Consider the following 57,671-nt stretch of genomic DNA (forward strand, 5'->3'; position numbering starts at 1 on the left):
AAATTATGTTTACTATTTGAAACTTTCCAAGATTTAAATGACAAATAACAAGCAGCCGAAAAAAATATTATTCCACCTATCCAATAATACAAAGATTGCGGTAAGGATAAATTAAAATATGCCGTAATTGCACCGCACACAAAACTTATAATGAATATTGCTATACATATAAATAAACTTTCTAGCAAAAAAGGAAGAGGTTTTAGTTTTTTCTGCTGTCTTTGAATTAAAGCCCATGTCCCAATTGCAGCAATGTATAGTGCCCAGTCCATACTCTCACTCCTCGTTAATCTTTTGTTTATATTACACCATGTTCAAGGATTCTCCCCGTTTATTCAATAATCTTCATTATGTAAACTAGTAAAAAGCGGAGCAATTGGCTCTGCTTTTCTTTTATCCACTTTGTTACTTTTCGCATCGTAATCATTGACAAAGGTATTGGAATAGCAAAGATTGCTGACCTTGTAATATCATTTAATGGAGGGTCAAAATACCAAATTAAGAGGTAAATCGGGGTTGCTACCGCAGTGTACACAATAAAGACTACTATAAAATACTGCCCTAGATTCATCACACTACCTCCTGACCATGTTTGTTTAATGATATCTATTGCAATTAAACCCTATACCTCACGCGAAATGAACCATTCAAAATTATCTACGAAGTTCACTTGCAATAAGTTACACTCTTTTCAACACACCTCCCCATTAGCAACATAACGAAAGCGAAGGTTTGTGCAACGATCGCATCCGTAAGTTTAGGTAAAGGACTTCACAAGCTTAAGTTACGGTAAAGTTTTTTACTGTTTACTATAAAAGATGGACATTCATCTTCATACCGATTAAGACCATTAAACCTGAACCTAATCCTAATAAAATAGAGTACAAAGTGTGATTTTCAACAAATAAACCAATAAAGATAAAAACCAGAAAATAAATAGGCACCGCAAAAAGGAGATAACGTCCCAGGCTCATTTAACAACACTCCGTTCATGTGTCCACTAACGCTTACCCGTTAGCTTAATAACCATTTATTTGAAAAGATGATGATTAAATGTACAACTTTCTACGGTAGTTCATCTTGTTTAACATTTACACTTTCATATGATAAGGACTTCCAAAAGGTATCCTCATCATCCAGTTCTCTCGGAACCTTATTTGTTTTGAAGAACCCATCTTTTGTACTAATTGTTTCTGAGCTTAAATGAACAATCGCATTTTCACCGTTTTCAAGATGAAATTCAAAATACATTCCAATTCCACCTACTTGCGAATAATTTTCACTTGCTTTTCGCTTAATTGTAACCTCATTAAGTAAATTTATTATCTCTTCAATATCAGTGCTCTTTGTTACAGATTTCTTTTCTGCTGATGCTGGAACACTTCCAGTAAATATATCAATATGCCGTACATCCTCCGCATTAACAGATAAATCAATAGGTCTGTTTGAAGAAAAAATAAATATAAAGACAGAAATTGATAAAACTAAAATTAAGAATCCCCAATAACGTTTTTTCATATAACCACTCCCTATTGTTTTATTAGATAAACCACAAAACATACGGTATTTTATCTATGCGAACCTCCCCCTTTAGTTTAACATCATTTTCCAGTTCGAAGATACAAAAAAAGAGCTGCAACTTTGCAACTCGCAATTTTACTAGCGCTCTCCGCTAGGCTTAAGTACATTGATTCACAAATTTTATTAATAATTACGTTAGCGCCATAACCAGACACTACGGCTTCTTCCACTAAACGCCTCCTGTTTGTTGAAGAACGTATTTATTATATATTAAGTCTGTTTTGTAATTGTTTTAAGGAAAGTAAAGCAAACTCATTAACATCCTTATTTTTACTTTTAGAAAGTTCTTGCAAGACAACAAATAAATAACCATCTTCTATGATTCCTTTATTTTCACCTTCTGCACAGCAAAGTAAAAAAAGAAGTAAGTTAAAATGAACTTTCGGTTTTTCATGATGTCTCATTTTCTCGACCATGTACCGTATCAAATCGTTATTAGTTGAAAGAATCTTTCTAAATAGATGATCAATTTCCTTCGGTGTGCCCTTTTGTATCAAATCATCTATCTTATTGTAATATTCATTTATTTCTTGTTTAGTCAGTACAGTATTTGGAATATCAATTTCTTTTTCATTGTAATCAACAAGCCCATTGATAAATCCTTCAAAATTCTTTGCTAATCTTATTTCTTGATTTTGTTCAATATCTATAAGAATTACAGGAGGCTCAGTCTTACTATTCCGATAATCAAGTGCAATCCAAGTATGTCCATCTCCTGAAACTGGTACAATATTTTTAGGTAAACCCCATTCTTGAATTAAATACTCACTTTCTAATATTCCTTTTTCCTTACCCATGCCTATCCCAAATATGTGGTCAACATTAACATGGTCATCTGCCCAAGATGTTGGTGCATTTGTAGGATGTGCATTAAATATGATATAACCACCATTTTGTTGATTTAAGATATTTATGTACGAATCTGGTAACTTAATTCCCAATTTATCTTCTGCTATTTTTACAATCTCATCTGTTAATGGTTCTAATTTGCCATAATCATTACCTTCTTGCCAAATGTTCTTCACTTTAAAGTCCCCCAAGAAAGTTTAGTTGGTTATCCTATCTAGCACAACAAGAAGTGGGCTCTTGTTGTGCTATTCTGCCTTGTTAGTGCAATAGAAATTAAATTTGCTTATTGTAGGATTCCCCTTTTAGTTTAGGTGCATTGTTTCACAAAGTTAATACATTACTTCCTTCTATTTTAACATAAATATCCAAACCCTCCTCTTTTCACATAAGAATTCGCATAGTACAGCACATCAAAATCACAAGTAGGAAATATTTATTTCCACCTACGTGAATAGGGCTGTGAATTTTTTTGTAATTTCACAGTTATTTAACGATAAAAGACTGATATAACAACAAAAAAAACACGTGCGATTGCTACAGTGAAATCGCATGTGTTTTTGCTGTGAATTACTTGTTTGCACCTCTGAAGTAGACCCGTTAGATTGTCCTTATGAGTCTTTCATAAGGACAAAACAGGGGAAGAAACTCATGAAATTGTCCTTATGAGTCCTTCAAAAGGAAACCTCCATGGATGTCTTTTTGACTTGAAATAAAAAACAATTTCACCATGATCTTCAGCAAATTCCTCTTCTTTTTCATACAAAAAGACTGTTACATTTCTTTACCGATTTGTAGTTAAAAAGGAAACCACTCGCTATACTTGTGTAAACAACAAAACTTACACTCGTATAACCTCAAAAATAAGGTTTGAGGGTTTCTACTAGGTACCGTAAATTCCTGGCTACGAGAGATATGCATCCCCCTGCATATTTCTCGTAGCTTTTTTCATTACATGAATCAAAATTTTGCTCTTCATTCATTTTGCAAGGAGGAATACTATGGCAAAAATATTAATTAAGAACGCGGAAATAATTACGATGAACCCTCAAGACGAGCAATTCAAAGGAGATATTTTAATTGAAAATGACAAGATAATCGCTATTGGTAGTGATCTGTATGAACCAAAATTGGATAAGATCATCGATGCAACCAATCGCGTCGTAATTCCAGGTTTTATTCAAACACATATTCATCTATGTCAGACCTTGTTTCGCGGGAAAGGAGACGATCTAGAATTAATGGATTGGCTCAAAAGACGAATATGGCCACTAGAAGCCGCACATGATGAGGAATCTATTTATTACTCCGCTCTATTAGGTATCGGTGAGCTGATTCAAAGTGGCACCACCTCCATCGTTGATATGGAGACTGTACATCATACAGATTATGCTTTTCAAGCAATAGCTTCGAGTGGCATTCGAGCCTTATCCGGGAAAGTGATGATGGATAAAGGAAACGAAGTACCAAAGCCCTTGCAAGAAACTACGTATGGTTCGATCATGAAGAGTGTGAATTTAATGGAAAAATGGGATATGTTTGATGGAGGAAGAATTAAATACGCTTTTTCACCAAGATTTGTTGTTTCGTGCACAGAAGAGTTATTAAGAGAAGTAAGCTCCCTTTCGGAAAAATACAATGTATTTGTTCATACACATGCCTCAGAAAACAAAGGAGAAATATCGATCGTTGAACAGGAAACAGGCATGAGAAATGTTGTGTATTTAGATCATTTAGGACTAGCGAACGAACGATTGATATTAGCTCATTGCGTTTGGTTGGACGAGGAAGAGAAGCGAATTATCAAAGAAAAAAAGGTTCATGTTAGTCATTGCCCAGGCTCCAATCTAAAACTTGCATCAGGTATTGCAGAGATTCCTAGTTTACTTGATGATCAGATTTGCGTCAGTTTAGGTGCAGACGGAGCTCCTTGTAACAATAACTTAGATATGTTTAATGAAATGAGACTTGCTGCTCTTATCCAAAAGCCAGAACACGGACCAACTGCCATGGATGCAAAAACAGTGTTTAAGATGGCTACCATCGGAGGTGCAAAAGCGATTGGGATGGCAAATGAAGTGGGCAGTATTGAAGTAGGGAAAAAAGCAGACTTAGCTATCCTTAATTTAAATGACCTGCATATGTACCCATCCTATGATGTTGATACCATTTCAAGAATCGTTTATTCAGCTACAAGAGCAGATGTGGAAACTACCATCGTAAACGGAAAAGTACTAATGGAGAACAGAATTTTAAAAACAATTGATAAAAACACCATTATGTACGAAGCAAATATAGCAATAAAGAGATTGTTAACACGAATACCAAAACTAACTTCTATTTCTTAGATGGTAAAACTGGGTTATGTCCGTTTCAATGTTTTGCACGGCCGATTGAGTGTTATAGAAAAGAAAGGGTAGATAATTGGAGGACTTATCAATGACTTTCGGAGCATTCATCACGGGCATATTCTTTATCATTATTCAATTGTTTGCAAACCGTTTTATCCCCTCGTCCAGAATCCAAAGAAGTCGTTGGCTTTCGTTTTCAGGTGGGATTGCAGTTTCTTACGTTTTTGTTTATGTATTACCAGCACTACATGAGCAACAGGCAGCATACGGGCAAGAAGTGGAGCAATTAACAATGGAATCAGAATTGTATTTTGTTGGACTAATTGGAGTTTTAGTATTATTTGGAATTAAAAAATTAGCTGATAACCAGGAGGAACAAGAAAAAAAAAGTAAAAAACAATTTTGGGTGGAGCTTAGTTTTTTTAGTCTATATAACATGTTAATCTCGTATGTCGTTATCACATCACAGGTTGCAGGCTGGCAGGCTGTTTTTTATTCTACAGCAGTCGGTACCCATTTCCTTGCGGTAGCTTATGACTTGTGGTCAGAAGATAAGCATAGCTATGAACGAATAGGTAGATATATATTAGCACTAGCTATATTGATAGGATGGACGTTAGCAACCTGGATTACATTGACACCGTTACTTGTCGCAATCATCTTTGCGTTTATATCAGGAGCGATGATATTGAATGTTTTAAAAGAAGAACTACCTACAAAAAGACAGGCACATTTTCCGTCCTTTGTCATTGGATCCGTATCCTATACATTTATTGTTATCGCACTAAAATATTTTTTCGAATGGTAATTGTCATCAGAAAATATGTAAGGAAATATTACGGGTTTTATGAAATTTTTGGGTTCATTTGCCAAAATAGTAGTAAGGAGTTTCACTCACCTAATTATTTTTCCACAAACTACAACCAGCAATGAGAAAAAATCTTACTAGAAGTTGGAAGTTAAATCACAGAAAATGAGGTGAATAGAATGGTTTTTTCTATGATTGAGATAAATAAAATGACCAAAGCAGAGTTTATTACTATTGTTGGAGCGGTATTTGAACATTCTCCATGGGTTGCGGAGAAAGCTTGGGATTCACATCCTTTTTCTAGTTTTGAAAAAATGTATGAAGTATTGGTAAAAGAAATGAATAATGGAGATCACGCTTTAAAGTTATCGTTGCTAAGAGCTCATCCTGATTTAGGATCGAAACTAGAAATGTCAGAAACATCCAAATTAGAACAGAAGAATGCAGGTTTAAGTGAATTATCTGAGCAAGAATTTCGAGAGTTCTCCTCATTAAACAAAAGCTATGTAGAAAAGTTTGGTTTTCCTTATATTATGGCGGTGAAAGGAAAAACGAAAGAAACAATAAAAACTAACTTAAAAGAAAGAATTAATAATTCCTATATGGAAGAGTTTGAAGCAGCTTTAGATCAAGTAAGCAAAATAGCAAGATTTCGTTTGGAAGACTTGGTGGATATACAAAGAGAGAGTTACCAATAAAACAAAAATGGCGGGGTGATCTATGTGGAAGCAAAAACAGTAGAGGGAAAAATAGGGGTAAAACGAACCATGTATTATGGAAAAGGAGATGTTTTTGTATATCGTACATTTGGAAAGCCTTTAGAAGGAATAAAAGAAATTCCAGAATCACCTTTTAAAGGAAGATCTAATACAATTTTTGGAATGGATATTAAAATAGCCTTAAAAGGTGATGCGTTTTTCTCATCGTTTTCAGAAGGAGATAATTCACTTGTTATTGCTACGGATTCTATGAAAAATTTTATCTTGTATCATGCGGGTGAATTCAATGGAACAACGATGGAAGGTTTCTTAGCTTATGTAAGTGAAGCTTTTCTTAAAAAATATAAACATATTACTGGGATTACGATTTCAGGTACACAGTTTCCTTTTCAAGAGGTAGACGTTCCGTCAGAAAGGGGTTTTGCATTAAGTGATACTGTATTCAGACAAGGCTTAATCGAACAGCCATCTGCAGCTTTAGAAATGGAGCGAACAGAAGGGAACGATTATGAAATTACGAAACAAACAAGTGGAGTGAAAGGACTTCGTTTAATAAAAGTGAAGGGAAGCTCCTTCTATGGTTTTATTCAAGATGAATTTACTACTCTTCCAGAATCCCATGATAGACCACTATTTATTTACTTAAATATTGATTGGAAATATAAAAATGGAAATGATGCAAATGGAATTTTTTCACAAAACTACGTCCCTGCAGAACAAGTGGCCCACATAGCACAAACAGTGTTCCATGAAAAGGACTCCCCATCTATACAAAAATTAATTTATGACATCGGATTACGAATATTAACGAGATTCCCACAGCTTGAGGAAGTATCTTTTGAGTCCAATAATCGAACGTGGGATACAGTATTAGAAGAAGTTTCTTATTCTCCGGAAGGGCAGATTTTTACTGACCCTCGTCCTCCATTTGGATTTCAAGGGTTTTCCATGACTCAAGATGATTTACTAGCTGATGGTGAATATTGATGTTAGGTACATTGACTACGCACGTGCTAGACACTAGTATTGGAAAACCAGCCGAACATGTTTTCATAACTTTATATAAGCTACCTGAAAAAAGAAAGCTTCGTGAGTGCTATACGAATAATGATGGTCGAATAGATCAACCTTTATTGGAAGGAGAATCTCTAGTAAAAGGAACATATGAACTTCATTTTCATGTAGGCGAATATTTTCAAAAAAAATTGGAAAGTGAATGTACCTTTTTAGATGTTGTGCCTGTACGTTTTGTCATTTCTAAAGATGAAAATTACCATGTTCCATTATTAATATCACCAGGGGGATATAGCACATATCGGGGAAGTTAAGACATCCTTTTTTCGAAGAAATGGGAAGGGAATATATGCTTCGAGAAAAGGATTCATACTATAGTTTTCCAAAAAACAAGGAAACTAACCGATGCACCAAGGGTGACTCAAGAGGAAGGAGAGTGCCCTCTAAAGAGTCACCCTCATTACTACTAAAAAAGAGGGGAGAGCTGGTAGTTTGGAAGAATACAAGATAAATGAAGAAAGACTTTGGAATTCATTAATGGATCTGGCTCAAATAGGGGCTCTTCCTGAAAAACAAGGAGTAACAAGACTTTCCTTGAGTGAAGCAGATCTAGAAGGAAGAAAATTTCTAATTCAACTCATGAAGGACTGTGGTTTACATGTTCGAATCGATAAAGTTGGAAACATCATCGGAAAATTAGAAGGATGCGATAACCAAGCTCCCATCGTAATGACAGGATCTCATATAGATACTGTTTACGAGGGAGGCAAATTCGATGGCACCTTAGGTGTGTTAGGAGCTTTAGAAGCGGTTCGAACAATAAAGGAAAAGGAAATCCGGTTAACTCATTCTATTGAGGTAGTGTCTTTTACAGACGAGGAAGGAACAAGATTTGGAACTGGTTATATAGGAAGTAAAGGAATGGTGGGGAAGCTTGATGAAAGTTACTTTCGTCTACAAGATGACTTGGGAACATCGTACGAAGAAGCATTTTTACAAGCAAATCTAAACCCATCAGAATTTGAAAAAGCTAGAAAACAGAGAGGACAGATAAAAGCATTTATTGAAATGCACATTGAACAAGGGAAAGTATTGGAAGATCATGACGTTCCAATAGGAATTGTTACAAACATTCAAGGTCCAATCTGGTTAGAGGTAGCAATTCAAGGTAGCGCTGATCATGCAGGCGCCACTCCTATGAATATAAGAAACGATGCTTCATTAGCGATGGCAGAAATAATGTTACAGGTAGAATCGATTGCAAAAGAGTTTGATGGAGTTGGTACAGTTGGAAAACTAAAGGTGGAACCTGGAGGTGTAAACATCATACCAGGGAAGGCTGTATTCACAATAGATCTTCGCCATGGAGATATCGTAATTCGTTCTAAGATGGTGGAGAAAATGTATGAAGCGGTGGAAGTGGCTTGTAGAAAACGAGGTGCAAAAGCAACCATTGAAGTAAAGAAAGATGTTGCTCCTGCTAAGTGTTCAGATGAATTAATAAAGGTTCTGGTAAAAAGTTGTTCAGAAGCGAAGGTAGTTCCTTATAAATTACCTTGTGGTGCGGGGCACGATTCACTACTTCTCTCAGAGATCACTGATATAGCCATGATTTTTGTGCGGTCGAAGCATGGAATTAGTCATAATCCAAAGGAGTGGTCTAGTAAAGAGGACTGTGCGAAAGGTACACAGGTGTTATTACAGACATTACTTCATTTGGCAAAATAAAGAGAATGGGAGGTGTTTCTATTGATGGAAAGGAGACAGCTACATGTACCTCCTAGGACAATAATGACCCCAGGTCCGGTGGAAGTAGAACCGAGAGTGCTGCAAGCCATGTCAAATTCAATATTAGGGCAATTTGACCCTAGTTTTACATTCATTATGAATGAAACGATGGAATTATTAAGAGATGTATTGGAAACGAAAAATCATTGGGCATATCCAATTGACGGAACATCGAGGGCTGGAATCGAAGCGATGTTGTGTAGTGTCATTGAAGAGGGAGATAAAGTTCTTATTCCTTCTTTTGGACGATTCGGTTATTTATTAACCGAAATAGCAGAACGCTGTGGAGCAGATGTTCATTTTATGAGTTGTGCATGGGGCGAAGTTTTTGATCCAGAAGAAGTAATCAAGGAAATAAAAAAAGTAAGGCCAAAGATTGTTGCAATTGTTCATGGAGATACATCCACCGGAAGACTTCAGCCTTTAAAAGAAATAGGATTTGCTTGTCGAGAAAATGATTCCTTACTTATAGTGGATGCTGTAGCAACAGTAGCAGGTACAGAGGTAAAAACAGATGAATGGTTAATAGATGGGGTAATAACAGGAACTCAAAAATGCATCTCTGTTCCATCTGGGATGGCTCCTCTCACCTACAATGACAGAATAGAAAAAGTTATCTTAGAGCGAAAATCTATTGAAAAAGGCATTGCATCGAAAGAACAACTAGGAAGAAATAATACGAGAAGACGTATCCAGAGTAATTACTTCGATTTAAGTCAGCTACAGGATTATTGGAGTCCAGCAAGGCTAAATCATCATACCGAAGCGACCTCTATGCTTTATGGGTTACGGGAAGGTCTAAGTATTATTCTAGAAGAAGGTTTAGAGCAGCGTTTTGCAAGACATCGTCTTCATGAAAATGCATTGGTAGCGGGAATCAAAGCTATGGGATTATCGTTATTTGGTCGTGCTGACAGTAAATTGCCTACTGTAACTTGCGTAAACATTCCAGAAGGGATTAATGGAGATGCAGTTCGCTCTATGTTGTTAGATGAGTTTGGAATTGAAATAGCTAGCTCTTTTGGACCATTGCATGGAAAAATATGGCGTATCGGTACAATGGGGTATAGTTGTCAAAAGCGAAATGTCCTTTTAACTCTTGGAGCATTTGAAGCGGTTCTCCTACGTCACAATGCGAGAATTCATGTCGGGGAAGGAGTTCAAGCCGCACTAAACGTTTATAAATCTGTGGAAAAAGAGGAGATATCTATATGAATAATTCCGGTGCTTTTATGAATGAGACTATTCAGCTAGATGCTACGGATGAAGGGCTATTGTCAGGACTAACATTTACCGTAAAAGATGTTTTTGATATTAAAGGTCACGTTTCTAGTGCAGGAAATCCAGATTGGCTACGGACTCATGGCCCAGCCGGAAAGAATGCGCTGGTGATTGACAAGTTATTAGAGAATGGGGCAAAGCTGAACGGAACTACCATCACAGATGAATTAATGTATAGTTTAAATGGGGAAAACGTTCATTATGGAACTCCAGTTAATCCTAGAGATTCTCGCCGCATTCCAGGCGGTTCGTCCAGTGGTTCCGCTGTTGCTGTAGCAGCAGAGTTGGTCGATTTTTCATTAGGTACAGATACAGGAGGCTCTGTTCGGATTCCAGCTGCCTACTGTGGTGTGTACGGTTTTCGACCTACACATGGGAGAGTATCGATGGATGGAGTCATTCCATTAGCTGATAGTTTTGATACGGTAGGTTGGATGGCTCGGGATTGTACTACGTTATATAAAGTAGGCTGTGTGTTGCTTGGAGAAGTTTCCCCTGTAGGGTCACCATCGTTTAAACGAATGTTGTTTAGTAAAGATGCTTGGGAGCTGGTGGATGATGAAAGTTTTAAAGCGTTATCTCCATTTGTTTCATTATTAGAAAATGTGATAAATCATAATGAATGGGTTACTGTATCTGAGGAAGGTCTTGGGGAATGGAGTAACCTTTTTCGTGCTATACAAGGAGTGGAAATCTGGAATAAGCACGGGACTTGGATTAAGAAAACAAAGCCTGTTTTTGGCCCAGACATAGATGCGCGTTTTACATGGGCAAGTACGTTAGTAAAAGATGAGGATAAGCTTGTGAAAAGGAAAGATATACGACATTATATGGAGAAATTATTAGGAGAAGATGGATTATTAATTATTCCCACTGTACCTGGAATTGCCCCATTATGTAATCTATCAGGAGAGAAGATAGAGAAAAGGCGATCACAGACGATGCAATTATCTTGTATTGCCGGGTTATCAGGATTTCCACAAGTAACCGTTCCAGTTGGGGGAGTTTCAGGAATACCTTTAGGATTATCTGTGATTGCAGGGAGGAACCAAGATATACGGTTACTACAATGGGTGAATAAATTAAAGCTTGATGAATAGAAGAGGAGTGGCCATTCGAGGAGGATGTTGGCCACTTTTTTTTGCTGTAAACTGTATGCGCTTCCAATTGTGATGTGGAATAAACGTTCCATATTCTGTCATATTGTTCACGAAACTGTTGATCTATTTTCAGTGGAGATTATGTATAATAAGTCATTAATAGAAAATGCAAGAGTGTAGAATTGTTTTGTTGGAAATAAATATAGAATGCACTTTTAGTAGGTCAGGCGGAATTTTTACTCATGGAGGAATTATTCATGAATTATCTTAGTTTGTTAGACGAACCTCTTATTCTTATCTTTGTTATTTTACTTTTGGGCTCGATCGTTGGGCAAATAAAGGTAAAGGGGTTAAATTTAGGCGCATCAGGAGTTCTATTAGTAGCCATGGTTTTTGGACATTATGGATACAATATCCCTCCAATCGTTCAAAATTTAGGACTTGGTCTATTTATTGTTGCTGTTGGGCTACAAGCTGGCCCACGTTTTTTTCGAATGATGAAAAGTAGTGGTATCGTCTTTGGTATAATCGGTTTGATAATCGTGGGAATTGCCGTAGTTACTACGATTATTGTATCAAAAATATTTAACCTATCTGCTCCATTAAGTATAGGCTTAATGACAGGTGCATTAACAAGTACACCAGGTTTGGCGGCAGCATTACAGGCAACAAACGATCCTATTGCCTCCGTTGGTTACGGTATCGCGTACCCATTTGGTGTATTGGCAGTAGTACTATTTGTTCAATTATTACCTAAACTTCTTAAAGTGGATATAGAGAAAGACTTGAAACGAACAGTAGGTCCAGTGCGTCATAAAAGTTCTCCATCCTCTATGATGATTAAGGTGGAAAACAAAGATATGCACAAAAGAACGTTGAAAGAACTGAAGCTAAATCGAAATAGTTCTGTAGTGATTAGTAAAGTTGTTCGAGGCGATCGAAGCTTCTTAGGTAGAAATGATACGGTGTTGTTATTAGGTGACGAGATTATTGTAGTTGGTTTTAAGGATGATTTGCAAAAACTAAAGGAATTTGTAGGTTCTGAAGTGTCTGCTAAAATTGAGTACAAAGATAATCTAACTATTAAAAGGATTACAGTGGAAGCAGACGAGTTGATTGGTAAAAATTTGCGGGAGATAAAATTAAGAGCAACTCATGGTGTGAATGTTACAAGAGTGGAACGGGGCGGATTTGAATTTAATCAAAACCCTTCCTGGCGTTTTGAACGCGGCGATATCATTACGGTTGTTGGGAGCGAGCGCAGACTGAAGGAAGTAGAGAAACTGTTTGGTACGAGATATCATACAGAGACACACGTACATCTGCTCTCATTGAGTTTGATTTTGTTGATTGGAATTTTAGTTGGAATGATCCCAATCCATATTCCAGGTTTAGGTAGCATGACATTAGGGGTAGCAGGCGGACCCTTATTTGTTGCAATTATAGTTAGTCATTTTGGAAAACTCGGTCCGATTCATGCTCGGTTTTATCAACCAGCAAATCGAGTCATTGGGGATATTGGTCTTGTACTATTCTTGGCGGGTGCTGGAACAACGGCAGGAAATGGAATTGTGGAAGTTGTTGTCAATGAAGGATTTGGACTAGTAATTGGAGGTTCTCTCATCACACTAACCCCCATTATTGGTGGATTCTTAATTGCAAAAAAAATGTTTAGATTGAGTATCATTCACTCTCTCGGCGCTTTATGCGGTGGTATGACGAGTACACCAGGATTAGGAGCATGCAACAATTTGATTGATTCAGATGATGCTGCAATTGCGTACGCAGCAGCCTATCCATTCGCATTGATCTTTGTGGCACTATCCGCACAGCTGCTGGCGTTGGTGTTGTAGGGGTGAAGGCTTGGGATGCTGGAGTGACCTGTGGTTGTTAAGTTCGTGAAATGAAAATTTTATTTTAGGGGAGGATGCTCAGCCGTGTGGATGCTGGGCATTTTTGATTGATGGTCTGCTAACTACATAAATGTAGTGGGAAATTATGAAAATGAGTCAAGAAAGCGCGTCTTATTTGACAAAACCGTGTTGAAGCAGCCTGAATTGTCAAACAAGCGTGCGTTATTTGACAAAACCGTGTTGAAGCAGGCCTGAATTGTCAAACAAGCGTGCGTTATTTGACAAAACCGTGTTGAAGCTGCCTCAAAATGTCAAGAAAGCGCGTCTTATTTGACAAAACCGTGTTGAAGCAGACCTGAATTGTCAAACAAGCGTGCGTTATTTGACAAAACCGTGTTGAAGCAGCCTCAAAATGTCAAGAAAGCGTGTCTTATTTGACAAAACCGTGTTGAAGCAGCCTCAAAATGTCAAGAAAGCGCGTCTTATTTGACAAAACCGTGTTGAAGCAACCTCAAAATGTCAAGAAAGCGTGCGTTATTTGACAAAACCGTGTTGAAGCAGGCCTGAATTGTCAAACAAGCGTGTCTTATTTGACAAAACCGTGTTGAAGCAGCCTCAAAATGTCAAGAAAGCGTGTCTTATTTGACAAAACCGTGTTGAAGCAGGCCTGAATTGTCAAACAAGCGTGCGTTATTTGACAAAACCGTGTTGAAGCAACCTCAAAATGTCAAGAAAGCGTGCGTTATTTGACAAAACCGTGTTGTATTATTAGAGAACTGTCTATAACCCCTGTGATATTAGACAATATTAGTTAAGAAACATAAATCAAATAAATAATAACTAATTAAAATAAGATGAAAACATCATTTAACTAATTGATAGTACAGCCTTATGCATCATTTAATAATTACTCAAAGTAAGAAAGCTTTCCTTTCCGAAATTGTTTATAATGTTTCATTAAAATCCTAAAAACTCTTCTTTTACACTTAACCACCCCACACCATTCATGAACTAACTTCGTCGTAATTCTCATCTCCGGAAATAACCGCTTAATTTCCTCCACATTCCGTAAAATAGCGTCTTCCACACTTTCTTCAAACCCACACTCTGAGCAAACAATCACGCTCTTAATAACAGAAACAAACAATGATTTGCAATTACAACAGAACACCCCTTTTTTTACTTTTGCATAAGAGTATTCCGGAATGTTGTCTGTTGAGGGTTTCGGATTGTGCAGAGATATTAACTTCTCAGCCAACATCGTATGTTTTTCAGATAAAGTCGATGGAATAGAAAGTAAGTTTTTCTTAAGGCGGTTTAATTGTGGTGGGTGAATAATAGGAAGGTCTTTTTGAGCTTGAAGCAAGACAAATTCAGGATTTACGAAAACTACCGAAGATTGGATGGGGAAATTTAAGCCGTGTTTTTGTAATAATTGCCGAAGTAATGTCTCCATTCTAGCGATTTGATTTAGAGGATTTTTTATTTCTTTTTTTGATGGATACATAAATAGAAAATTTCCATCAAAATAATAATCCCCTTCTAAGTTTTTTACCTCAAAAACATAAATAGTGCGCTGACAGATGACTAGTGAGTCGATTTGAAATTTTGTGTTGTTGTGCTCAAGTACGAGGTCATTGACAATCAACCAGTTATTAGGTAAGTCCTCTAACCACAGGTCAAATTGTTTTTCACCTTCAAATCCTTTGCACCGGCTTCGATAATAGCTAATTTCGTCTTCAGAAAGTTCCATTCGGACATTTAAAGAATCATAAACCAATATATCATGAGGAACACTACGAGTTTTTAAAAAGTTACCCATATTTCACCGCCCGTTACAATTGATATAGTACAAGATTACTATAATATGAACTATTATAGTGAACAACTGTAATTTTAGTATAATTGGTGACATTTATTTATGGAGGAAAAACGGATGTCTAAACGGCTTCAATGAAAGTTCTCAATAAAACTTGGCATCTCCATCGTATTTTTTTACTTTATGTCATATTTTATTGAAACTTTTTCTCTTTTGACTCGGTATATATATAAACAGAAAAACCATGGATGAAGAAAATTAATTTTCTGAATAGCATGTTTTCTGGCTCACATTTGTGTTACGATTTACAGATAATGTATTGTATTTACTTATTGGGAGGGGTGATGGATGTTTGGTTTTATAAAGCGAATGAAGAGAGCGATGAGCTCTGATTTTTCCAAAGTATTCGATAGTGCGGAAGAACCAGAGGAAATGCTCCAAAGCTATGTAAATCATTTGAGCCAAGAAGTAAAAGCAATGGAAGTAGAAGTTTCGAAAATGATTGCGGAAGAAAAGAGAGTCGCAAAGCGTCTTCAAGAGGCGAAAGAAAAAGTACAGCAACGAGAGCGACAAGCGCTCCAAGCGGTAGAAGCAGGGAAAGATGAGTTAGCACTTCGATACATTGAAGATAAAGCGAAAGTAACAAAAGAAGTAGAGTATCTAGAAATATTTAATGAGAAAACAAAAACTAATCTGCATGAACTAAAACATAAACTGAAGCAAGCCCAGTCAGAGTATCAACAAATGCAAATCAAATATGAAGCGATGAATAATAAAACCGGTACGATCATGTTTGAGAAGAAGGAAGATTCAAATACGACCGTAAATGAGGATGAGCAGGAACTTCAAAGAATGAAAGAGATCATTAAGAATAAACATGGGTGGGATAAATAATGGAACTCTTCGGTCAGTCACTAGAAACGATATATTTATATGGATTTATTATTAGTGGAATTTTAACCTTATTCTATATTTTATTTGGAGATATTGTAGAAGGTATTTTCGAAGCTCTATCAGAAGGACCAATCAATCCTACACTAATTCTTTCTTTCCTAACATTCTTTAGCTCCATGGCATTTTTATTGGAGAGGTTTTCATCCCTACATAGCCTGATAGTTCTTATTGCATCACTAATAACTGCATTTTTCTTAGTAACATTGTTAAATATTTTCGTGCTAGTGCCCCTATCCAGAGCAGAAGCAACCCTCGCGTATTCAGACGAGGATCTGAAAGGAAGGATTGGAACAGTGATTATTTCTATACCTGAAGATGGTTTTGGAGAAGTCATGATCCAAGGGAAAGGTGGAAATATTGCGCGTTCTGCAGTTAGTTTTGAAGATGTAGCTATTCCATATGGAGAGCAAGTGTTAATTGTTGATATTAAAGAGAGTGTATTACATGTGTCACCACATGAAAAATTAGATTAAGAAAAGCAAAGGGAGGATAAGAAAAACATGCCAGAGTTAACATTTATTATTATTGGAATTGTCGTTGTTTTAATCCTTGCACTACTTGGTGTTTTTGTTACTAAATACCGTACTGCAGGACCTGATGAGGCACTTATCGTAACAGGAAGTTACTTAGGTGGAAAAAATGTAAACACAGATGAATCAGGAAACCGCATTAAGATTGTTCGTGGTGGAGGTACATTCGTTTTACCAGTTTTCCAACAATCAGAGAAATTAAGTTTACTTTCAAGTAAGATTGATGTATCTACTCCGGAAGTTTATACGGAGCAAGGTGTACCAGTTATGGCAGATGGAACTGCGATTATCAAAATCGGTGGATCCATTGGTGAGATTGCAACTGCTGCAGAGCAGTTTTTAGGGAAAACAAAGCAGGACCGTGAAAACGAAGCGAAAGAAGTATTAGAAGGACACCTTCGTTCTATCTTAGGATCATTAACAGTAGAAGAAATTTATAAAAATCGTGAGAAGTTCTCACAAGAGGTACAACGTGTAGCTTCTCAAGACTTAGCGAAGATGGGTCTTGTAATCGTATCATTCACAATTAAAGATGTAAGAGATAAAAATGGATATCTAGATTCTCTTGGTAAACCGAGAATTGCACAAGTAAAGCGAGATGCAGATATTGCAACAGCGGAAGCAGACAAAGAAACGCGTATTAAGCGTGCTGAAGCTTCAAAGGATGCACAGCGTGCTGAGTTAGAACGCGCTACTGAGGTTGCGGAAGCGGAAAAAGTAAATCAATTAAAAACTGCAGAATATCGAAGAGAGCAAGATGTTGCTCGAGCTCGCGCTGACCAAGCGTATCACTTAGAGGAAGCGCGCTCGAAGCAAGAAGTAACAGAGCAACAAATGCAAATTCAGATCATTGAGCGTCAAAAGCAAATTGAGTTAGAAGAAAAAGAGATTTTAAGAAGAGAAAAGCAGTATGATTCAGAAGTAAAGAAAAAAGCAGATGCGGATCGTTACTCTGTTGAGCAAGCTGCAGAAGCGGAGAAAAGAAAACAAATGGCGGAAGCAGATGCCAAGCAATATAATGTGGAAGCAATGGCTAAGGCGGAAGCAGAAAAAGTTCGTATTGACGGTCTTGCAGCAGCAGAAGCAGCACGAGCAAAAGGGGAAACAGAAGCAGAGGTTATTCGTCTTAAAGGGCTTGCCGAAGCAGAGGCAAAAGCGAAAATTGCAGAAGCATACGAGAAGTATGGCCAAGCAGCAATTCTCGATATGATCCTTCAAATGCTTCCTTCTTATGCAAAAGAAGTGGCTGCTCCATTATCTAACATTGAGAAAATTACAGTTGTTGATACAGGGTCTAGTGGTCCAAATGGTGGTGCTAACAAAGTTACAGGTTATGCTACGAACTTGATGTCTACGTTACAAGAATCGTTAAAAGCATCATCAGGTATCGATGTAAAAGATTTAATTGAGAACTTTGCAGGAAAAGGAAATGAGAAATTAAATATTGAAGAACTTAAGAAAGAGCTAACTTCTTCAACTTCAGTTGAAAATAAAGAAGACAAATAATCATTATATGGAAAAGCACTTCTAAAAAATAGAGGTGCTTTTTCGTTTTTATAGAATAATACAATGATAGTTTTCTAATGAAAGGAAGTAGTTATTATGGAAATTCCGTTATGGCATGATGATGCACCCTATGCAAAAGGCAGTACGGAAGAGGATATACCTGCGTTAATTCCTTATTTGTTGGATGGAGAAAACAATTCCGTTGTCATTGTATGTCCTGGTGGTGGATATGCAAGAAGGGCAAACCATGAAGGAGAGCCAATCGCAAAATGGCTAAATTCTATTGGGATATCAGCTTTTGTTTTACGATATAGAGTTGCACCCTACCAATATCCGTGTGCTTTACTTGATGCACAAAGAGCAATTAGAACGGTACGTTATAAGGAAAAAGAGTATGGAATAGATCCCATGAAGATAGGTATACTAGGTTTTTCGGCGGGGGGCCATGTTGCTGCAACAGCTAGCACGAAGTTCGATTATGGGAACCAAATGTCAGAAGATCCAATCGAGCAACAATCTTGTAGGACAAATTTGTCGGTCCTATGTTATCCTGTCATAACGTTGAAAGAAGGGTTTGGGCATGCTGGTTCACGGAGTAACTTATTAGGAGAAAACCCAAATTCTACTCAGATTCATGAGTTATCACTTGAAGAAAATGTTACTCCTGAAACACCACCAACATTTTTATGGCATACATCAAACGATGCTTCCGTACCAGTGGAGAACAGCTTATTATTTGCTTTAGCTCTTCGAAAAAATAATGTTCTGTTTGACTTGCATGTTTATGAAGAGGGGAGACATGGTTTAGGTCTTGCTTTAGAAGATGATCATGTTCATTCGTGGACAAACACTTGTACTTCATGGTTAAAACAAAATAAATTTGTATAAATCAAACCAGGAGTGTGAAAAAGGAAAACCTTTCTCACACTCCTGATAAATTTATTAGAGTTTAATGAACAACGACTTCTGTTATATCACCTCTTTTTCTTCTGTGGTAAGCTTTTGAATATTGATCAACAGCAATAATAGCTTCAACCACATCATCTGCACTGACAGAAAAAGGTAAATTATGAATCGTTTCACCATCTTTTGTAGCAGCATATCCAATTAAATATAGTTCTTCCAAAGTGGCATCTTGTAATTTTATTTCCTCCAATGTAACTGGCAATTGTAATTGCTGGTAAAATTCAATAAACTTTTCTATTTCTTCTAGAGAGCGGTTTTCAAGTACTAATTGAGTTAATGTCCCATATGCGACTTTTTCCCCATGTGTTAGATGATGAATATCTCCATCGATGGCTGTAAACCCATTATGGATGGCATGTGCAGCAGCTAAACCTCCACTTTCAAATCCTAGACCACTTAATAATGTATTAGCTTCAATAACGGATTCAAGGGCAGGTGTTACAATGCTTCGCTTTACTGATTCGAATGCTTGTACGCCAAAGGTAAATAACACTTCTTCACATTTTTTTGCTATTACTTCTGCTGCAATGGTTGTATATCCCCCAGCCATGTTTTTGGCATTTGATTGGATTGTGGCTTGAACCTCTACCCAAGTTGCCATAGCATCAGCAATTCCAGATGCTAAGAAACGTGCCGGAGCATTAGCAATTACCCTACTATCTACCAAAACTAGATCAGGATTTTTCTTATAAAACTTGTATTCTTGAAATACTCCTTCATCTGTATAGATTACGGACAATGCACTAGTAGGTGAATCTGTGGATGCGACCGTCGGAGCTATTACGGAGAGTGCCGCCAAGTTATCAGCTACAGCTTTTGAGGCATCCATCGTTTTTCCTCCACCAACACCGATAACTATATCAACATTCTCATTTTTTCCAATAGTAGTAATTCTTTTTATTTCGTTATAAGACGATTCACCATTAAAAATAATCTTTGTGACGGAAATATGTGCTGATTCTAAGCTGTTAGATACCTTCTTTGCAGCAATTTCCCAAACAAATTCATCAGCTATTATTAATGCGTGACTTCCAAGCTCTTGCAAAAACGAACATGCATGCTCAAGTACATCTTTTCCTTGTATATACTTACTCGGACTAATAAATATACGCTCAGTCAAGTAAATCATCTCCTAACATAAAGTGGTATTTCAAGATACATTATAGAATATTATTACTTTCTTAAAAGCACTAATATATGTCAAAAAATAGAAATTTATATAGAATTCATGAAACTTGTCTTAATATGATCCTAAAGGAATAGTAACAACCATTCCGTTCTTTATATGAAACGATAAAAGGAGTAAATGAAAGATATTTGTCGATATAAGGTTGTTTCCCTATGAAAAACGTCTAATTAAATGACTTATAACGTTTTACAATATGTATATTACTAATTATACTATTTTTATATTCGTTATTTAGAACAACTGACGTGGAAGGGGAGAAAAAATGGAAGTTTTATATATAACACCTAAAACACCTTATAAAAAAGGTGATGAAGAACAAAAAAAATCCTATAATCAAATTTACAATTTTGTAACTGAAGGGGTAAAAGTAGACTGTATATTTTTGAATGATAATTTTTATTATTTATCTCCTAGTTCTAATATAATAGAACAATCCTTCAATTCGTCGGATATTGAAATAAAAAAAATGAACAAAAGCTATAAATTAATGTTGCAATATTTAGTAAAGGATATCCCATTTCAAATTATGAAAAATTATTCTGAGGAATTAAAAGGAATAATTGAGAAATGTTTAGAAAGTAAGGATTATAATGTAGTACATATTCATTACAGTTTAATGTTTAATCTTCATGATATTGATTGGGGAAATGCAAAAGTAATTGTGGATTATTTCGACCCTTTAAGTTTAAAAATAAAGAGGAAATATGAAGACACAATTAATACAATAACTAGACTATTTCTAAGAGAAGAATTACAGAGGCTAATTAAGTATGAAAGAATGATAATGGGAAAATTTGAGAATGGGATTGTATATACTATTACGGATAAAAATGAATTATCTGATCGAACAAACAGTAATAACTTAAAAATGATCCCTAACGTGCTACAAGAGGATGATGAAAAGAGAAATAAGCAAGAAAACTACCCAATAAAAAATCTTTTGTACTTATATAGCATTTTCTTAAATGATCAAAGGACTAGGGTTGAAAACGAATAAATATAGTTTTGCACCAATTCTTATGTCTGGAAAAATACCTTCCTGGCAAAAGAATTGGCGCATAATGTTACTTTAGACTTTATTTAGATTCCATATAGATGAGGCATACTCCTGAATCGTCCGGTCACTAGAAAACTTTCCGGAATGAGCAATATTAGCTACACTCATATTCAACCATGTAAACTTATCGCGATAAGACTGTTCCACTAATTCATGAGAGACAATATAGGGGTCAAAGTCCTTTAATACGAAATAAGGATCATTATGGTACAGGATATGATAGAAAATATCCTTAAATTCAATATCATGTGTACCGAACCAACCCTCATTTAATTGATCTAGAATACGACGAACTCTGTCATCTGTATTATAGATATCTCGAGCCACATATCCACCATTATGATAGTACTCTAACACTTCATCCGCAGTTAAGCCGAAAATAAAAATATTATTATCTCCAACTAAATCTCTAATTTCAATGTTAGCACCATCTAACGTACCGAGGGTGATGGCACCATTCATCATCATCTTCATATTGCCTGTGCCAGATGCTTCTTTACTTGCAGTAGAAATTTGCTCACTGATATCAGCTGCTGGAATAATTTTTTCAGCGAGGCTAACGTTATAATTCTCAAGAAACACAACCTTGAGTTTATCTTTAATGTCTGGATCGTGATTCACAATAGAAGCTACCTTGTTTATTAACTTAATAACTTCTTTTGCTAAGTGGTAACTTGGTGCTGCTTTTGCTCCAAAAATAAATGTTCGTGGTGTAATGTCCTGGTTTGGATTATCCTTTAATTCATTGTATAAATAAATAACATGGAAAATATTTAATAACTGACGTTTATATTCATGAAGTCTTTTTATTTGAACATCAAAAATGGACTTATCATCCACTTTTATTCCAGTTCGGTCAAGAATAAACTTAGCTAGTGCTTGTTTATTTTCATGCTTAACTTTGTCAATTTTTTCTAAAAAGGGTCTGTCTTTTGAGTAACGAAGTAGACTAATAAGTTGATTCGGTCGTGAAATCCATTGTGGTCCAATTACATCCGTAATAACATCTGACAATTTAGGGTTTACTTGTAAAAGCCAACGGCGATGTGTGATACCATTTGTTTTGTTATTAAATTTATTAGGAAAAAGATGATAAAAATCTTTCATTTCCTTTTTCTTCAATATCTCAGTATGAATTCGCGCTACACCATTAACGCTAAAGCTACCTACAATCGCTAACCTTGCCATATGAACTTGATTGTCAGCAATAATTGCTAATTCATGAATCTTGTTCCGCAATTCAGGATACTCCAACCAAATTTCTTTACAAAAACGTTCATTAATTTCGTCGATGATCATGTGTAAGCGTGGAAGTAGGCTTTGAATCATCGCTGTTGGCCACTTTTCCAGTGCTTCACTTAATGTCGTGTGATTTGTATATGCAATAACTTTCGTTGTGATTTTCCATGCATCTTCCCAGCCATAATGCTCTTCATCCATAAGGATTCTCATAAGTTCCGGAATTGCTAAACTAGGATGTGTATCATTAATTTGAATAACAACTTTATCTGGTAAATGATTTAGAGACTTTCGATTTGTTTCCTTATACTTCTTAATAATATTTTGTATGCTAGCGGAAACAAGGAAATACTGTTGCTTTAATCTCAGTTCTTTTCCTTCATGACTTGAATCATCTGGATATAAAAAACCAGATATTTGTTCAATAGAATGGTTATGATCAAGATGGTGATAATACTGTGTTGTGTGTGCTACATCTTCATCACTTGTTGCTAATTCCGCGCTCCAAAGACGAAGACTATTCACTACCTGATTTTCAAATCCAACAATGGGAATATCGTATGGAACAGCCATTACTTGGTCTGTATTTTCATATTTAAATTCCAAACTTCCGTCATTCTTTTTGAACATATGAACTTGACCACCGAAATGGATTTTTATAGCTTCGTCCGCTTTTCTTGTTTCCCAAGGATATTCTTCTTTTAACCAATAATCAGGCAATTCTATCTGATTTCCATGGATGATTCTTTGTTCAAACAATCCGTAACGATATCTGATTCCACATCCATGCCCAGGGTATCGTAAGGATGCTAATGAATCAAGGAAACAAGCAGCAAGTCTCCCTAAACCACCATTACCAAGACCAGCATCATGCTCTTCTGCATAGACCTTCTCAGGATCAAATCCAAGTCGTTCAAGAGCTTCGTTAGTCGTATTTAGTAAACCGAAATTTAGCAGATTACTTTCTGCTAATCTTCCTACTAAAAACTCCATTGATAGATAATAAACTTGCCTTACATTTCTCTTCTTATAATTTTTTTCTGTTTCTAACCAATGAGGCTTTAGTTCGTCATTTACAATAGAAGTGATTACGTAATATAAATCCTTGTCTGATGCATCTTTCAAATCTTTTCCACGTTCTGTTTTCATTTTATTTGTGATGCTTTCCACAAGTTCTTCGGCAGTAATCTTTGACATTCCGTAAATCACTCCTATACTTTAACTTCAGATAATGCTCTATATACACTTACGTATTCATGTGCAGATTCTTTCCAACTAAATTGACTTTTGTTAATATTTTTTGAAAGTTGATTCCAATTATCATTATCATAATAGACAGAAAGGGCATAACGTATAACATTTAATAAATCGTGTGCATTATAGTTGGAAAAACTAAAGCCATTTCCTTTGCTAGTTTCTTTATTAAATGGTGTAATAGTATCTTTTAATCCACCAGTTTCTCTAACAATCGGTACTGTTTTGTATTGCAAAGATATTAGTTGAGCTAATCCACAAGGCTCAAACTGGGATGGCATTAAAAAGAAATCTGCACTTGCATACATTTGTCTAGCAAGACCTTCGTCAAACATTAAACGTAGAGCGAATTTATCTGGATAGTGGTAAGCTATGTGAGATAAATAGCCTTCGAATTCTTGATCACCAGTTCCAAGAATTGCGATCTGAATATCCTCTTGGTGTAATAGTTCTTCTAAAATACACTGAAGAAGATGCAATCCTTTTTGTTCTACAAGACGTGTAATCATAATAAATAAAGGCTTTTCTGGGTCAATTGCAAGACCTAATTTTTCCTGTAAAAGCACTTTGTTTTCTTTTTTCTTTATTCTCGAATGTCGATAATTTACTTCAATATAGCTATCTTTTAACGGATTATAATCGTCTGTGTCAATTCCATTCAGAACACCAAGAACGTCGTCGGATCTTTCTAAAAGTATTGGATGTAGACCTTCGCTATAGTAAGGGTCTTTAATTTCCTCGGCATAAGTAGGACTTACGGTTGTTATTTTATCTGCATGGAATAACCCACTTTTCATACAATTTAACATTCCATTCCATTCAAATCCTGCAAAATGCTCTCGTGGAAGGCTGAAAAACTCGTCGAACATATCGTGGGGCATAAGTCCTTGATATTTAATATTGTGTATAGTGAAGACAGTTTGTAAATTAGGAATCGGTTGAATGATCTTTGCTAGAGCCACAGCCATTCCAGCTTGCCAGTCATGTGCATGAAGTATTTCAGGAGTGAAGTCTAAGTGTTGTAAAGCTTCCATTACTGCTCTACTAAAGAACACAAATCTTTCTCCATCATCGTAATACCCATACACTCCTTTTCTAGTAAAATAGTAATCATTGGAAATAAAGTAATAAAACACGTTATTATGCTCTAGTGTATATAAGCTAGCTTCTTGATTTCTCCATCCTAATGGAACATGGAAAGACGTTTGATACGTCATTTGATCTCGCCACTTACTAGGTATTTCATCGTATAGAGGTAGAATGACTCTTACTTCCATTTTTTCATGTTTTATTAATGCTTGTGGAAGAGACCCTATTACATCAGCAAGTCCTCCAGTTTTTATAAAAGGTGTACATTCCGAAGCAACAAATAACACGTTTTTCATATAAGATCTCTTCTCCTTTCATTTCCTTTGAACCGTAGTTTAGTTATTATTTAATTTTGACATTTAAGCCAAAAGGATTGTTTGTGTGATCTCAAAGTTAGTTATTATTAACAATTGCTAACAGTGCTTTTCATTCTTGAAATATAGATTAGGAATGGCGCATGAGAAATATTCTCTACATTATCTTTCTCTTTGCTACGACATATGGTTTTTCTTTGGAACCTATGAATGTTTGACCTGAGGTTATAAAAACGTCTTTGTCTAAAATGACATTCTCAAGAGAAACTCCTGATTCTATTGTACAACGTTGCATAATAATAGAATTTTTAACTCTTGCGCCTTCTTTTACTGTTACACCGCGAAACAAGACACTATTTTCAATGTGTCCATTGATAACACAACCATTAGCAATTAAAGAGCCCTTTACATTTGACTGCTGTTGGTATTTTGTTGGTGGTTCATTACTATTTTTTGTTTGAATAAACGATTCTTTGTAAAAAAGTGATTTATACGTATCTATACTTAAGAGATTCATATTATGTCGAAAAAAGCTTTCAACGGAGTTAACAAAAGCACCATAACCTTTATGTTTATAAGTTTGGACTTTTATTTTTGGCAAATTATCCTTAATTCCATGAAGGAAGAAGTTATCTTTATGATGGGCAATACAATCGTCTACTAGATCTAATAAGAGATCTTTACTTAAAATGTAAATCCCAGTAAACAACTGGTGGTTTGCTTTATCATTTGTAATATCTGTTACCCAACCTTCTTCGTTGGATGTTACTCTTAAACAAGAGTTGTGTTCTTGTTCCAATTCTGGAATACGAGTAGTAATTAATGTAACATCAGCCTTACTATTTAAATGCTGTTTGAATGCTTCTTGATAGTCACTATTAGAAATAAATTGACTCCCACTTATCAATACATGACTGGCTCTGCCACGTAAAAAATAATCTCTGTTATTATGAAAGTATTGTAAGTCTCCCTTTGATATATCAGTTGGATCATTAAAATCTGGGGGAAGGATGAATAAACCACCGTTTCTTTTATCCAAATCCCAGTTTGCACCAGTGCCTAGATGGTCCATCAAGGATCGAAATTTACGTCTTGTAAAAATAGCAACGTCTTGAACATTTGATTTCACCATATTAGATAATGTGAAGTCGATTAACCGATAACGTCCGGCAAAAGGTACAGCAGCACCGCAACGGAAGTACGTAAGTTCATTTAAAAAATCATGTTCATGATCGATGTTGATAAGACCCATTAGATTCATTTTGAAACCCCCTTTAAATGTTGTTGTGAGACAAGTGTTTCCATTATCTCTTGATCAAGAACTAATGGTTCCTCATTTATGTCCGTTATGATTTTTGTATTAGCAGGGATTACTGTGTTTTCCATAACAATGACACGATCCAAGTTACAATTTTCCTGCACTTTTACTCCAGGGTGTAGAATGGATTGTTTAACAGAACTACCTTCGTACACTGTTACATTTTCGAATAAGATAGAATGATCTATATTTCCACAAACCCAACATCCTGAATTGATGAGAGAGTTCTTTATGGATGCAGATTCACCAATAAATTGTGGTGGAAAATTAGAATCATGTGTATATGTGCGCCAGTTTTTATTATTTAATGACATGGAAAGATCTTCTTCTAATAGGTCCATGTTTGCTTCCCAATAGCTTTGAACTGTTCCAACATCTTTCCAATAACCATCAAAACGGTATGCATATAACCGGAGGTCATTTTGTAGCATAGCAGGTATAATATCTTTTCCAAAGTCGTGACTTGAATCTTTTAATTTTGCATCTGCTAATAAATATGACTTCAGAACGGACCATGTAAAGATATAAATACCCATAGAAGCTAGATTGCTTTTAGGTTGAGGGGGTTTTTCTTCGAATTCATAGATTCTTAGATCATCAGTTGTATTCAATATTCCAAAGCGAGAAGCCTCTTCTAATGGAACTTCCATTACAGAAATGGTCGCATCTGCCTCACTATCCTTATGATGCTGAAGTAGTGTATTATAATTCATTTGATAGATGTGATCTCCTGAGATTACAAGAACATATTCCGGGTTATACTGATCTATATAATGTATATTTTGGTAAATAGCATCAGCTGTCCCTGAATACCAATTACCTCCTTCTTTCGCAGTATAAGGGGAAAGAATAGCAACACCATCTTTTTGCCTATCTAAATCCCACGGTTTACCAATTCCGATATGTTTGTTTAATAGTAACGGGGAGTATTGTGTTAATACCCCGACAGTATGAATACCAGAATTGGTACAATTACTAAGTGTGAAGTCAATAATCCGATACTTTCCCCCGAAATACACAGCTGGTTTAGCTAAATTTTTTGTTAAGGCTCCTAGTCGTTTGCCTTCCCCACCGGCTAATAGCATTCCTACACATTCTTTTTTCATGTTATCCCCCTTCTTGACCCTGCCCAGTCAAATTAATCAACTTTCTTAAAAATAGAAATAGCGATTGGTGGTACTTTGATTTTTATATGTTGAGGTAATCCATGCCACTTTTTAGGGAAACTAAAATGTTTTCCTTCATTAATTTGGTTAGATCCACCAAACTCCACATTATCTGAGTTAAATACTTCCTTGTACGTACCTGGCACTGGAACCCCAATTTTATAGTCGTAATAAACATTAGGGGTAAAATTACAAATAATAATTAGTTCGTCTTCTTTCTTTTTTCCTTTTCTACGAAATGCGATGATGCTCTGATCAATATTGTGTGGATCAACCCATTCAAATCCGTGATGGTCATGATCTAATTCATAAAGAGCCTTGTTTTGTAAGTAGAAGTGATTCAATTTTTTTACATATTGGAAATTAGCTTGATGAAGAGGATAATCTAGTAAGTGCCAATCTAGTTGTTCTTTATCTTTCCATTCAGAATATAACGCTAATTCCCCTCCCATAAATAATAGTTTCTTTCCAGGATGGGCCATTTGATATCCGTATAACAGACGTAATTGTGCAAATTTCTGCCATTGATCCCCTGGCATCTTATCTAACAAGGACTTTTTACCATGAACTACTTCATCATGAGAGAGAGGTAGAACAAAGTTTTCAGAATGTGTATACATGAATGAAAAAGTTAATAAATTGTGGTGCCACTTTCGATGAACAGGGTCATATTTCATATATTGGAGCATGTCATTCATCCAGCCCATATTCCACTTATAATTGAAACCTAACCCGCCAGTGTATGTGGGGGCTGTAACTAAAGGTAGGTCTGAGCTATCTTCAGCCATCATTAAAATATTTGGTTCATGTTTAAATACAGTTTCATTTAATTTTCGAATAAAGGCATAAGCTTCAAGATTTTCTTCTCCACCAAAATTGTTGAAAATCCTTTCTTCCTCATCGCCCTTATCAAAGTTTAGAAATAACATACTAGCTACTGCATCTACTCTGAAACCATCGATATGATACTCCTCTAGCCAAAATATTGCATTTGAAATAAGAAAGCTTTGAACTTCTGGTCTGCCAAAATCAAAAGTGAGTGTCCCCCATGATTTCTTTTCTGCTTTATTTGGATCAGAGTACTCATATATAGGGGATCCATCAAATTGCCGTAAACCGTGCTCATCTTTACAGAAATGGCCTGGAACAAAATCCATAATAATTCCTATATTATTGAGGTGGCATGTATCAACAAAATACTTAAAATCATCAGGAGTGCCAAATCTACTTGTTACCGAAAAATAGCCAGTAATTTGATATCCCCATGATAAATCAAATGGATGCTCGGCTAAAGGCAATACCTCTATATGGGTGTATCCCAATTCTTTTACATATGGCACAAGTTCTTCAGCTAATTGACGGTATGTGTATAAATCTCCATTCTCATATAATTTCCAAGAACCTAAGTGAACCTCATATATGGAGAGTGGAGATGAATAGGAATGATATGTTTTTAATTGTTTTCTCCAAGCGGAGTCGGTCCATTTATAAGTGGAAGGAATAGGAACAATGGAAGCTGTTGCAGGTCTCACCTCAGACATGAAGGCATAAGGGTCTGATTTAAGAACAGATCTTCCACTTTCATGGGTTATTTCATACTTATATGGAGTATTACCTGGAATAGACTCAAAAAATCCGAACCACAAGCCTTGATCGTTTATTCTATGTAAACGAAAGTTCGTACCATCCCAATTGTTAAAATCACCAACAACTTTGACTTCTTTTGCATTTGGAGCCCAAACCCCAAACCTATATCCATTTTTATTTTGCCAATCAATTAAGTGACACCCTAGCATATAATGACTGTGAAAGTTTGTACCTTGGTGGAATAAGTAAATATCCTGTTCTGAAACATTGAACATGAATGTGACTCCTTTCATGAGTAAAATTCATTAGAAGTAAGTGATGATTATTTATACTAAGAACAGAATAAAGTAGTATTATGTTGAAGATATCTTTTTCTTTGAATGCTACCACGTGTAAGAAAAAAATTGCCTATGAAGTGAGTTGGAAAAGTGGGGAGTTCCATAGTGTGTATGCAATATATTTCTACATTATAATGAAAGTTCCTTTAAGAATATATAAATAAAATATTACAATTTAATGTATATAAATGAATTTTTTGTAAGTCGTTGTCGAATAAATTATTGAAAGATAATATTGTATATATATACAAATTTGATATGGTATATATACGATAAAAAAACGACTGATAGTTAGGTTGTAAAAGCGTTTTCATTTTCCTCTAATAGTATTTCAAGTCTAAAACATGTAAATAATTGGTATTATATTTCATTTATTAAAGGAGTGCTTTTGTGAAAAATGAAATTGCTTGGATTGATGATGTTTCATTATTAACAGTGAATGTAGAAGATTTATCTTATTTATATAGAAAGGAAGATGACATTTATATAGAGTGTAATGAATTAAGATTATTCCCAGACAAAATGGAAAAAGTTAATGAAAACACTGTTTTAATGTCTTTTTCACAGGAGATTCCTTTAGGGAAAGAAGCCAAATTAGACATAGGTGATCGGGGCATACCTGTTTATGCAAGGGATGTCGTGCGCACCACAGCCTTTGAAGAGAAGTATACTTGCTTGGATGAGGTTCTAGGTGCAAGCTGTAATGAACAAGGAACTGACTTTGCTATTTGGGCTCCGACAGCATTTGACGTGACACTATTGTTAAATAATAAAAAAATTTTTATGTTTCGTACAGAAAAAGGGGTTTGGAAAGCAAGGGTAGAAGGTGATTGTCATGGAATGGAGTATGAATTTGAAATTGATGTTGGTGGTAAACGAGAAAAAGTGGTGGATCCATATTGTAAGGCACTGCTTCCTAATAGTGAGAAAGGTATTGTAGTTAATTTAAACAAGTCAAAGAAACTCGAGGGTGTGGAAAGACCTTTCTCAGGACATCTTCAGGATGCAATCATATATGAAGTACATGTTCGTGATGCAACAATAAGTAATGAATCAGGTGTTACTAATAAAGGGAAGTATTTAGGGTTAACAGAAAACAATACGACTACATCAAGAGGATACTCGACTGCTCTTTCCTATTTAAAAGAATTGGGCTGTACACATATTCAATTTTTACCGGTGAATGATTTTGCTAGAGTGGACGAATTGAATCCGAATGGATTTTATAATTGGGGATACGACCCATTGTTTTTTCAAGTACCAGAAGGAAGTTATTCATTAAGACCTGAAGATCCAATGGCTAGAATAATTGAATTGAAGCAGATGATACAAACTCTTCATAAAGAAGGTTTAGCGGTTATTTTAGATGTCGTATATAACCATGTATATAAAATAGAGGAATCTTCATTTGAAAAAATCGTGCCTGGTTATTACTTTCGTTATCATTTAGATGGACAACTAAGTAATGGAACGGGAGTAGGAAATGATATTGCATCAGAAAGAGTGATGGTACGTAAGTTTATTTTAGATACGATTGATTATTGGCTTACGGAATTTAAGGTAGATGGGTTTCGATTTGATTTAATGGGAGCAATAGATGTAGACACTATGAATAAAATAAGAGATAGATGTTTGAAGGAGGATTCTCCTATTATGTTACTGGGAGAAGGCTGGGAATTACCTACTGCATTAGCATCTGAACGAAAAGCTACATCCTTCCAATCACATCGCCTAGAAGGAATTCGATTCTTTAATGACTTTTTCCGAGATACAATAAAGGGTGATTTATTTGATTTGCACAGCTTAGGCTTTGTTAATGGAAAAGGAAGATTTATTGAGCGTCTTCCTCATCTTGTATCAGGATGTACTTTAGAAGAGTATGGAACTCCAATAGTGTCTGACATGGATCAAGTTGTCAATTATGTTGAATGTCATGATAATCATACCCTTTGGGATAAGCTCGCTGTATCTAATGAGCAAGAAGATGGAGAAGACCGGAAACGAATGCATCAATTAGCAACGGGGATAACATTATTAAGTCAAGGTGTGCCTTTTCTTCATGCTGGTCAAGAATGGTTTCGTACGAAGAAAGGTGATGGCAATAGCTATATATCTGGAGATGATATAAATCAATTAGATTGGTTAGTAAGAGAAAAGGAAGATAGTAATATTTCTTTTGTTAGAAAACTGATTAGCATTAGAAAAGAGCATGATGTTTTTCGTCTGAAAACAAAAAATGAAATCAGAAGAAGACTTCATATTTTACAAACGCCAGCACCGCTTTGTGGTTGGACTCTCTTTGGAAACAAAGAGGATTTCACCATATATGTAAACCCAACTAAAAAAAGGTTTGAAGTTCACCTTCCTTCACCAGGGAATTGGGAAGTGTGTGCAACAAATGATCGAAACAGAACAGAGAGTGAAATTGTTGGTGAATATGCATTTGTAGAGCCTTATGAACTGATTGTGTTGAAAAAAATGAGGAGATAATAAGGGCGAGTGGAGTAAAAGGGAGGATATCCTTTTGCTCCATTTTTTTTATTGTCTACCATGAAAATACGCATTATCAAGCTGACTTAAACTTTCTAGTTTTAACAACTTTGTTGATCTGTATTCCATTCGTTTCAGCCCATTCGCTTTCCTAGTGGAGCTGCCGAGCCTTCTACACTCCTTCATCGCTCCGAAGTCTCGCCTCTGCTCTGCATCCCACTGGAGTTCGTGGACTTACGCTCATTCCATATAAAGTAAAGAAGACTAACTATACTCATAACATATTTTCATCCGTCATGGTGAAAATCTTCACTTTCATGGATGTCTACCCTCAAATAATTTGGGTTTTATGCTGGCATTAGGGGCGGCATGATGGGATAATTGCTCAAACACTTGGTATACAGAGGTTTTTGAGAAATCATGTAACAAAATGCTAACATTGTGCTTGAGATATGATGAATGAAGGCTTCTCATAAGTTGATAAAACTTATGGGAAGCTATTTTTCATTTCTTATGTCACAGGTGGTGAAGATTGTTAGCAATTAGATTCCTCATCACTTTTTTAATAAAATAACTATTTGTATGGTAAAATATTCAAGTAGTGTATTTTGAAATTTCCGAAAAAAGATGTCCTGAAAAATTAATCAAAAGGGGTTGTGGTAAATATGCCGGAGAATTTTATAAATATTACTCTTTTTATAATAGGATCAATGGTAGCCGTTTTTATAACTATTAAAATAATATTAATATTTAAAAGCTATAGTAGAACTTCAAACCAAGAAAGTTTAGAGAAGCCAAATTTTAAAAGTAAAAACGAATGTCTTGAGGAAGAAAATGTTCTCACTGATGTTCCTATGGAACTACCTTGGGAAGTAAAGTCTTCAGCTAGTTTTGATATAAGGGAATATGAACGACCACAAAGAGTGCCTTTAAATAGGGATTTGAAGGTAGTATTAATAATCTCGTAAAACTAGCCCCAACAGCTACGGATATTGTAAAAACGGATAAAAAGGTCATTATAAAGTTTAGCAAAGAAATTCTTGATAAAGTGAATTCTGGCGAATTAACATTGATGAAAACAAATGGAGCAGCAAATGAATTTAGAGCAATGGTAGTTGATTCAAAAAATAAAATTCGAGGTCATGGATCAATAGGGATAAAGAATGTGAAAAAACTTAATCCTGCGCAATTAGCAAATGTTGCTCTTGGAGTAATGACTATTATTTCGGCACAAGAACACTTAGAAAATATCAACCAAAAGTTAAATGTTATAGATGATAAGGTTAACACACTGTTGAGGTATAACAGAAATGATAAACTTGGAAGAATTCAAGGTGCTGTTCGATATTTAAAGTCTATACTACTAGAAATACAAAAAGGTGATATTACAAATAACCATGCATACTTTGCCAAAATTGAGGATATTTATTTAATTTGTTATCAAGAGCTACAATCTATTTTTATAGAGCAACCGACTACCATTAATAACTTAAGGGATGTTAAGGAAGTGATTAAATATGATTTAGATAGTGTTGTAACAGAGATTGACACTATAGCTACCACTGAAAAAGACCTATCCCTTTGCTTTGGAAACTTAGAATTGATGGCCATTTGTTTGAATATGAGAACCTATATAGAAGGAACTGATGAAGTAAGTCTATTAAGGCTTGCTGATATTGAAAGTGATTATAAGAAAACAATCAATCATTTTGACGAATTTAATAGAATTACAAAAGAAAAACAAATAAAGCTAGATGGAAAATTTAGATTTGAAAGTACAGTTAAAGAACGTAAAAAAAGATTAGAAAAAAAGATTACCTACCTCAACAAAACAATCGCCAAGAATATCATAGACATGGAAGAACAACTAATCCAACTCAAACAAGGAAAAAATTCTGATTTAAATAAACCAATTGACCTTCAAGTAGAGTATGATGAAGCAGGTGAAATTACAGCATTGTATAAGTTGAAGAAGGCTAATTAGTTGGAAATGTCTTATGTGAAAAGCTAAAACAGGAGCGGGCTCACAAAGCTAATATGTACATTATTTCAAACACAGTGGGAGGGGAAAAAATGATAAAAAAGTTATTTTCAAAAGTCAAAAAACTAGACCACAATAAACAGGAATTACTGTATGACATCTACTATAATAAAGTATACAAAACAGCATATTTTATTACACAAGATTCTTATCTTGCTCAAGACGTATTACAGGAAACATTTATAAAAGTGTTCCAAAAATATGACACTCTTAAAGATAAGGAGAAGGTTAATTCTTGGTTAATTAGTATTACTACAAGGACAGCAATTGATATGCTCAGAAAAGAAAAAATAAGGAACCATGTAAACTTAGATGACGTTAATAGTAAGAGTTTGGAAAATATGACCTGTATAAATAATGTCGAAAGTGAAGTAGATAAAATCTATGAACGTGAAAGTGTGAGAGCCTGCCTTGAAAAATTACCTTATGATTTCCAAACTGTATTAGTTTTAAAATACATTCATGGGATAAGTGATAAAGAAATAGCGAATATTTTAAGTGTTCAAGTGGGAACAGTGAAATCTAGGCTACATCGAGCTAAAACAAAAATGAAACAAGTAATCGAGGAGTCAGAATTAGTAGAGGAGGAAATAATTTGAATAAACATAAGGATGAGTTTTTGAATAAACTTATTGACTTATATAATAATCCTCCAAGTCCACCCTTGTCTAAAGAGGAGAAGTGGAAAGAGATACAAATGAAACTAAATACAAAGAATAGACGGAGTAAAAAATACTTTATAGTAGCAGGAATTTTATTAACTATAATTTCCTTTACTTTTTTTGCACCTAAAAATGCTTCTTCATTTAATTGGATTTCTAATATATATAGTCAAATACAAGGTACTGTTACTCAAATAACGGGTTCAGTAGGCAGTCTAAATTCTGTAGATATTAAACCACCACCATCTATTTCAATCGTTGAGGAAAATAAGAGTACTGTTAAGATGGATTTTGTAGAAGCTCAGCAATTGACTAATTTTACCATTAAACATCCTGATTACTTACCTAAAGGATTTAAACTTCAAGATGTAACGGTTGAATTCAATAATGGAGAAATAAGTAATATAATATTTTTAGACTACTTTAAAGATGATGTATTAATGAAGATTAGGCAAATATATACACCAGAACAATCAGGTTATTCACTAGGTTTTGATAATGAAGATACAGAAATGGTTGAAGTGATGATCAATACTGATTACGGAAAATTACTAATGTTCAAAGACGGTACTCATATACTAATTTGGTACAATAATAATAATCAGCTTATGATTGAAAGTAAAATAAATAGAGATGAAATTATTAAAATAGCAGAAAGTATGTAACAAGGGTTATATACTGTTATAAGATGAATTATTATGGAATCGTTAGAGATTACCCACATTTCTATTTGTAAAAATTATGAACTAGAGATGCTAGTATTACACACCGGTTACAAGATTATTCTGGTTTTTGGGATCATTGCTTAATGCGGGACTTAAGGCGCTGGCAGACAACTAACTTTACCTCTTATTTGATTATCAGCAGACTAGGGAAAGTAAGCATATCAACACTTTCTATCAATTTTTCATGGATATTTACACGTCGATGGATACGCTGGATACAAATGGGAGGCCGAATGTAGAGCTGACTGGTTGTTGGGCTCATGCCCGATGAGGACTTACGGCTACCTTGATGAAGGCCAATGCCTGAATCTAGTCAGTCAGCCAGTGTAACAGCTAAACGAAGGCCTTCATTTTTACAATCTACTATTAGGCATCGAACGATATATATAAGACTTTTCATCGTATTCTCCATTGTTAAATACTAAATCTAATGTACCTGACAATACATTATCCCCATTATTTAACCTAACAATATCTACATCACCTTCATACTTTAGAGGATAAGTACTATTTAAAATTTTTGCTACTCCAGAACCCGAGATTTTAGCAAGGTTTTGTTCTTCATTAGGAACCATAGTTAAATTTAAATTAATAAAACCATCTAATTTTTCTTTGTTGTTAAGTTGATTTTTAAAGACTGATGAATTACCTTTTTTGAAGTTATCGATATTTAAAATCTCTAAAACATCACCATCTGTACTAATGTTTTCTTTAATTGTAATTTTAACTGAATCTTTATCTGACGCTCCAATACTAGGGATAGATACAAGAGAAAACCAAACAACAAAAACAGATAATAACACTACTAATTTCTTCAACAATACAATCCTCTCCTTTTATTATAATTTATAAAACTAACCTAACCTCCTTACTAAGCTTATTATTTTATCTTCATTCTCTAGACGGATAAAAATTAAAAAAGGTTCCCAGTGTGAATGAATTTAGCATTTAATTTGGAACTAATAGCAACTATAAAACGTCAATATTATAGACACTATTTCACTGTTTGAAAGGAGTATTTATGAAAAAAAATAAATTTATTATGTTTACTTTAATAATTTTATTAATTATATTTGTATCATTATTCACAAGGTACAATGTACCTAAAGATTTTGAGGAAATTAATTATGGAAAGAATGAGGTACAACAAGCTTTAATTGATTTAGAATTTGAAACAAAATATCCATCATATTTACCTAGCAATTTTTCTATGAAATCAGCAAACATTTTTATACATAACGGTAATCATCAAGCTATAGAGTTCTACGGAAACTTAAAAGAGCGTGAAGGGGGAATCTGGTTAATTGCATCTAAGCTTGATTTTAATTGGAGTGAGGGTATAGTTTGGAAGAGTGTAGAGATAAATAATAATGTTGCTTCTTTTTCACAACAATTAGAATCAATTATACTCAAGTGGCAGGATGAAAATATATATTATCGAATAGAGGCTAGTTCAATAAGTAAACATGAATTAATTAAGATTGCCGAGTCTTTTCAGTAGTTATATAATATTATTATCTTTATCTTTAGGTTGGATATTTTGTGTACAGGCAATTTATAAATGAAAAGAAGAATGTCCATTTATTACTTTTAAATTTAATATAATTAATTTTATATAAGCATTGAAATTTTTGGTGATTATTGTTTTTGTTTAACATATAATTCCCCCTGTCATGAGTAGTAAAAAATAATATAATGAATAATGAGGAAAATTTATTATGGGATTAATATGCTCTAGAAACTTTATGGAAATGGCTGATTCGACCAATATGACTACAAAGGAATTGGAAATCTAGCTACAAGTTATATAGGAGAATCGATTAATGCTTTAGAGAAAGCAACGAAAAATATTCAGCTCAACGGGATAAGGTATTGCTAAATAAACATCAATTAAAGTCACTCATGTATCGATGCTAACATTTTGCTAACGCAATCCAGTGAAAAACAGTAAAATAAAGTTAAAGATGTTACAGTAAGAATTTAACAAAACCTTGATTTACCGCAGTTTACGCACACCAGGTTAAAGATATTACACACTCTCACCTTAGGGGCGGTATGATGTGATGATCGCTCAAACCCTTGATATATAAGGGTTTTCCTACAATTTACTAACAAAATGATAACATAAAATAAACATAAAGAAGCTTCTCAAAATTTGAGTAAAATTTTGGGGAGCTTCTTTTTTCATGTTTTTGTGTTACATGGAGCTGGAAATACAGAGCAGTGCCAATCATAAATTATATTTACACATATTATTTGCGGTTAGCCCAGATAAGTTTTACAAAGTTTAATTTGTGAATGGCTCCCTCAAAAAAATGAAAGATTAAACTTCTCCGTTGTTTTCAGGTTTAAGAATTTGTTTTAGTCAAGATTTTGCCTTTTGGGACACTGTATTAGTTCCTATGGAGCATATTCACGAATTTTTCATATTGAATGATTTGTGAATATTATATAATAGTATGTGGAATATTCGGGAATTTCAGGAAATGGTGTAAAATTAAAGTAGTGATATTTAGAAATGAAAATAGTTAGCAGAATAATTAATAAATAGATTATCATAGGAGGATATGATGAGTAGAGAAGCTGACCATACCATAAAAGGTTTTTTATATCAATTTAATAAAACTTTAAATACTATTTTGAGTAGTACTGATCAAGATGAGATTCAAATAGAGGGAATTATAGAAGATATTGATATCAAAAATTCAAATATAACAAATGCAATTCAATGTAAATATCACGAATCAAAAGTTCGTCATAATTTATCAGATATATACAAACCTATTCTTCAAATGCTATTACATTTTTTAGAAAATGATTCTTTGAATATTAAATATGTCTTATATGCTTATTTTCCAAATGAGCAAGTAGGTGTAAAGGAAGTTACGAAATCCCAAATTGAAGAAATACTTTCATCAAGCAATTTTGATTATATTAGTAAATATATATCTAAAGTTAAACCACCTAAAGAGCAGAATATTAAGGATTTACTTGGAAAAGCTAGTAAAACCTCTGAAGAGAAAACCAAAATAAAAAAATACTATGAAACTAGTAAATTAGAAACCATTGTAGACATTGATAAGTTTTTGAAAGATCACTTTGTTTTTGAAATAGGTCTCTCCTATGAAAAATTAATGAATGAAACAAAGAATTTATTAATGAAAGAAGGATTTTCATTAGAAGACGTAAGAGATTTGTTTTATCCCAATAGTATTCAGTATATCGCAGAACTTAGTATTCTTTCTGAAGCAGAAAAAAGAATATCAAGTAAAAATAAATTAATAGACTATTTGAATGGAAATAAAAAAACTGCAATGAGTAGGTGGACTAGTGAAGTTTTATCCAGAAAGGAATTGTTAAAAGTAAGAAAAAATCAATTAGTACCATCCTTAAATATAAATTCTAGATCTCGATATTTTATCATCGCCCCTGATACAATTGATAACTTTGATGATGAATTTATTCTTTTTGTAAAGGACTACCTTGATAAATATAATTCAAAAATAAAATTACATACTGAAACCCCTTGTTTTATATTAAAAACAGATGTTAATAACTTATCAGAATACCATAAAAGATTTGTTTCAAGAAATATACAAATAATAACTGGCTATATTGGGGGCACATTTTATTTTAAAGAATTTAATAAAGAGCCTAAAAGAATTATTAAGGATAACTGGGTAGAATTTAAAGCGAGAATTTCTTGTAATTCAGATGAGGTAATAAAATGTATCAATTATAAAAAATGTGATGATTTATATATAGTAGGGGAAATAGACGTTAACTCACTAGATACAACGGACGTAAATATAGAACATTTAGAAATAAATAATTTCAGGGAATTAAAATACTTATTATCTATGGCAAAGGAGATTTGATGATGAACAATGAAACTACTATGAAAATTGGAAGTGTTATAGAAAGTTCTCCTCAATCAATATTGGTGAAGATAGACACACTAAAAGTTTTTGAAAAAGCTAAATCAGCATTACAAATTGGTAAATACTTAAAAATTCAAGAAGGAAACCATAACTTTGTATTATGTGTTATTCAAAATATTAAAATATCCACAGATAAGGATGAAGATATTTTCATTCTTACTGTTCAACCAGTAGGAATTTTTAAAGGAGAAGAGTTTTTTCAAGGTAATTCAATGCTTCCATCACCTACTGAACCAGTTTTCTTAGTAGAAGATAATATTTTAAATAAAATATTTAGCAATGAAAAAACAAAAATATTCCACTTGGGAAACTTGGCGCAAAATGAAGAGGTTAGATTTACATTAGATGGAGATAAGTTTTTTAGTAAACATGTTGCAGTTGTTGGTTCTACTGGATCAGGTAAGTCCTGTGCGGTAGCAAAAATTTTACAAAATGTGGTTGGTATTAATGATGCTAAAAACATTAATAAATCGGATAAAAAGAATTCTCATATTATAATTTTTGATATTCATTCTGAATATAAATCAGCATTTGAAATCGATGAAAATGAAGATTTTAACTTAAATTACTTAGATGTAGAAAAATTAAAGCTTCCATACTGGTTAATGAATTCAGAAGAATTAGAAACATTATTTATAGAAAGTAACGAACAAAATTCCCATAACCAAGTCTCTCAATTTAAACGAGCAGTAGTTTTGAATAAGGAGAAATATAATCCGGAATTTAAAAAAATTACATACGATTCTCCGGTTTATTTTAATATTAATGAAGTTTTCAATTATATATATAATTTGAATGAAGAAGTAATCAATAAAATTGAAGGAGAGCCAAGCCTTCCAAAATTAAGCAGCGGAAAACTTGTTGAAAATCGCCATATTTACTTTAATGAAAAACTAGAATTCACATCCTCTAATACTTCAAAATTAACAAAAGCTAGTAATGGTGCTTTTAATGGAGAATTTAATAGATTCCTGTCTAGATTTGAAACGAAATTAACAGATAAGCGGTTGGAATTTTTGTTATTAAATCAAGATATAGAAGAGAATTCTAAGTATAGAACTGAACATTTTGAAGATATTTTGAAACAATTTATGGGATATCTAGATAAATCAAACGTTTCAATTATTGATTTGAGTGGTATTCCGTTTGAAGTTTTAAGCATTACAATCAGCTTAATTTCTCGTCTTATTTTTGATTTTGCATTTCATTATTCTAAGCTACAACATCAAAAGGATGAACTTAATGATATACCATTCATGATCGTATGTGAAGAGGCACATAACTATATTCCAAGAACCGGTGGTATTGAATTTAAAGCTGCGAAGAAATCATTAGAAAGAATTGCAAAGGAGGGGAGAAAATATGGTTTGAGCTTGATGGTTGTAAGTCAAAGGCCTTCTGAAGTTTCTGATACTATTCTTTCTCAGTGTAATAATTTTATTAACCTGCGTCTAACCAATGTTAATGACCAAAATTATATTAAAAATCTACTACCAGATAATTCTCGTTCAATATCAGAGATTCTACCTACTCTTGGTGCGGGAGAGTGTTTGGTGGTTGGCGATTCTACTCCAATTCCGAGTATTGTTAAATTAGAGTTACCAAACCCTGAACCAAGATCACATAGTATTAAATTTTATAAAAAATGGTCAGAAAGTTGGAGAACACCATCATTTGAAGAGGTAATAATGAGATGGAGAAAAGAAAATGGATAACTAGCATTTTTTTACCAGTTACTTTTATTGCAAATCTACTACATTAAAAAAGTGTTATCAATTGTAAATACTTTTAAAAATGCACACTTTAAACATGCAGCTGATAGTTGGCAATCTGTTATTAGTCTTCTAACTGACTTAAAAGGTATTGATTTTAATGAAGAAATAGAGAACCTATTGCAGTTAGAGTTACATTTGGAAAAGTTCATTGAGGAACTCCGGTTCGGGATGAATAGTATATGAACATCAAGAATGGGGAAAAGCAATTCAAGTTTTTTTAGGGGAATTCAGTATTCCAATAACAATCCATAAAAGTAAGGGGGGGAGTACGATACTGTTTTCTTTATAGGTTTAGAAGACGATTCATTTTGGAGGTTTTGGAAACAATCAGAATCCAGATATAAGGGCATTCTTTGTTGCATTGTCTAGGGAAAAAATTGAGTGTATCTTCCATCACTTCTATCTTACAATAATATTAGATATAAAATTGTGACTAAATGAGTAAATCGGTTGATGCTGAGGTAGAGATTATTCAAAAGAGGTTAACAAGTTTAGTAGGGTTAGGTTAAGAGTTTCAATTACAGCAAATTTACTAAGACCTTTTTGTGTCTGACAATGTTATTTCAACACCAGAAGATTATCAAGTAATCTTATAACCAGAAACACCGCATGCGTTGCCACATATACTCTAGGTACATCGGGGTGTTGAGGTAATTATATTTAAATCAAATTGTTCATGACCACTTTCCAAAGTTTAATTATAGTCTAAAATACTGTTAAATAATAATAAAGTGAGTGTTATAGAATTTTCTAATAAAGAAATGCTTCTGTTTTATAAAGAGCTGGATATAGGATGTGGAAAAAATGAAATTTTACAAAAATACTAAACCTGAAGGCTCTTATCTTCCGTGTGTTGTATTAGTCTCTTCAGATTGGGATGATTATTCATATAAGACCTCCCATAATTTATATTACTACAATTCTAATGATCAAGAATTAGATATAGGGTTAACTAAGATTTTGGAAAATGGTTCATCTATTAGTAATATACCAAATGAATTCGAGCAACTTGGAGATAAGTTCTTTTCATTAGGACAGGAAATTGAATTTTACGAAAAACTTAAAGAATTAAGTGCTAATGACTATGAGCAAATTTTAACAGCTTTAAATGATGTTGTATTTAATGAGGACCTTAGATATATTGCACAGAGCCTGGAAGGTTTCGAAACCTCATTACTCAGAAATAGCCAAGCTAGGAAAACATTAATCGATGGGCCTTATATATTTAGTGATTCGAATGAAATAAAGCCTAATAATTTATATAACTTTACATTCGAAACAAGAGTAGAAGGCGCAAAGGATTTTCACAATATAAATTTTGACTTCTTAAATGATGATATTCCTTTTAGAATTAATGCACTAATAGGGAAAAATGGAACAGGGAAAACATACCTTTTAGCTAACCTAGCTAACAGTTTAGGAGGAATATCCAAGCGGGAAAGTAAATTTTATCCTGATACTCCGGTATTCAGTAGGGTAATAGCTATTTCTTATAGTTATTTTGATAATTTCAGAAAGCCTAAATCAAATAGATTTTACAGTTACAGATATTGTGGGCTAAGAAATAAGACTGGACTTATGACACTAAGACAAATGGAACGCAGATTTGAAGAATCTATAAATTATATTAAACAAAACTATCCTGAGCGAATAATAGAGTGGAAAAATATATTAAGTAAAATGATAGATGTTGATTTACTAAATTATATAGAGAAGAGTCCAATGTATTTGACAGAACTTAGCTCTGGCCAAAACATGATTCTAACAACTATAACAGATTTATTAGCAAATATAAAAGAAGAATCTTTATTATTATTTGATGAACCTGAACTTTTTCTTCATCCTAATGCAATTTCAAATTACACTTATATGCTTTATCAAATACTTGAAACATATAATTCATACGCTATTGTCTCTACGCACTCACCAATTATTATTCAATCTGTTCCTTCAAAAAGAGTTCATGTTTTAGACAGAGTAGGTGACTATCCAATAGTTAAGAAACTGGGTATAGAAAGTTTTGGAGCAGACTACACCCAAATAACGGAGGAGATATTTGGTACTATTAATACTAATAATGTTTACTATGAAAACTTTAAAACTTTGGTTAACCGAGGGTACAATTATAATTATATCCTTGAAAAAATATTCAATAACAAACTAAGCTTTAATGCTAAGATATATTTGAAAACATTACTCGAAGAGATTAATAAAAAGGATTAAATATGCGAAATTTATACCCATATTCCATTCCACAGATATTTCCGTTAAAAGAAATAGTTAATTCAAAAAAAGAACCAAGAAAGAGTATACTAAATAATTCTTTTAATCAGATTAACCAAGATTATAAAAAATATTTATCTATGGTAAATAAATTAGAGTTAATGAATTCTCGTGTTAAGGATTATGAAAGTAATGAAAGTTTGATTGCGCTAAAGGAAGCATTAATACATTGCTACGAGTCATCAACTGATCCCTTATATAAATTAAAAGCAGAAATAAAAAAATTACAACCTGATGACTATGCAGCTTATTGTCAATATTGCGGAATAGGGATACCAAGTACTTTTGATCATTACTTGCCAAAATCTATTTTTCCTGAATTTAGTGTACTAGGGATAAATTTGCTTCCTTGTTGCACTGATTGTAATAGAGATAAAGATGATAAGTGGATTAATTCTAGTGGTTTAAGAGAATTTTTAAATTTATACTATGATTCTATAAATGGTTCTAATCAATACCTATTCTGTAGGATGATTATACATGATAATATTCCTGTTGCAAGATTTTACTTAAATATACCAAATGATATGAACCAACAAGATTATCAAGTTGTTAAGAATCACTATAATAATTTAGGCTTACTTAATAAATATTCCTTGCTATCAAATGGAGAAATAAAAAAAGCTGTTAGAAGTTTAAATAAAAAATACTCACGAAATGGGAATTTTGATATTATACAGGAACTTAAAGACCAATCAGATTCTGAAGCAGATATATATGGGGTTAATTTCTGGAAAGTTAGCCTCTACCAATCAATGTGGTCGAGTCCTCAAATGATTAATCTAATTAAATCAATAAGACTGTAGGGTTACTTTATTGACCACATCATTATACTAAAAGTCCATATGAGTCACTAATGAACATATTTTTTTATTTAAACACTGACTACATACATTACATATAAAACTATCATTTGCCTTCCAAGATAGTGTGTAGAATAATTTTGACTAGACGAGCTGCTAACATTTTGCTAACGCAATCCCATAAAAAACGGTAAATCACCGTTAAAGATGTGTTACAGTAAGTAATTTCCAAAACGTTGATTTACCGCAATTTTTGCACTCAATGTTAACAATATTACACTCTAGCAACCTACGGGCGGCCTAATGTAATCTTATATCAAATGTTATGATTAATAATTAAAAAGTAGAATGTAGACACTACTACATCTAGATCCATCTGCCATCACTATCCCAGCCACGTGGAGACGGTAATTCTAATGACGAATAGTAATTCTGATGGCAAAAGAGGAATGTCAATTACTATATGTACTGGTTTTGTAGCATAACCGGGCATTTTTCGAGTCAGAATACTGCGACTTTGACCCTGATTTTCCGGACATTTCATAGATGATATTTCAATCTGGTAGGATAAATTTATTTTAATGAGGTATGAAAAGCATGGAGATTAATTTACCATTAATATCACCATTATCAAGAAAATATTATCTTTATGCTGGTGATACTGAACAAAAGGCTCATCATAGAGCTGTAGATATTAGGATTTGCTTAGAATATGTATGCGATGAAATCGTCATTGAATTTGTATCTCCTGAAATTAAAAACAAGTGGGCGAGATATAAACTTCATGACAAAATCAATGCTACTAAGGCATTTATGGATAGTGCATTAGTAGAAAAATTATTGCAGGCAAAGGTAATTGGTAATAAAGGAGCGCATAAAGGAGAAGAAGGAGAATACAAAGCTCACGACATTGATGATGCACTTGGTATCATTAAGCAATTTTCTTTAGAAATATTTCATGTTTATTTTATAAAAAATGGTTTTGGTGATCTTGTAAATGGATCGTGGGTTCCTACAGTGTTTAGCACACTCCCGCCTATTTATAGGGTTACAATTTTGAGCAAGTATTATCTTCGTAATCCTTCTCTGTTTGTTATTGATAAATTATCTAAAGCCTACTTAAAAAGTGGTATGAAAAAGGAAGGCATAGATTTTTTAGAGGATTGTTTAAAGAAAAACGAAATTAATGATGAACAATGTATTATTCTAAAGCATGACTTGGATTTATTGGAACAAAGTTTTAATAAACTAAATGTTGCTGAGAACTTAGAAAGGGCAAAGGATAATTTTAATCGTTTGCTTCCCGCCATTGAAGAAGATAAAAGGGATGTTTTCGTTTGCTTAATTTCTCTGATATTAAATGGTAGAAGCTAATAATTTTATTCTCTAATTTCATTATACAATTATGAAATTAGCTCATGTGTTAAAAATATATATCATACAATTACATATTTGTTGAATAAGGATTACATCGCAAATATAAATAAAAGCAATGAAACGATTCCGATGCTTAATTTTTATTGACTCTTAAATAACTAAGGTGAACCGTATCATAAGTAATATTTTTAGGTAAACACACAATTACACCATTACCATTCTATTTACAATCATCATCCAATTCATGTGGAGTGTGTGAACAACGGTAAAACTCTATATGCAAGATTTTGCTAACATCTTGCTAACGCAATCCAGTGAAAACAATAAATTCCCGTTAAAGATGTTACAGTAATAATTTAACAAAACCCTGATATACCGCACTTTTCGCACACAAAGGTAAAGATATTATACACTCTCACCTTAGGGGCGGCATGATGTGATATGCCTCTTGAACCCTTGATAGAAAAGGGTTTTCCTACAGTTTGCTAACACAATGCTAACATATTGAAAAGTAAAAGAGGCGCCATTAGTTGATTAAACTATTGAGAAGCCTCTTTTATTCTTGTATGAAAGGGCTGGAGGCCTTTACTTTGGAGCAACGTTTCCTACTCTTCAAGTACTTTAAATTATAATCTTGTTTTTCGTCAAAACTCTAACATATTGCGCCTTTGCTTGTGCCCAAATGTTTCTCAAGGAAGTGTTTTGTCTTGATACTAAAATTGCATATGACCAAGAATAAGTTCTCTTCAGTCCGCGAAAGGGTAGTTTCATATGGGCAAAAAATGTAAGTTAATTTTTATTTATTATAGGGTATAAAGCAAACAAGGATGAAGGGAGGAACAAAAATGGACAAGCAAACATACTATGTAACATTTAGAACAGGTAGCAAAGTGGAAATCATGGAAGAAGAAATACCAGACGGAACAATACAATACGAAATAAAAGCAGACAATGAAGAATTTACAAAATTACAATCAATAATAAATAAGCTAAATAAAAAAGACATTTTTCAAGAACATATTTTCGTTCGCCCTTTTAAAGAGTATTCGGCAGTTGCAGATAAGGAAAAGCTTCAAAGTGGACTAGACGAACTGTTAGAATATATTTACGAATTAGGCACAAAGGAAACGAAGGAACATTTAAAAGCGCAATAATGGAAATTGTAAGGAACAGGTTATTTTATTTACTGTAAATTATGTATTGATACTGAACTTTTCGATAGATGATGTAAATTTGAAATGATTCTATCATTAAACTTTAGGAAGTGATCGTTTAGTGCTCACACTACCAGTCTGCAATATCCTATTTCTCTTTTAATAGGGATTAACAAGGGGAAAAATAAGCCTTAACTTTGAGCCACACACTCATTGGTCAGGGGCTTATTTTTTTATTTATTTGTAAAAAACGGAGAACACGAACGATGTGTAACCTTATCGAAGTATATTTCCGTAGCGAATAGTATATACAAATATCATTTCAAAGGATTTTTCCGTGAAGAAAACACTGTTGTACCAGCCACCTTTCAATGTTTTTACACAGTAATTTTGTTTATGGAAGTTGTCTGATTTTGCATGTGGATTTCGTCTTCGTCTGCAATTTACAGTTTTGTACCATAGTAAACCTGTGAGAAAGCCCCTATGTTTTATTTTATTTGTGTTGGGAATGAAAACTATGTGCATGTTAATCTAACATTTAAAAAATTAACTGGAGGTTGAACGATGACTTTTAACAAAGGCGGATTTTATGGATTCTATGAAACTGGCAGACCAGTTGTTGAAGGAAAAAATGGTGCAGTTACCTCACCACACTACCTTGCTACTCAAGCTGGGAAGGAAATTCTTGAAAAAGGGGGCCACGCAGTGGAAGGGGCCATTGCCATAAATACTGTCCTATGTGTCGTTTATCCCCATATGGCTGGGCTTGGGGGAGACTTATTCTCCTTAGTGTGGGACAAGTCAGATAAACAAGTTAAGGCTATTAATGGAAGCGGTCGTTCTGGAGCCACTGTTACAAGGGATATATATCACGATCGTGGTTTAGAGAAAATACCAGAACGTGGTCCCTTAGCAGCGAATACTGTTCCTGGAACCGTTAGTGCTTGGTGGGAATTACACCAACAGTACGGAAAACTCCCGTGGGAAACCCTTTTTGCTAGAGCGATTCAATATGCCGTGGAAGGCTTTCCCGTTAGTGAAAAATTTAGTCGTTTTGTTCATGAAAAAAAGGACCTATTATGCAAATTTCCAGAGACAAAAAGAACTTTTTTACCAGATGGGTATCCAATTCGGTCTGGAGAAATCCTATACCAACCAAATCTTGCATGGTCCCTAAAGCAAATTGCAGAGGGAGGTTGTTCTGCCTTTTATGAAGGAGAAATTGCAGACAAAGTTATTTCCTCTCTACAAAGCTATGAGGGGCTACTGACAAAAGAAGATTTCATGAAGCACGAAACCACCTGGGAAGAGCCACTATCGACAACATATAAAGGGTTCCAGGTACACGAATTAAAACCTAATACACAAGGAATTGCTACTTTAATGATGTTAAATATTTTAGATAAGTACGACCTCTCCTCCATTGGGGATCATACTCCTGATTATTACCATTTAATGGTGGAGGCTGCGAAGGTATCCTTTCGCTATCGAGATGAATGGGTAACCGATAAGGCTTCCCTTGATATACCATATAGGAATCTCCTTTCTGATGAACACACGAAAAAAATGGATGAGTTCATCTCCATGGATCGTGCCTTTCCAATAGATGAATTAGAGGAGCTGCCTAACGTCTTTGGTGGTACAGATACAACCTTCATGAGTGCTGTTGACAAGGAAGGGAACTCTGTTTCTCTAATTCAAAGTATCTATCATGAATTTGGATCAGGCTTGATGCCAGAAGGGTGTGGCTTTCTACTTCAAAATCGCGGTTCCTTTTTCAGCTTAGATCCAGATCATCCAAATACACTGGAACCAAATAAACGAACCTTTCACACCATCATTCCAGCAATGGCCACAAAGGATAATAAACCATTTATGCTATTTGGTTCTATGGGAGGAGAAGGACAGCCCCAAACACAATGTGCCCTCTTTACTAGAGTTGTAGATTTTGGCTACAACATTCAACAAGCTATTGAGGCGCCCCGTTGGTTGTATGGTAGAACTTGGGGAGAGTCCAGTTCCTCATTAAAGCTAGAAACTCGTATTCCAGATTACATTGGAACAGTTTTAACCGATCGGGGCCATGAAGTGGAACTGGCGGAAAGCTTCTCTCAACAAATGGGACATGCCCAGGGCATAGTCATCGACCAAGAAAAGGGAACCTATAGCGCTGGAGCCGACCCTCGTGGAGACGGAATTGCCTTAAGCTGGTAATCAAGAAAAGGAGGCGGAACCGTAGGATGATAACAAGTTTGTTATTTTCACGATAAGCCTCCTTTTTAGATTTTTATAGATATCTGAAAAAAACAAACTACTATTTTTTACAGAAAGCGAGTGATTTACAGTGGAGAATACGTTGCCAGTTGACCTATTACATTGGTCACTTGCCGTTATACCATTAGTTCTATTATTAGTCATGCTAGTAGGTTTAAAATGGTCAGGTCCGTTATCTGGTTGGGTTGCCATGGGTGTGGCATTACTAATTGCTATTTTCCTCTTCCAAGCCCCCCTTGATAATGTTGCCGTAGGATTTGGTAAAGGACTTTGGGAAGCATTTTTCATCCTATTAGTAGTATGGCCAGCTCTCTACCTCTATCAAGTAACGAAGGAAGCTGGTGCCTTTAATGCTATTCGTGAAGGGATTCAAGAGCATACACAAAATTACTTATTTTTAATTTTAGCATTCGGTTGGGTCTTCGCATCCTTTCTACAAGGGATTGCCGGGTTCGGAGCACCAATCGCCGTTGTGGCACCATTACTAGTGGGTCTTGGTGTAAAACCTATTATCGCTGTTGTTATCCCACTTATCGGTCATGCATGGGCGAATATGTTCGGAACTCTTGCAGTAGGTTGGATTGCAACAACGAATGTGGTTCATATAGAAAATGCAACCTCAACTATTCTTTACACGACGATACTTTTATGGATTCCAAACTTCATCGCCGGTATTATGATTTGCTATTTGTTTGCGAAATGGAAGGGGGTAAAGGAAGGGTTCATCGCTGTCGTGGTTATCTCGACGATCCATGGTGGTGGACAGGTCCTTCTAGGCTTAGTAAATCCCACCCTTAGTAATTTCATTCCAGCAACAGTCGCTTTAGGTGTCTTATTCTTACTTGCTAGAATGAATACGTATAAGGAAAAAACAAAGCTTCAAGAGGAAACAGATATTTTAGAGGAAACAGACGAGGAGAAGCTTGATGATGAAAAACCAAAAATGTCTATGCATAAAGCATTTATGCCCTATTATGTATTGACAATTACTTCCATCATTGCTTTAGGTATTCCTTTTATAAACAATACATTAGAGCAAGTGGATTGGGGTCCGCCAACCCCTGCAGTGGAAACGGGCTATGGTTTTGAAGTGGAAGGCGAAGAAGCTTACTCTCCGATTGCTCCATTAACCCATCCAGGCTTATACTTGTTTATTGCATCCATCTTTGCTTATTTCTGGTTTAAAAAGCTAGGAATGTACAAGGATGGTGCGAGGAAAAGTATTTGGTCGGGTGTGAAGGATAATGCCATTGGTGCATCTTTAGCTATTGCCGGTTTCTTAACGATGACAGAGATTATGGGTAGCTCAGGACAAACAACGGTAGTTGCCCTAGGAATTGCTGAAGTGTCACCGCCTGTAGTGTATGTAGGTTTAGCTAACTTGATTGGTATTGTAGGGGCATTTATGACCTCATCTAATACAGCATCAAACGTTTTATTTGCTCCTCTCCACGTTTCAGTGGCTGATTCTATGCAGGCCCTTAGCACACCCCACGTCATAGCATCTCAATCTGTAGGTGGTGCTATCGGTAACGCGATTGCTCCGGCAAACGTCATTCTTGGAACAAGTACGGCTGGTATAAAAGGTAAGGATGCGCAAGTGTTTAAGTACACTATCGTATTTACTCTTATTTCCGGTATCCTCGTTTCAGCTGCTGCCATATTGATGTTTTTTATAACTGGTTAAAAAAATATATTAGTATGGTAAAAAAAGTGAAGCTTCTTCCAATATCATGGGAGAAGCATTCACTTTAAGGTGCCTCTGTAAATACCTTATTTTTAAAAGAAAGGAAGATAATTTATCGTGGAGAACTCCTTGCCTATAGATTTACTACATTGGTCAACTGCAATACTTCCATTAGTTTTATTGTTAGTAATGCTAGTACTTTTCAAATGGTCCGGACCTGTTTCTGGGTGGATTTCCATGGGGGTGGCGCTAATAATCGCCTTTACTCTCTTCCAAGCTCCCCTGGAGAACATAGGTGTTGGATTCGGTAAAGGGCTTTGGGAAGCCTTCTTTATTCTATTAGTTGTATGGCCAGCCTTATATCTTTACCAGGTTACGAAAGAATCGGGAGCATTCACGGTCATCCGGGAAGATATTCAAGAGCATACGAAAAACTATCTATTCTTAATTCTAGCATTCGGGTGGGTCTTCGCCTCTTTCCTTCAAGGGATTGCAGGCTTTGGTGCACCCATTGCCGTAGTGGCACCACTGCTTGTTGGTATTGGAGTAAAACCAGTTACTGCCGTTGTCATTCCACTTATTGGACATGCATGGGCAAATGTATTCGGAACGTTAGCCGTAGCATGGATTGCAACGACAAACGTGGTTACCATTGAGAATACTGCCATTACCGTTTTATATACTGGGATTCTTCTTTGGATTCCAAATATGATTGCTGGCTTAATGATTTGCTGGCTTTTTGCAAAATGGAAAGGGGTAAAGGAAGGCTTTTTGGCAGTGGTTATTATCTCCATTATTCATGGGGGTGGTCAACTCCTATTAGGTCAAATAAACCCTTCCTTAAGTAACTTCATCCCAGCAACGATTGCCCTTGGTGTCCTTTTCCTATTGGCAAAAATCAAGCGCTACAATGAAAAAACAACGCTCGAGGATGAAACGGATATTTTAGAAGAGGAGCATTCAAGCGATCCTGAAGAAAAACCTGATATTTCCATCCATAAGGCTTTCATGCCATATTATGTTTTAACGATTTCATCCATCATCGCTTTAGGACTTCCTTTTATATCGAATTTATTAGAGCAGGTTCAATACGGTCCCCCTGTTCCAACAGTGGAAACGGGATACGGATTTGAAGTAGAAGGAGAAGCAGCATACTCGCCTATTGCTCCATTAACCCATCCGGGCTTGTATTTATTCCTGTCAGCTGTATTCGCCTATCTCTGGTATCGTAAATTAGGAATGTATGAAGGGGATTCAGGTAAGAAAATATGGTCTGGAGTAAAGGAGAACGCTGTTGGTGCCTCCTTAGCCATTACTGGTTTTCTCACCATGACAGAGATTATGGGAAGCTCTGGTCAAACAACGGTCGTGGCCCTTGGAATAGCCGAGGTTTCGCCACCAGTCGTCTATTTAGCTTTAGCCAATGTCATCGGGATCGTGGGCTCCTTTATGACTTCATCTAACACATCCTCCAATGTGTTATTTGCACCTCTCCATGTATCTGTAGCACAATCCATGGAGGGCCTATCCGTAGCCCATGTTATAGCTGCTCAATCTGCCGGTGGTGCCATCGGTAATGCCATCTCTCCTGCAAATGTCATCCTTGGAACGAGCACAGCTGGTATTAAAGGAAAAGATGCAGAAGTATTTAAACCAACACTCATCTTTACACTCATTTCAGGAACCCTAGTATCAGCAGTCGCCATCTTAATCTTTTACATTACATGATAAAGGACGGGTGGACGGACGCACGATAACAGTTCCCCTTGAAACTATGATATATAAGGGTTTCAAAGTAGTTTGCTAACATCAGGAATATAAAAGAGGCTTCTCATTAGTTGATTAAACTATGGAGAAGCCTTGTTTGCTATAAAGTTAGGAATTAATAGTCCTCATCTATCAATTATGCTCACTTTCTTCCCTTTAGATGAAAAGCTGTGTTTTTCACTTCATCTTTTCTTAAAATCACCAATACAAGATTCTCAACCAACTTTAGGATTCCAATCTTTTTATTGAAAAGTAAATCGGATGGAATTTAACTCTAGGAGTTCCCTTTCGTTGGAATTGGGTGCTCTTTAAGCATTCTGGCGAAATGGATTAAATTATAGGTCATCATTTTTATATTTTTTTTTGTGAATTCGTTCTCTTTGTTTGTATCCATATAGGAAGGTCCAGGACCTGCTTCCCCTACCCAATAGGCATCTACGTTTGGTGGAACAGTATATCCTATATGCTGTAAACCATACAAAAGGGATTTGGCAGAAGCTTTCGCACCGTCTTCGTTACCTGTTACGACGGCACCTGCTACTTTATTATAAAAAATTCCTTGACCTTTTTTATTTGTTTCTCCGCTTGATGCAGAAAGCCTCTCCATAACAAGTGTGGAAATACTACTTTTTTCCCCGATCCAAATAGGAGTTCCTACAATTAAAATTTCAGAAGTAAGAACTTTCTTCATTATTTTTGGCCATTCATCTCCATTTCCCATATCAGGTTCCATACCAGGGATGACAGTGTAGTCGGCAATTCGTATTTCTTCCGTTTCTACGTTTTCCGATGCAAACCAATCTGCGGCTTCCTTTAAAAGGGCACTTGTATGAGAGGGGTCTTTACTAGTTTTAAGAGAACAATTTAAAAATAATGCTTTCATTCTAATATCATCCTTTCGTAGGTTTTAAATAAGTTAGGGCCCTCCTTTTTGTTTCTATTACCCTTCTATTAATTTTAAAACATCGGTAAATTCTCATTAAAGATGTTCCACCCTAACGTAAATATTAATGGAAATTAGATAATTAAGTTTACAAATGTTCGTTTTCGTTCGATAATAGGAAATAGATTATTAATTTGGTATTTAGGGTATAACAAACGATGGAGGCCGAGTATGTTATCTGTGGAGAGATATGAAAATATATTAGAACAACTTGATAAAAATAAAATTATAAAAGTATCTGAATTAAGTCAATTACTTGGAGTTACAGAAAAAACGATTCGTGTTGACTTAGAATCATTAGAACAGAAGGGTCTTCTTAAAAGGATACATGGAGGAGCAGTACTGCCAGAAGATGAAAGCAGGATTTTTCCTATCGATGAAAGACAATCACTACGAAGTGATGTGAAAACTGCTATTGCCATGGAAGCTTTAAAATTGATTGAACCAGGAGAAACGATCTTGATGGATGGAGGCAGCACTACTCAAGCCTTGGCTAGATTATTAGGTGACTTCCCTGTAACAGTAATTACAAACGATATCAAAATTGCTACTGAATTATTAAGTAAAGAATTAGTTCAGTTATTGGTTTTAGGTGGCACTAGAATTGGTACTTCTTCTTCATTAATAGGAGCAGAAGCTACTGATTATTTAAAAAGAATTCGTGTGAAACGAGTTTTTTTTGGAACAACTGGGGTATCAGTACAACATGGGTTAACTGTACTTCATAGTTTACATGCAGATTGGAAGAGACAGGTTATACAAAGTGCGGAACGTGTTACCTTATTAGTGGATTCAACTAAATTTGAAAAGGTTGCACTTATTCAATTTGCACAGATTCATGAGATAGATGATATTATCACAGATGACAAAATAGATCCTCATATTCGCAAAGAACTAGAAACGAAGGATGTTTCTGTAACATTTGCATCAATGGAAAAAAAATAATAAAAGGTTTATTGCCACATGTTCATTTTGGTGCTATAATCAAACTGGAAACGAACAAAAACGAACCGAAATAAAACAAAAGAATATATTAGGAATTACTGGGAGGTAATTGATTATGAAAGCAGCATTTTCATTAGAAGGTAAAGTAGCACTAGTTACAGGATCTGGACAAGGTTTAGGGCAAGGGATGACTTTAGGATTGGCTGAAGCTGGCGCAGACATTATTGGTGTAGGTTATGAACCAACTCCTGAAACGAAAGAAAAGGTAGAAGCTTTAGGACGAAAATATTTTGAAATTACTGCAGACTTATCCAAAGAAGAAGAAGTATATCGCGTTATAAAAGAAAGTCTTCAATTTGTAGATAAAATTGATATTTTAGTTAATAACGCTGGAATTATTCGTCGTATGGAAGCAGAAAACTTCTCTGATAAAGATTGGCATGATGTAATCGATGTAAACCAACATGCAGTATTTAAATTATGTCGTGAAATTGGGAAACATATGTTAGAAAATGGTTCTGGAAGAATTATTAACGTAGCATCTATGCTTTCTTACCAAGGTGGATTACGCGTTCCTTCTTATACAGCTAGTAAACATGCTGTTGCAGGTATTACGAAATCATTTGCAAATGAGTGGGCAGGTAGAGGTGTAAATGTAAACGCTATTGCGCCTGGATACTTTGCAACTGCAAACACAGCTCCATTACGTGCGGATGAAGACCGTAGTAACTTCATTCTATCAAGAATTCCAAAAGGTGATTGGGGAACTCCTGAAGACCTAAAAGGACCTGTTGTATTCCTAGCATCTGAAGCATCTAGCTATGTAACTGGACACATTTTATGTGTTGATGGCGGATGGATGAGTTCTTGATAAAAAAATAATTCTTTGATGACCCAAAACATTCTATAGATATAGATGTTAGATTATAAAAAAGGAGTCGGTATTGATGGATATTAGACATACAACAAATCCAGAAGATTTTAAGAGTTATTCAACAGAAAGATTAAGAAAAGATTTCTTAATTGAAAATATGTTTGAAGCAGGAAAAATCAATTTAACATACACTCACTACGACAGAGTTGTAGTTGGGGGAGCAATTCCTACTTCTGAAGGACTATTATTAGACGCTGGCGATAGCCTTAAAACAGAATATTTCCTTGAAAGAAGAGAAGTTGGCTTCGTTAATATTGGAGCAAAAGGAAAAATTGTTGTTGACGGAGAAGAGTACGAATTAAACAAAAGAGATTGCTTATATGTAGGATTAGGGAAAAAAGAAGTAACTTTACATAGTGAAGATGCTTCCAACCCAGCTAAATTCTATATTGTATCTTCTTTAGCACATAAAGAATATCCAACACGAGTTCTTCCTATCTCAGAAGCAACTCCAACGAAACTTGGATCTGATGCAGAATCTAACAATCGTACAATTTATAAATACATCCATGGTGACGGAATTCAAAGTTGCCAGTTAATGATGGGTATGACACTTCTAGAGCCAAACAACATGTGGAACACAATGCCAGCACACGTTCATGATCGTCGTATGGAAGCTTATCTATATTTTGATATGGACGAAGATTCAAGAGTTTTCCACTTCATGGGTGAGCCTAGTGAGACTCGTCATTTATTAGTGAAAAACGAGCAAGCAATTCTATCACCACCATGGTCTATTCATTCTGGTGTAGGTACGAAAAACTATACTTTTATTTGGGCAATGGCTGGAGAGAACTATACATTTACTGATATGGACTTCATCAAGATGGAAGACCTTAAATAATATTTTTCATAAAGTACCTGGTTAACTATCAGGTACTTTATGTGTATAAAAAGATAGAATTCGTACTAGAATCGTCAAATTTTTTATTGAAAACTTGTATGAACTACTGGAAAACACGTAGTATAATAAACAAAGTAAACGTTTTAGTAAGTAAATTATTTTTAGAGTAGGAGATAGGGAAATGAGTAAAAATTTAGAGTTATTACAACAAGAAAAATTAGTTGCAATTATTCGTGGAATTTCATATGAATCAGGGGAAGCAACTGCACAAGCACTATTAGATGGTGGAATCAAATTTTTAGAAATCACATTAAATACCGATGGTGCATTAAAGATGATTGCAGATTGCAAAGAAAAATTCGGAGATGATTTAGCAATTGGTGCAGGTACTGTACTTAACTTAGATATGGCGAAAGATGCTATCTCTGCAGGAGCGGAATATATCGTATCTCCGAACCTAGATGAAAGTGTTGTTGATTATGGAGTATCAAAAGGCGTGGACGTTTGGCCTGGAACATTAACTCCAACTGAGATCGTTCGTGCATACAGTCTTGGTGCCACTGCTGTAAAAGTATTTCCAATTGGTGCGCTAGGTGTAAATTACTTAAAAGATATTCGTGGACCACTAGGTCACATTCCAATGATGTGCACAGGCGGAATTAATCTTGATAACGTAAACGATTTCTTATCTACTGGTGCAATTGCTGTAGGATTAGGTGGAAATCTAGTAAACAAACAATTAATTCAAGAGAAAAAATATGATGAAATTACACTTTTAGCTAAACAGTTTGTTGAAAAGGTGAAAGGGGTATAAACATGAGTTCTTTACCTAAAGTTGATTTCGTAACTCTTGGTGAAAGCATGATTTTATTTCAACCTATGCCTGAAGGTTCCATCGCATATGCCCCAATGTTTTCAAAATCTGTTGGGGGAGCAGAGTCTAATGTAGCCTTAGGAATGAGTAGATTGGGGAAAAAAACTAGATGGATTAGTCGACTAGGAAATGATCCATTTGCTGGTACGATTATGTCTACCTTAGCTGGTGAAGGTGTTGACGTGACACATGTCATTCGTGACGACCAAGCACCAACTGCAGTTTTTTTCAAGGAATCAAAAGGGTATGGTGACCCTAATGTATATTACTACCGTAGAAACTCAGCTGCTAGTAAATTCAAACCGGAAGATGTAAAAACAGAGTGGTTTGAAGATGCTCGTCATTTTCACGTCACAGGTATCACACCAGCATTAGGCGAGAATACTACGGACTTAGTTGTTGAAGCAATGAAGGAAGCAAAAAAACAAGGATTAACTGTCTCCTTTGACCCGAACCTTCGTCGAAAGCTTTGGAGTGAAGAAGTT

48 protein-coding genes, 2 pseudogenes and 1 riboswitch (1 of these 51 running past the window's edge) are annotated in these 57,671 nt (G+C 34.8%); of the genes and pseudogenes, 35 read left to right on the top strand and 15 right to left on the bottom strand.

The window, feature by feature from the left end:
- The 6 genes and pseudogenes from ACERII_RS10810 to ACERII_RS10835 form a co-directional block, all read right to left on the bottom strand.
- On the bottom strand, nt 1-272 hold a 272-nt coding region (locus tag ACERII_RS10810), incomplete at its 3' end, for a hypothetical protein (protein WP_373642266.1).
- 59 nt (nt 273-331) lie between these two features.
- Nucleotides 332-571 carry a hypothetical protein gene (locus ACERII_RS10815; protein WP_373642268.1) on the bottom strand — a complete coding sequence of 80 codons (240 nt, stop codon included), beginning with the start codon at nt 569-571 and terminating at the stop codon, nt 332-334.
- Nucleotides 572-809: 238 nt separating this feature from the next.
- Nucleotides 810-974, bottom strand: coding sequence for a hypothetical protein (locus ACERII_RS10820; RefSeq protein ID WP_373642270.1), 165 nt, complete (start codon nt 972-974; stop codon nt 810-812).
- A gap of 91 nt (nt 975-1,065) precedes the next feature.
- On the bottom strand, nt 1,066-1,518 hold the full coding sequence (locus ACERII_RS10825; protein ID WP_373642271.1) for a hypothetical protein: 453 nt from the start codon (nt 1,516-1,518) through the stop codon (nt 1,066-1,068).
- 83 nt (nt 1,519-1,601) lie between these two features.
- On the bottom strand, nt 1,602-1,751 hold the full coding sequence (locus ACERII_RS10830) for a hypothetical protein (RefSeq protein WP_373642273.1): 150 nt from the start codon (nt 1,749-1,751) through the stop codon (nt 1,602-1,604).
- A 393-nt stretch (nt 1,752-2,144) separates the two neighbouring features.
- Nucleotides 2,145-2,606: pseudogene (locus ACERII_RS10835) on the bottom strand (SMI1/KNR4 family protein); the annotation flags it as partial.
- A 648-nt stretch (nt 2,607-3,254) separates the two neighbouring features.
- A riboswitch (purine riboswitch) is annotated at nt 3,255-3,354 on the top strand.
- A 74-nt stretch (nt 3,355-3,428) separates the two neighbouring features.
- Between ACERII_RS10835 and ACERII_RS10840 the strand changes: the two are divergent.
- From ACERII_RS10840 to ACERII_RS10880, 9 genes are all read left to right on the top strand, one after another.
- Nucleotides 3,429-4,775 (top strand): 5'-deoxyadenosine deaminase, encoded by a 1,347-nt coding sequence (locus ACERII_RS10840; RefSeq protein ID WP_373642274.1) that lies wholly within the window; start codon nt 3,429-3,431, stop codon nt 4,773-4,775.
- Nucleotides 4,776-4,866: 91 nt separating this feature from the next.
- Complete coding sequence (locus ACERII_RS10845; RefSeq protein ID WP_373642276.1) at nt 4,867-5,586, top strand: hypothetical protein; 720 nt, start codon at nt 4,867-4,869, stop codon at nt 5,584-5,586.
- 179 nt (nt 5,587-5,765) lie between these two features.
- A complete protein-coding gene (gene uraD / locus ACERII_RS10850; protein ID WP_373642278.1) occupies nt 5,766-6,284 on the top strand; it encodes a 2-oxo-4-hydroxy-4-carboxy-5-ureidoimidazoline decarboxylase in 519 nt (172 codons plus the stop codon).
- A 24-nt stretch (nt 6,285-6,308) separates the two neighbouring features.
- Nucleotides 6,309-7,292: a factor-independent urate hydroxylase gene (gene pucL, locus ACERII_RS10855; RefSeq protein ID WP_373642280.1), complete on the top strand. Its 984-nt coding sequence runs from the start codon at nt 6,309-6,311 to the stop codon at nt 7,290-7,292.
- Nucleotides 7,292-7,633 (top strand): hydroxyisourate hydrolase, encoded by a 342-nt coding sequence (gene uraH / locus ACERII_RS10860; RefSeq protein ID WP_373642282.1) that lies wholly within the window; start codon nt 7,292-7,294, stop codon nt 7,631-7,633. The genes pucL and uraH overlap by 1 nt, the downstream gene beginning before the upstream one ends.
- Nucleotides 7,634-7,811: 178 nt before the next feature.
- A complete protein-coding gene (locus ACERII_RS10865) occupies nt 7,812-9,047 on the top strand; it encodes a Zn-dependent hydrolase (protein ID WP_373642284.1) in 1,236 nt (411 codons plus the stop codon).
- Between the two features lie 24 nt (nt 9,048-9,071).
- On the top strand, nt 9,072-10,322 hold the full coding sequence (locus ACERII_RS10870; RefSeq protein WP_373642480.1) for a pyridoxal-phosphate-dependent aminotransferase family protein: 1,251 nt from the start codon (nt 9,072-9,074) through the stop codon (nt 10,320-10,322).
- Nucleotides 10,319-11,488: an amidase gene (locus ACERII_RS10875; RefSeq protein WP_373642285.1), complete on the top strand. Its 1,170-nt coding sequence runs from the start codon at nt 10,319-10,321 to the stop codon at nt 11,486-11,488. Before ACERII_RS10870 ends, ACERII_RS10875 begins: the two co-directional genes overlap by 4 nt.
- A gap of 257 nt (nt 11,489-11,745) precedes the next feature.
- Nucleotides 11,746-13,341: an aspartate:alanine exchanger family transporter gene (locus ACERII_RS10880; protein ID WP_373642286.1), complete on the top strand. Its 1,596-nt coding sequence runs from the start codon at nt 11,746-11,748 to the stop codon at nt 13,339-13,341.
- 907 nt (nt 13,342-14,248) lie between these two features.
- Here the strand turns inward: ACERII_RS10880 and ACERII_RS10885 are convergent.
- Nucleotides 14,249-15,163: a nuclease-related domain-containing protein gene (locus ACERII_RS10885; protein WP_373642288.1), complete on the bottom strand. Its 915-nt coding sequence runs from the start codon at nt 15,161-15,163 to the stop codon at nt 14,249-14,251.
- 345 nt (nt 15,164-15,508) lie between these two features.
- Between ACERII_RS10885 and ACERII_RS10890 the strand changes: the two genes are divergently transcribed.
- From ACERII_RS10890 to ACERII_RS10905, 4 genes are all read left to right on the top strand, one after another.
- Nucleotides 15,509-16,054: a PspA/IM30 family protein gene (locus ACERII_RS10890; RefSeq protein WP_373642290.1), complete on the top strand. Its 546-nt coding sequence runs from the start codon at nt 15,509-15,511 to the stop codon at nt 16,052-16,054.
- A complete protein-coding gene (locus ACERII_RS10895) occupies nt 16,054-16,587 on the top strand; it encodes an NfeD family protein (protein WP_373642292.1) in 534 nt (177 codons plus the stop codon). Before ACERII_RS10890 ends, ACERII_RS10895 begins: the two co-directional genes overlap by 1 nt.
- A 27-nt stretch (nt 16,588-16,614) precedes the next feature.
- Nucleotides 16,615-18,150, top strand: coding sequence for a flotillin lipid rafts scaffold protein FloT (locus tag ACERII_RS10900; RefSeq protein WP_373642294.1), 1,536 nt, complete (start codon nt 16,615-16,617; stop codon nt 18,148-18,150).
- Between the two features lie 96 nt (nt 18,151-18,246).
- On the top strand, nt 18,247-19,038 hold the full coding sequence (locus ACERII_RS10905) for an alpha/beta hydrolase (protein WP_373642296.1): 792 nt from the start codon (nt 18,247-18,249) through the stop codon (nt 19,036-19,038).
- Between the two features lie 61 nt (nt 19,039-19,099).
- Here ACERII_RS10905 and ACERII_RS10910 read toward each other — a convergent pair whose 3' ends face one another.
- Nucleotides 19,100-20,236, bottom strand: coding sequence for a glycerol dehydrogenase (locus ACERII_RS10910; RefSeq protein WP_373642297.1), 1,137 nt, complete (start codon nt 20,234-20,236; stop codon nt 19,100-19,102).
- 331 nt (nt 20,237-20,567) lie between these two features.
- On the opposite strand from ACERII_RS10910, the gene ACERII_RS10915 reads away from it, so the two are divergent.
- Nucleotides 20,568-21,302, top strand: a complete 735-nt coding sequence (locus ACERII_RS10915; RefSeq protein ID WP_373642299.1) for a hypothetical protein — start codon at nt 20,568-20,570, stop codon at nt 21,300-21,302.
- Between the two features lie 72 nt (nt 21,303-21,374).
- Here ACERII_RS10915 and ACERII_RS10920 read toward each other — a convergent pair whose 3' ends face one another.
- The 5 genes from ACERII_RS10920 to glgB all read right to left on the bottom strand — a co-directional run bounded on the left by ACERII_RS10920 (nt 21,375) and on the right by glgB (nt 29,604).
- The gene (locus tag ACERII_RS10920; protein WP_373642301.1) at nt 21,375-23,798 is read right to left on the bottom strand and encodes a glycogen/starch/alpha-glucan phosphorylase; all 2,424 of its coding nucleotides are present in this window, start codon (nt 23,796-23,798) and stop codon (nt 21,375-21,377) included.
- Between the two features lie 14 nt (nt 23,799-23,812).
- On the bottom strand, nt 23,813-25,240 hold the full coding sequence (glgA, locus tag ACERII_RS10925; RefSeq protein WP_373642302.1) for a glycogen synthase GlgA: 1,428 nt from the start codon (nt 25,238-25,240) through the stop codon (nt 23,813-23,815).
- Nucleotides 25,241-25,415: 175 nt separating this feature from the next.
- The gene (gene glgD / locus ACERII_RS10930) at nt 25,416-26,519 is read right to left on the bottom strand and encodes a glucose-1-phosphate adenylyltransferase subunit GlgD (RefSeq protein WP_373642304.1); all 1,104 of its coding nucleotides are present in this window, start codon (nt 26,517-26,519) and stop codon (nt 25,416-25,418) included.
- Nucleotides 26,516-27,682 carry a glucose-1-phosphate adenylyltransferase gene (locus ACERII_RS10935; RefSeq protein ID WP_373642306.1) on the bottom strand — a complete coding sequence of 389 codons (1,167 nt, stop codon included), beginning with the start codon at nt 27,680-27,682 and terminating at the stop codon, nt 26,516-26,518. Before ACERII_RS10935 ends, glgD begins: the two co-directional genes overlap by 4 nt.
- Nucleotides 27,683-27,714: 32 nt before the next feature.
- The gene (gene glgB / locus ACERII_RS10940; protein WP_373642308.1) at nt 27,715-29,604 is read right to left on the bottom strand and encodes a 1,4-alpha-glucan branching protein GlgB; all 1,890 of its coding nucleotides are present in this window, start codon (nt 29,602-29,604) and stop codon (nt 27,715-27,717) included.
- A 453-nt stretch (nt 29,605-30,057) separates the two neighbouring features.
- Between glgB and pulA the strand changes: the two genes are divergently transcribed.
- The 6 genes and pseudogenes from pulA to ACERII_RS10970 all read left to right on the top strand — a co-directional run.
- Nucleotides 30,058-32,157, top strand: coding sequence for a type I pullulanase (gene pulA, locus ACERII_RS10945; protein ID WP_373642310.1), 2,100 nt, complete (start codon nt 30,058-30,060; stop codon nt 32,155-32,157).
- A gap of 665 nt (nt 32,158-32,822) precedes the next feature.
- A complete protein-coding gene (locus ACERII_RS10950) occupies nt 32,823-33,125 on the top strand; it encodes a hypothetical protein (protein ID WP_373642311.1) in 303 nt (100 codons plus the stop codon).
- A 101-nt stretch (nt 33,126-33,226) separates the two neighbouring features.
- Nucleotides 33,227-34,141, top strand: coding sequence for a hypothetical protein (locus ACERII_RS10955; protein ID WP_373642313.1), 915 nt, complete (start codon nt 33,227-33,229; stop codon nt 34,139-34,141).
- A gap of 89 nt (nt 34,142-34,230) precedes the next feature.
- Entirely contained in the window at nt 34,231-34,797 is a 567-nt protein-coding gene (locus tag ACERII_RS10960; protein ID WP_373642315.1) for an RNA polymerase sigma factor, read from the top strand.
- Complete coding sequence (locus tag ACERII_RS10965) at nt 34,794-35,525, top strand: DUF4367 domain-containing protein (RefSeq protein ID WP_373642317.1); 732 nt, start codon at nt 34,794-34,796, stop codon at nt 35,523-35,525. Before ACERII_RS10960 ends, ACERII_RS10965 begins: the two co-directional genes overlap by 4 nt.
- Nucleotides 35,526-35,718: 193 nt before the next feature.
- Nucleotides 35,719-35,856: pseudogene (locus ACERII_RS10970) on the top strand (hypothetical protein); the annotation flags it as partial.
- Between the two features lie 82 nt (nt 35,857-35,938).
- Here ACERII_RS10970 and ACERII_RS10975 read toward each other — a convergent pair.
- Nucleotides 35,939-36,406 (bottom strand): hypothetical protein, encoded by a 468-nt coding sequence (locus ACERII_RS10975; protein WP_373642319.1) that lies wholly within the window; start codon nt 36,404-36,406, stop codon nt 35,939-35,941.
- A gap of 200 nt (nt 36,407-36,606) precedes the next feature.
- On the opposite strand from ACERII_RS10975, the gene ACERII_RS10980 reads away from it, so the two are divergent.
- The 10 genes from ACERII_RS10980 to ACERII_RS11025 all read left to right on the top strand — a co-directional run bounded on the left by ACERII_RS10980 (nt 36,607) and on the right by ACERII_RS11025 (nt 52,607).
- The gene (locus ACERII_RS10980) at nt 36,607-37,086 is read left to right on the top strand and encodes a DUF4367 domain-containing protein (protein ID WP_373642321.1); all 480 of its coding nucleotides are present in this window, start codon (nt 36,607-36,609) and stop codon (nt 37,084-37,086) included.
- 1,069 nt (nt 37,087-38,155) lie between these two features.
- Nucleotides 38,156-39,463, top strand: a complete 1,308-nt coding sequence (locus ACERII_RS10985) for a hypothetical protein (protein WP_373642323.1) — start codon at nt 38,156-38,158, stop codon at nt 39,461-39,463.
- 2 nt (nt 39,464-39,465) lie between these two features.
- Nucleotides 39,466-41,241: an ATP-binding protein gene (locus tag ACERII_RS10990; protein WP_373642325.1), complete on the top strand. Its 1,776-nt coding sequence runs from the start codon at nt 39,466-39,468 to the stop codon at nt 41,239-41,241.
- 864 nt (nt 41,242-42,105) lie between these two features.
- The gene (locus tag ACERII_RS10995; protein WP_373642327.1) at nt 42,106-43,524 is read left to right on the top strand and encodes an AAA family ATPase; all 1,419 of its coding nucleotides are present in this window, start codon (nt 42,106-42,108) and stop codon (nt 43,522-43,524) included.
- A gap of 2 nt (nt 43,525-43,526) precedes the next feature.
- Nucleotides 43,527-44,390, top strand: coding sequence for an HNH endonuclease (locus tag ACERII_RS11000; protein ID WP_373642328.1), 864 nt, complete (start codon nt 43,527-43,529; stop codon nt 44,388-44,390).
- A 594-nt stretch (nt 44,391-44,984) separates the two neighbouring features.
- On the top strand, nt 44,985-45,761 hold the full coding sequence (locus ACERII_RS11005; RefSeq protein WP_373642330.1) for a DUF4145 domain-containing protein: 777 nt from the start codon (nt 44,985-44,987) through the stop codon (nt 45,759-45,761).
- A gap of 848 nt (nt 45,762-46,609) precedes the next feature.
- Nucleotides 46,610-46,918 carry a hypothetical protein gene (locus tag ACERII_RS11010; protein ID WP_373642332.1) on the top strand — a complete coding sequence of 103 codons (309 nt, stop codon included), beginning with the start codon at nt 46,610-46,612 and terminating at the stop codon, nt 46,916-46,918.
- A 564-nt stretch (nt 46,919-47,482) separates the two neighbouring features.
- A complete protein-coding gene (ggt, locus tag ACERII_RS11015) occupies nt 47,483-49,132 on the top strand; it encodes a gamma-glutamyltransferase (RefSeq protein ID WP_373642334.1) in 1,650 nt (549 codons plus the stop codon).
- A gap of 130 nt (nt 49,133-49,262) precedes the next feature.
- Nucleotides 49,263-50,879: an L-lactate permease gene (locus tag ACERII_RS11020; protein ID WP_373642335.1), complete on the top strand. Its 1,617-nt coding sequence runs from the start codon at nt 49,263-49,265 to the stop codon at nt 50,877-50,879.
- Between the two features lie 117 nt (nt 50,880-50,996).
- Entirely contained in the window at nt 50,997-52,607 is a 1,611-nt protein-coding gene (locus ACERII_RS11025; protein ID WP_373642336.1) for an L-lactate permease, read from the top strand.
- Between the two features lie 313 nt (nt 52,608-52,920).
- On the opposite strand, the gene ACERII_RS11030 is transcribed toward ACERII_RS11025, so the two are convergent.
- Nucleotides 52,921-53,529, bottom strand: a complete 609-nt coding sequence (locus ACERII_RS11030) for a flavodoxin family protein (protein WP_373642338.1) — start codon at nt 53,527-53,529, stop codon at nt 52,921-52,923.
- 231 nt (nt 53,530-53,760) lie between these two features.
- On the opposite strand from ACERII_RS11030, the gene ACERII_RS11035 reads away from it, so the two are divergent.
- The 5 genes from ACERII_RS11035 to ACERII_RS11055 all read left to right on the top strand — a co-directional run.
- On the top strand, nt 53,761-54,534 hold the full coding sequence (locus ACERII_RS11035) for a DeoR/GlpR family DNA-binding transcription regulator (RefSeq protein WP_373642339.1): 774 nt from the start codon (nt 53,761-53,763) through the stop codon (nt 54,532-54,534).
- Nucleotides 54,535-54,649: 115 nt separating this feature from the next.
- Nucleotides 54,650-55,405 (top strand): 2-dehydro-3-deoxy-D-gluconate 5-dehydrogenase KduD, encoded by a 756-nt coding sequence (gene kduD, locus ACERII_RS11040; RefSeq protein WP_373642341.1) that lies wholly within the window; start codon nt 54,650-54,652, stop codon nt 55,403-55,405.
- A 76-nt stretch (nt 55,406-55,481) separates the two neighbouring features.
- The gene (gene kduI, locus ACERII_RS11045; protein WP_373642343.1) at nt 55,482-56,312 is read left to right on the top strand and encodes a 5-dehydro-4-deoxy-D-glucuronate isomerase; all 831 of its coding nucleotides are present in this window, start codon (nt 55,482-55,484) and stop codon (nt 56,310-56,312) included.
- Between the two features lie 181 nt (nt 56,313-56,493).
- On the top strand, nt 56,494-57,126 hold the full coding sequence (locus ACERII_RS11050) for a bifunctional 4-hydroxy-2-oxoglutarate aldolase/2-dehydro-3-deoxy-phosphogluconate aldolase (RefSeq protein WP_373642345.1): 633 nt from the start codon (nt 56,494-56,496) through the stop codon (nt 57,124-57,126).
- 2 nt (nt 57,127-57,128) lie between these two features.
- On the top strand, nt 57,129-57,671 hold the 5' portion of the coding sequence (locus tag ACERII_RS11055; RefSeq protein WP_373642347.1) for a sugar kinase. It continues 453 nt past the right edge of the window; only the first 543 of its 996 coding nucleotides appear in the window; its start codon is at nt 57,129-57,131; the stop codon falls past the right edge of the window.

The organism is Evansella sp. AB-rgal1, assembly GCF_041820985.1.
GTDB lineage: Bacteria > Bacillota > Bacilli > Bacillales > Salisediminibacteriaceae > Evansella.

Coding starts and splice junctions, on each gene's coding strand:
- ACERII_RS10815 (WP_373642268.1), bottom strand. CDS start 571: ATGAATCTAGGGCAGTATTTTATAGTAGTCTTTATTGTGTACACTGCG.
- ACERII_RS10820 (WP_373642270.1), bottom strand. CDS start 974: ATGAGCCTGGGACGTTATCTCCTTTTTGCGGTGCCTATTTATTTTCTG.
- ACERII_RS10825 (WP_373642271.1), bottom strand. CDS start 1,518: ATGAAAAAACGTTATTGGGGATTCTTAATTTTAGTTTTATCAATTTCT.
- ACERII_RS10840 (WP_373642274.1), top strand. CDS start 3,429: ATGGCAAAAATATTAATTAAGAACGCGGAAATAATTACGATGAACCCT.
- ACERII_RS10845 (WP_373642276.1), top strand. CDS start 4,867: ATGACTTTCGGAGCATTCATCACGGGCATATTCTTTATCATTATTCAA.
- uraD (WP_373642278.1), top strand. CDS start 5,766: ATGGTTTTTTCTATGATTGAGATAAATAAAATGACCAAAGCAGAGTTT.
- uraH (WP_373642282.1), top strand. CDS start 7,292: ATGTTAGGTACATTGACTACGCACGTGCTAGACACTAGTATTGGAAAA.
- ACERII_RS10870 (WP_373642480.1), top strand. CDS start 9,072: ATGGAAAGGAGACAGCTACATGTACCTCCTAGGACAATAATGACCCCA.
- ACERII_RS10875 (WP_373642285.1), top strand. CDS start 10,319: ATGAATAATTCCGGTGCTTTTATGAATGAGACTATTCAGCTAGATGCT.
- ACERII_RS10880 (WP_373642286.1), top strand. CDS start 11,746: ATGAATTATCTTAGTTTGTTAGACGAACCTCTTATTCTTATCTTTGTT.
- ACERII_RS10885 (WP_373642288.1), bottom strand. CDS start 15,163: ATGGGTAACTTTTTAAAAACTCGTAGTGTTCCTCATGATATATTGGTT.
- ACERII_RS10890 (WP_373642290.1), top strand. CDS start 15,509: ATGTTTGGTTTTATAAAGCGAATGAAGAGAGCGATGAGCTCTGATTTT.
- ACERII_RS10895 (WP_373642292.1), top strand. CDS start 16,054: ATGGAACTCTTCGGTCAGTCACTAGAAACGATATATTTATATGGATTT.
- ACERII_RS10900 (WP_373642294.1), top strand. CDS start 16,615: ATGCCAGAGTTAACATTTATTATTATTGGAATTGTCGTTGTTTTAATC.
- ACERII_RS10905 (WP_373642296.1), top strand. CDS start 18,247: ATGGAAATTCCGTTATGGCATGATGATGCACCCTATGCAAAAGGCAGT.
- ACERII_RS10915 (WP_373642299.1), top strand. CDS start 20,568: ATGGAAGTTTTATATATAACACCTAAAACACCTTATAAAAAAGGTGAT.
- ACERII_RS10920 (WP_373642301.1), bottom strand. CDS start 23,798: ATGTCAAAGATTACTGCCGAAGAACTTGTGGAAAGCATCACAAATAAA.
- glgA (WP_373642302.1), bottom strand. CDS start 25,240: ATGAAAAACGTGTTATTTGTTGCTTCGGAATGTACACCTTTTATAAAA.
- glgD (WP_373642304.1), bottom strand. CDS start 26,519: ATGAATCTAATGGGTCTTATCAACATCGATCATGAACATGATTTTTTA.
- ACERII_RS10935 (WP_373642306.1), bottom strand. CDS start 27,682: ATGAAAAAAGAATGTGTAGGAATGCTATTAGCCGGTGGGGAAGGCAAA.
- glgB (WP_373642308.1), bottom strand. CDS start 29,604: ATGTTCAATGTTTCAGAACAGGATATTTACTTATTCCACCAAGGTACA.
- ACERII_RS10950 (WP_373642311.1), top strand. CDS start 32,823: ATGCCGGAGAATTTTATAAATATTACTCTTTTTATAATAGGATCAATG.
- ACERII_RS10960 (WP_373642315.1), top strand. CDS start 34,231: ATGATAAAAAAGTTATTTTCAAAAGTCAAAAAACTAGACCACAATAAA.
- ACERII_RS10980 (WP_373642321.1), top strand. CDS start 36,607: ATGAAAAAAAATAAATTTATTATGTTTACTTTAATAATTTTATTAATT.
- ACERII_RS10985 (WP_373642323.1), top strand. CDS start 38,156: ATGAGTAGAGAAGCTGACCATACCATAAAAGGTTTTTTATATCAATTT.
- ACERII_RS10990 (WP_373642325.1), top strand. CDS start 39,466: ATGAACAATGAAACTACTATGAAAATTGGAAGTGTTATAGAAAGTTCT.
- ACERII_RS10995 (WP_373642327.1), top strand. CDS start 42,106: ATGAAATTTTACAAAAATACTAAACCTGAAGGCTCTTATCTTCCGTGT.
- ACERII_RS11000 (WP_373642328.1), top strand. CDS start 43,527: ATGCGAAATTTATACCCATATTCCATTCCACAGATATTTCCGTTAAAA.
- ACERII_RS11005 (WP_373642330.1), top strand. CDS start 44,985: ATGGAGATTAATTTACCATTAATATCACCATTATCAAGAAAATATTAT.
- ACERII_RS11010 (WP_373642332.1), top strand. CDS start 46,610: ATGGACAAGCAAACATACTATGTAACATTTAGAACAGGTAGCAAAGTG.
- ggt (WP_373642334.1), top strand. CDS start 47,483: ATGACTTTTAACAAAGGCGGATTTTATGGATTCTATGAAACTGGCAGA.
- ACERII_RS11030 (WP_373642338.1), bottom strand. CDS start 53,529: ATGAAAGCATTATTTTTAAATTGTTCTCTTAAAACTAGTAAAGACCCC.
- ACERII_RS11035 (WP_373642339.1), top strand. CDS start 53,761: ATGTTATCTGTGGAGAGATATGAAAATATATTAGAACAACTTGATAAA.
- kduD (WP_373642341.1), top strand. CDS start 54,650: ATGAAAGCAGCATTTTCATTAGAAGGTAAAGTAGCACTAGTTACAGGA.
- kduI (WP_373642343.1), top strand. CDS start 55,482: ATGGATATTAGACATACAACAAATCCAGAAGATTTTAAGAGTTATTCA.
- ACERII_RS11050 (WP_373642345.1), top strand. CDS start 56,494: ATGAGTAAAAATTTAGAGTTATTACAACAAGAAAAATTAGTTGCAATT.